Raw genomic sequence first — 54,131 nt, 5'->3', positions numbered from 1 at the left:
GCCTCGGTGACGCTGCGCGATCCGGGTCCCGGCGAGGTCCAGGTCAAGGACCTCTGGATGACGGTCGATCCCTACATGCGCGGCCGCATGAACGACGTGAAGAGCTACGCGCCGCCGTATGCCCTCGGCGAGGCCATGCACGGCGGGGCCGTGGGCCAGGTCACCGCGTCCAACGATCCGGGCTTCCAGGCCGGGGACCTGGTGCTGTCCCAGCTCGGCTGGCGCGAGGGCTTCACGGCGCCCGCCGCGGGCCTGCAGAAACTCGACTCGCGCGGCCTGCCGCCCCAGGCCTTCCTGGGCGTGGCCGGCATGCCTGGTCTCACGGCCTACGCCGGCTTGCTGCGCGTTGCGGCGCTGAAGGCCGACGACGTGGTGTTCGTCTCGGGCGCGGCGGGCGCGGTGGGCTCGGTGGTCTGCCAGATCGCCAAGGCCAAGGGACATCGGGTGATCGGCTCGGCGGGCGGCGCGGAGAAGGCCGAGTTCCTGCGCTCGATTGGGGTCGACCATGTCATCGACTACAAGGCGGAGAAGGACCTGAACGCGGCGCTCGCCGCGGGCGCGCCGGAGGGAATCGACGTCTATTTCGACAACGTCGGCGGGGCGCATCTGGAGGCGGCCCTGAACTCCGCGCGGCTGTTCGCCCGCTTCGCCATCTGCGGGATGATCTCGATCTACAACGCCACGGAGCCGCCCCCCGGGCCGCGCAACCTGGCCCAGCTGATCGGCAAGAACATCCGCATGGAAGGCTTCATCGTCTCCCACCATTTCGACCTGATGCCGAAGTACATCGAGGATCTGTCGGGCTGGGTGCGGGCCGGCAAGGTCACCTGGAAGGAGACGGTGTTCGAGGGCATCGAGAAGGCGCCCGACGCCTTCCTCGGGCTGTTCACCGGGGAGAACCTCGGCAAGATGCTGGTGAAGCTCGGCTGACGTGAACGACGCGGCCGTTGGCCCGTTCTTGCTGAGGGGCTAGAAGCCACCGTTCCTCGTCAAACGGAGCCGCCAACGTGCCGCGCCTGTTCAGCGCCTATGTGATCGTCGACTGGAGCGCCGCGTCGAAGCCGACCACGGGGGCGGACTCGGTCTGGATCGGCGTACTGAAGCGCGACGTGCGCTTCCGGCTGGCGTTCGAGAGCCACAATCCGCCGACCCGGGCGGAGGCCGAGAAGCGGCTGAACGCCATCCTCGACGACTTCAAGAAGCGCTCTGAGCGGGCGCTGGTCGGCTTCGACTTCCCGCTGGGCTTCCCCCGTGGTTTCGCCGCGGCGCTGAACCTGCCGGGCGACCAGCCCTGGCGGGCCGCCTGGGACCAGATCGACAAGATGGCCAAGGACAAGGCCGACAACACCAACAACCGCTTCTCGGTCGGCTCGGAGATCAACCGGCGGCTGACCGGCGGCCCCTTCCCGTTCTGGGGCTGCCCGCCGAAGGACGCGCTCACAACGCTGCAGCCGAAGCGCACCCGCAACCATGGGCCGGGCGACCTGCCGGAGTTCCGGCACGCCGACTTGGCGGCCAAGGGCGCCGCCTCGATTTGGAAGCTCTACTACAACGGGTCGGTGGGTGGTCAGGCCATCCTCGGGATCCCGGCCGCGCGGCGGCTGAAGCTCGCCCGCGGCGAGGCTGCGAAAGCCTGGCCGTTCGAGACCGGCTTCAAGGCCCTGACCGAGGCCGATCTGGAAGGCGTCGACGTTGTGCTGGCCGAGGTCTACCCGTCGCTGCTGAAGGTGACGCCCGGCCCGGGCGAGGTGAAGGACCTGGCCCAGGTGCGCGCGGTGGCGGAGCACTTCGCGCGCCTGGACGAGCAGAACAAGCTGGGCGCTCTCTTCGCGCCGCCGGCGGGCACGGCCCCGGACGTGGTGCTGGACGCCGAGCGCGAGGAAGGCTGGATCCTGGGAGCCGGCGCCTAGAGACGCTGGCGGCTCAACAGCCAGAAGCGCGCCAGCAGCAGCACCGCCGACACGACGCTGGCGATGATCACCGCCCAGACGATTCCCGTCAGGTGCAGACCCATGGGGATGGCCAGGACGTAGGCCAGGGGCATCATCACCAGGATGTAGCTGGTCAGGTGCGTGCCCGTGGGCAGCCACACGTCGCCGCGGGCGCGCAGCGCCTGGGCGGCCACGACCTGCAGGCAGTCCGGCAGGAACATCAGGGTGGCGAGCGCCAGGGCGGGCGCAGCGAGCGCGATGGTCTTCACATCGGTGGTGTAGCCCCGGGAAATCAGCTCGGCCGCCGGCCAGACCACGAGGGTCACCACCACGCCGAACACCGCCGTCACGCCGAACGATACGGCCCCCGCACGGTTCACGCCGGCTGGATCGCGCGCGCCATAGGCCTTGCCCACCAGCACCGCCGCGCCGGTGGCGAGGCCAAGGGGCACCATGAAGACGATGGCTGCGACATTCAGCACGATGGCCCAGGCGGCGACCGCCAGCCCGCCGAGCCAGCCGGCGATGACGTTCATGCTGGCGAAGGCCGCAACCTCCAGGAAGTTGGAGATGCCCGCCCCGTAGCCGATCCGCCGCTGTTCCGTCGCCCCAGCACGATCGAGCGGCGGCTTCGCGAAGACGCCCAGCGCCCTCGCCTCGGGCATGGTCGCGATAAAGGCGAGCATGGCCAGGGCCAGGAAGGTGCGGGCGCCGAAGGTCGCCCACGCGGCCCCCACGGCCCCCCAGGCGGGCAGGCCCAAGGTCCCGGGGACGAAGAGCAAGACCAGGCCGAGGTTGACCACATTGGCCGCCCACATGGCGACCGCCGCCGGACCCGGCCGCGACAGGCCCTCCAGCCAGAAGCTGCAAGCGACGCTGATCGAGTAGCCGGTAAGCGACAGCGAGAAGACGAGCAGCGCGCGGCTGGCCCCGTCCGCGAGGTCCCGTTCGAGCCCGATCATGTGCAGGAACGGCGGGCCGACGGCCGCCAGCGCGGCGGTCGAGGCAAGACCGATCCAGAAGGCATAGACCAGGCCCCGGCGCAGCACCGCGCCCGTGGCCTCGCGACGACCCTCACCGATGGCGCGGGCGGTCATCACCTGGACGCCGACAAGCAGGCCCACCAGAGCGGTCAGCACCACGCTCGTCGGGGCCCAGCCCAGCGCATGGTAGCCGAGCTCCGTCGCCGAATAACGGCCGACCACCACCGCATCGGTCAGGCCCATCGCCATGATCCCCAGGCGCGACATCACCACTGGCCCCGACAGCTTCAGCAGCTGGGGCAGCTCGTCGCGAACGGGATGGGCGCGCGCCGCGGCGGACGCGGGCGCCTGAGCCTGGACGGGCTCCATGGAACACCTGATTGTCAAAGAAGGCGCCGACACTGGCGCCCGTGCTCTAAAAGGCAAGGCCGTGCTTCGCCGGCATTACCCTTACCGTGCAACCGTGGCCATGAAGGCACAAACTGGAGCCGCGCGGCGCGGGCGGGCGAACCGTACGTGAGGTTCGGAGATTAGCCACCCTGACGGCCATCAGTTCGCCTCGGATCGACTGTAGGCTCCCTCGGCTCAACCTGGAGACAACGGACCTTGATCGTGCATCGGCCACTCGCCCACCCATCGCGCGAGCTGCTGTCGGCGTACGCGTCGGGCTGGATTCCCTGGGCCGCCGATCTTTGTGTGCGCACCCACCTGGAGACGTGCGCTCAGTGCGGCCAGGACCTCGCCGAGCTTGAGACCGCAGAGGCGACGTTCGTGGAAAGCCTGCCCGAAGCGCCGATGGCGCCGGACGCGCTGAACGCGTTGCTCGCGAAGCTGGCGGAGACGGCGGCGGAGCCCGAGCCGGTGGCCAGCACGACCCTGGGCGACGTTCCCCTGCCCGCTTCGTTGCGCCACGTCGCCTTCCGTCCGCGGCGCTGGCTGCGACCGGACCTCTGGGTCGCCCACGTCGACGCACCCCGCCGCGAAGGCTGGCGGATCTACCTTCTGCACGCGCCGGCCGGGCGGAAGCTGCCCGGCCACAGTCACCGCGGGCCCGAACTCGTCTGCGTGCTCACCGGGGCGTTCGAGGCTGACGAACGCTACGCCGCCGGCGATTTCGTCGAGAGTCCCGGCGGCTCCAGTCACACGGTCACCGTCTCGCCGGAAGGCCCCTGCGCCTGCCTGATCGCCACCAAGGGGCGGCTCGCCACATCCGGGGCGCACAGGTTGTTCAGCACGGCCCTGTCTGTATAGCCACGCTTGGCCGTACAATTCGTGATGCACTACCGATAGAAAACAAACAAACGAGCAGGCGCCGCCCGCCGGGCCCGTGATATGGATCCCAGCAAATGATCAGGAACAAGCAGCGAAAGCTAGCTTGACCCCAGGGAGATCGCGGTGTCCGACGGGTTGCTCGATGAAATAAAGCCGCTGATCCCCAAGCTTCGCGCTTATGCGATTGTGCTCACCCGCTCCGTCACCGACGCCGACGACCTGGTTCAGGACGCCCTGCTGCGTGCGTGGCGCTATCGCTCGGGATACACGCCGGGCACCAACGTAAAGGCCTGGCTCTTCCGAATCCTGCGCAACGAATTCCTGAACAAGGTTCAGAACGCCGGCCGGATGACGGAGGACCCTGATGGCAAGCTCGCCGCCCAGCTGGTGTCGGCGCCAGAGCAGGAACTCAACCTTCGCTACAAGGAGCTGATGGGCGGCCTGGCCTCCCTCTCTGAGGACACACGGGAGGCCCTGCTGCTGACCGTCGGCGCCGGCTTCACCTACGAGCAAGCCGCCCAGGTCTGCGGCTGTCCCATTGGCACCATCAAGAGCCGCGTGAACCGCGCCCGCGACGCCCTCGCGAAGTACATCGACCTCGACCGGCTGCCGGCCAAGCTGCCCGCGGTGGTCCTCGCCATCTAGGGCGGGCCCCGCCCCCTACGCCCAGACTCCTTGAAGCCACTGTCCGCGGCGCGCCGCGGACCGCCGCCACGCGCCTGGCGCTTGGCACCTGCCCGATGCGGCGAAACGATCCGATCACGGAACCGTGCGCCGAACATTTTTGTCGCAGGCCCGGTTCAGCGGCCCGGAGGAACGGCCTCCACACACGGCTCTGGAGGGCACTGTAGATGACCTTGAAATTCCTGGCTTCGGCCTCGGCCTTTGCGCTGAGCGCCGTCCTGTCGACCACAGCAATGGCGCAGGCGGTCACCCCGGGCTCGACCACCACGACGTCCACGAGCACGACCGACAATTCGAACAACTCGACGAACACGTCGGACACCGGGAACACCTCGACGAGCACCTCCACGAGCGACTCGTCCAACAACTCCACCAACACGTCCAACTCGGGGAACACGTCGACGAGCGACTCGTCGAACAATTCCACCAACACGCACGACGCTTCCAACAACTCGACCAATACTTCGGACTCGGGAAACACCCGCACCGTGACTCGGACCAGCACCAGCACCGACAACTCGATGCGTTGGGCCGACTCGAACAACGACAACTCGGACAACTCGAACCGCTCGACCAACGACTCCAACAACGATTTCTCGGACCGTTCGGACAATTCCGACCGCTCCGACAACTCGATGCGCTGGGCGAATTCCAACAACGACAATTCCGACAATTCCGACCGGTCGGACAACTCTGACCGTTCGGACAATTCCACCCGGAATTCGAACAACGACAGCTCCGACAATTCGATGCGCTGGGCGGACTCCAACAACGACAACTCGGACAACTCGACCCACACGACGACCACCACCACCTCGATGTCCAGTCAGGACCTCGACGGCACCGTGACGGGGATCAACGTGTCCTACGGCGCCCCCACCGACGGCGGCGACCAGGCGGGTGTCCTCACCACGGGTGCGGTGAACGCCAACGGCGCGGCCTTCGCGGGCGTGCAAACGGCGAGCTTCAACACCGGGGTCGGCGGGCTGAACCAAGCCGCGACCTCGCTGTCGGCGAACGCGAACATCAGCTTCGGCGGCACTGCCCCTTAAGCGGATGCGAACCGCGCCAGGCCCCGACGGCCTGGCGCGGACCTCCGCCTGGAACAGGGCGGACCACCACGAGGGACCCTCATGCGCCGCATCGCCAGCCTTACCGCCTTTCTTTCCGCCGCGGCCCTTGCCGGCCCGGCCCTCGCCGAACCCGACCATCCGTCGCCGGAGGCGACAGGGCCCAGCGCGCCCGCCGAGCGTGCGCTGAGCTTGGCTGAAATGGAGGGCGCCAGCGGCGGCCAGGGAGTCTCGGTGGAGGTGCTCACCCGCCAGCAGCTGAGCGGGACCACGAGCGGCAACACGGTCAACGCAGGAACCCTCACGTCGGGCGACGTGAGCTTCGGCGCCGAGGCGCTGGATGGCTTCAATGGGATCGGCAACTTCGTCATCAACACCGGCGCCAACAACACCTTGCAGGGCGCCATCAACATCAGCGTCGTCACGACGCCCCCGAGCTAGCGCCATGAGGGGCGAAGCTCTCAGGGGCCTGATGGCGCGCGCCGCGGTGCTGGTCGCGTTCGCGGCGCCCGCCTGGCCGGTCGCCGGCCAGGCGATGTTCAACGTCGCCGGCGACAGCGCATCTGTCCGGGTGACCAGCCTGCGGGACATGCCGTTCCGCACGGTGGTGCGTCAGCAATACGACTACAGCTGTGGCTCGGCCGCCGTGGCGACCCTGCTGACGCACCACTACGGCCGCCCGACCGCCGAGGCGGCGATCTTCGAGGCGATGTACCGGTCCGGAGACCAGGAGAAGATCCGCAAGGTCGGCTTCTCGCTGCTGGACATGAAGCGTTACCTGGAAACCCAGGGCCTGAAGGCGGACGGATATCGCTGGACGCTCGCCGACTTAGCGAAGGCTCAGGCGCCGGCGATCGCGCTGATCAACGTCGGCGCCTACCGCCACTTCGTCATCATCAAGGGCGTCCGGCACGGCAAGGTCATGGTCGGCGACCCCGCCCAGGGGCTGAAGCTCTACCCGCTCAAGGCCTTCGGGCAGGTCTGGAATGGAGTCGTCTTCCTGGTGAACGCCAAGGCCGGCCCTCAGGGCGCCTACGATCGCGCCGAGGAGTGGGCCCACCTTGGCCTCGGCCCCGTCCCCGCGCTGGACGACTCCACCCTCTCGAGCTTCACGCGCGAGCTGCCGCCGATCTTCCAGATCGTCGGCCTGACGCGTGGCGGAGGATCGGTCCGATGAGCCTGCGCCCGATCCTTGCCGCCGCCGCGATCTGGCTCGCCGCCTCCGTGGCGGGCGCGCAGGAAGCTACGAGCGCCGCCGCGCCGGAGGCCGCGGGAAGCCTGTCCGAAGAGGCGCTCGCGGACCAGCGGGGCGGGATCGCCACCGCCATGGGCCTGGAGATCGGCTTCGGCGCCTCCGTCCGCACCTACGTCGACGGGTCGCTCGCCCTGGAAACCCGGCTGACCTGGGCGCCGGAGGGCGCACGGATGGAGCGCGTCTTCGAAAGCGATGCGGCGCGCTCGCTGCCGGCCGATGTTGCGTCAGGCGCGCCAGTCGTCGTGGCGCCGGGCGTGAGCGTCATCCACGACGTCGGGGCGAACCGGATCGCCAGCGTGGTGCTGAACACCGGCAACGATCGGTCGATCCGGCAGGACACCGACATCACGCTCCACCTGCCGCAGTTGCCGGACCTCCAGCAACGCATCGCCGCCGAGCGGGTGACCCAGGCCCTGCAGGCCTTGTCGCCGCAAGCCTCGGGGCTAGGCAACTGACCCTACGAAGAGGACGCCCCATCATGCGAGCTCGCCCCCGGCCGAAAGCGCTGCTCCTGGCGGCCGCAGCCATGGCCGCCGCCCTTGCGGCCGGCGCACCCGCCCTGGCCGCCCAGCCGAGCGACGCGGCGCTTGCCAGGATCGAAGCGCGGCTCGCCGAGCAGTCGAAGCGTTTGGCCGAACAGGACGCGCGCCTGCAGGCCCAGCAGGCGAAGATCGAGGCTCTCGAAGCCGAGCGCGAGGCTTTCCTGGCGGAGGCCCGAGGCGCCGGGCTCGGGGCGGCGCCGATGCGCGGTGTCCGCACCCTCGCCGCCGCCGAGCAGCCGCCGACGGCGGTCACCGAGCTGCCGGCGGGCCCGGTCGGCCAGGCGCCGCAGACCGCGCCGGCGCCGCCGGTCACCGCCATACCTTCGGCCATGAACGTGCTGAGCCCGAAGGGGCAGCTGATCCTGGACCCGTCGCTGGAATATGTCCGGACGAGCAACAACCGGCTCGTCTTCCGCGGGGTGGAGATCGTCGCGGGCGTACAACTTGGCCTGATCGAGGCCAGCGATGTGGCGCGCGATACGGCCGTGGCCACCCTGGCCGCGCGCTACGGGCTGACCGACCGGCTCGAGGTGGAAGCGCGCGTGCCCTATGTCTATCGGCACGACCGGCTGGACATCCCTGCCCGGGCCACCCCGGAATTCGACCCGATCCCGCAGGAACTCCGGGAGGACGCGCTCGGCGACATCGAAGTGGCGGCCAGGTACCAGTTGAACACGGGTCGCGGAGGTTGGCCGATCTTCGTGGCCAACACGCGCGTCAAGCCGCCGACCGGGATCAGCCCCTATGACGTGCCGTTCGACGACGCCGGCGTCGCCCTGGATCTCGCCACCGGCTCCGGCTTCTGGAGCCTCGAGAGCGGGCTGACGATGATCTATCCGAGCGAGCCCGCGATCATCTTCGGCGGCCTCACCTACCTGCACAACTTCGCCGACGACGTGAACAAGGAGATCGGCGGCGCGCAGGTGGGGCGCGTGGACCCCGGCGACTCGATCGGAGCCCAGGTCGGCTTCGGGCTGTCGCTGAACCCGCGCTTCTCCGTCTCGCTGGGCTACAGCCACAACTACATCTTCCCGACTGAGACCGAGATCAACGGTGAGAACGAGAAGTCCCGACCGCTGGTGGTGGGCAGCATGCTGATGGGCTGGTCCTTCCGACTGAACGAGAGGATCACGCTCAACAACAGCTTCGAGTTCGGGGTGACGAGCGAAGCGCCCGACATGCGGGTGGTCCTGCGCGTGCCCTACCGTTTCTAGCCGTCTGGAGGGGGCGGGTGGGGATGCGTTCGTTCGAGTGCTGGATCACCGATGACCGCTACACCGTGCGGCAGACGACTTGGCTGCTGGTGGAGACGGAGGAGCGCGCGGTCGAACTCGCCAGGCAGAACCTTGCGGATGCTCCGCACCAGAGTTCGGTGGAACTGCGCGAGAACGGCCGGGTCCTGCGCGTGCTCACCCGGAGCGAGACGCCGGACGGGTCGGCGCGCGCCGACCCGCGTTGATCTTGGGCGCGAAGGAGGACTCGCCTCCCCCTGCGGCAGTGCGCTGAAATCGCGCCGTTCAGGCTGAGCGAGCGCCAATGCCCATCGATCAAGCAACCTCTCCCCATGTCGCCGACAGCGGCGAAGGCGGCGGCCCGCCGGTGCGGGGCGTGGTTCCGGCCCACCGCTTCGACGAGGCGCAGCTGCACGCCTGGCTGGGCGCTGAGCTCCCAGAGGTCGGCGACCGCCTGACGGTGCAGCAGTTCCAGGGCGGCGCCTCCAACCCCACCTTCCTGCTGACCAGCGGCGAAGGCCGCCGCTACGTGCTGCGCAAGAAGCCGCCGGGTCAGCTGCTGGCCAGCGCCCACCAAGTCGAGCGCGAGCATCGGGTGATGAAGGCGCTGGAGGGCCACCTCCCCGTCCCCCGCATGCGCGCCCTGTGCGAAGACCCCGCCGTGATCGGCACGCCCTTTTACGTCATGGACTACCTGGAGGGCCGGATATTCCGAGACGCCACCCTCCCCGGCCTTGCGCCGGCCGAGCGCGCGGCGATCTACGACGACCTGAACGCCACGCTCGCCCGACTGCACCAGGTCGACTACGAGGCGGCGGGACTGGGCGACTACGGGCGGCCGGGCAACTACTTCGACCGGCAGGTGGCGCGCTGGACGCGGCAGTACCGGGACGCGGCCACCGAGACCATCCCGGCCATGGACGCCCTGATCGAGGAGCTGCCCGCCCGGATCCCCGCGGACCAGTCGGTGTCCATCGCGCACGGCGACTACCGCCTCGAGAACGTGATGTTCCACCCCACTGAGCCGCGGATCATCGCGGTGCTCGACTGGGAGCTCTCCACGATCGGCCATCCCCTGGCCGATATCGCCTACAACGCCTTCCTGTGGCGCTCGCACGGCGCGTCCTGGGGCAGCCTGGACGGGGTGGATTTCGGCGCGAGCGGCATCCCGACCGAGGCGGAGTACGTCGCCCGCTACTGCGAACGGACCGGTCGCTCCGGGATCGAGGACTGGCCGTTCCTGATGGCGTTCTCGATCTTCCGGCTCGCCTCGATCTCCCAAGGCGTCTACCGGCGGGTGCTGGCGGGCGTGGCCGCCAGCGAGCGCGAGGCGGTCAACGGCTGCCCGGCGCTGGCTGAGCAGGCCCTGGCGATCCTCCACGGACGGGAATGACGACATGCAGCTTGGACTGGACGGCAAAGTCATCTTCGTAGCGGGCGCCAGCCGCGGCATCGGCCTCGGCATCGTCGAGGCCTGCCTGGCGGAAGGTGCGCGCTTGGTGATCACCGCGCGCGGCGCGGAGGCGCTCGAGGCGACGCGCGCCAGGTTTGCGGGGGAATACGGCGAGGACCGACTGCTGGCCATCTCCGGCGACATGCGACAGACGCAGGTGATCGAAGACGCGGTGGCGCGGGCGGAAGACAGCTTCGGCCCAATCTTCGGCGCCGTGGCCAACGTGGGCCTGCATCCCTGCCCGCCGGGTCTGGAGGTGGACGACGACACCTGGGACGCCGGCTTTACCCAGAACCTGGACTCCGCCTGGCGGCTCTCGCGCGCGGCCCTGCGCCGGATGACGCTGCGCGGCGAGGGTTCGGTGCTGCTGATCAGCTCGATCGCCGGGCTCGGCGCGCTCGGCACGCCCCTCACCTACGGTACGGCCAAGGCCGGCATGAACCACCTGACCAAGGAGCTGGCGCGCATCGCGGGCGCGAGCAACGTGCGGGTCAACGCCATCGCCCCCGGCAACATCATCTTTCCCGGCGGCGAGTGGGAAGAGCGGTCGCAGGGCGCACGGGGCGAGGCCTGGGCGCGCTGGATCAACCGCGAGGTGCCGCTGAAGCGGTTCGGCCGGCCCGAGGAGATCGGCGCGGTGGCCGCCTTCCTGCTGAGCCCGCTGGCGAGCTTCGTGACCGGCGCGATCGTGCCGGTGGACGGCGGCCAGACCCGCTGAGAAGGTTCAGGGCTTCTTCGGCGGCGGCAGGCCGGCCTCGGCGGCCAGCGCCTCGAAGGCCTTTGGATCGACGCCCGCCTCCAGATAGGCCAGCCCGCTCTGGGTCGAGGGATGGGTCATCAAGCTGCGGCCGGCGACCTCGCCGAACAACCGGAAGGCGGCGTCAACGGCCGGTGCGCCTTCGTACTTGAGGGCCGTCACCGCCTGCTTGCGGCAATCCTGGGTGATCAGTCGCTGCATGAGCGCGCCCGCTTTGACGGCCATCGCCTTGCGCTGGTCCTCGGCCAGACGGGAATACTGCGCCACGTCCGGGTGCGAGCTCATGGCCGCGTAGAACCAGGCTACGAAGGTTGTCTGATCCTGCGGCGACGCCGAAGACACGACGCACTTTGCTAGGTCATCGCCATAGACACCCGCGTGAGCGGCCGCCGGCGCGCTCAGCGCGACAGCCGCCGCGACCACGGCGCTTCGGATCCGCATGATCTGCCCCCCACTTGCCCAGGCAGAGCTTAGAGGCAGCAAAGCCCTGCGCAAGCGGAGGTTTATCGGGCCGCGACGGCCCGACGCTGCAGGTCGACTCGGTCTTCCTTGAGCTTCTCGGCGACCAGGAAGGCGAGTTCCAGGGCCTGCTCGCCGTTCAGCCGCGGGTCGCAGTGGGTGTGGTAACGGTCGGCGAGGTCGCCTTCCGACAGCGCCCGCGCCCCGCCGAGGCACTCGGTGACGTTCTGGCCGGTCATCTCCAGGTGGACGCCGCCCGGGTGGACGCCCTCGGACTTGCAGATCTCCACGAAGGACTTCACCTCCGAGAGGATCCGGTCGAACGGCCTCGTCTTGTAGCCGTTGGCGGCGGTCAGCGTGTTGCCGTGCATCGGATCGATCGCCCAGACCACGCTGCGGCCCGAGGCCTTGGTCGCGCGCAGCAGGCGCGGCAGGCGATCCTCCACCTTGTCGTGGCCGAAGCGGCCGTAAAGCGTCAGACGCCCAGGCTCGTTGTTCGGGTTGAGGATGTCGATGAGGCGCAGGAGGTCGTCACCCTCCATGGTCGGGCCGCACTTCAGGCCGATCGGGTTCTTGATGCCGCGGAAGAATTCCACGTGGGCGCCGTCCGGCTCACGGGTGCGCTCCCCGATCCACACCAGGTGGGCGGAGGTGTCGTACCACTGCCCCGAGGTGCTATCCACGCGCGTCATCGCCTCCTCGTAGCCGAGCAGGAGGGCTTCGTGGCTGGTGAAGAACTCCACCTGGTGGAGCGAGGCGTGGCTCTCGGGCGTCACGCCGATCGCCTCCATGAAGGCCAGGCTGTCGCTGATCTTGTCGGCCAGTTCCCGGTAGCGGGCGCCCTGCGGGCTGTCGGCGACGAAACCGAGCGTCCAGCGGTGGATGTTGTGCAGGTCCGCGTAGCCGCCGCCGGCGAAGGCGCGCAGCAGGTTCAGGGTCGCCGCCGACTGGGAGTAGGCTTGCACCAACCTCTGGGGGTCGGGCCGCCGGCCCTCGGGGGTGAACTCCATGGCGTTGATGTTGTCGCCCCGGTAGGACGGCAAGGTCACCTCGCCCTGGGTCTCGATCGGCGCGGAGCGCGGCTTCGCGAACTGGCCGGCCATGCGGCCGACCTTCACCACCGGCTTGCCGCCGGCGAAGGTCAGCACCACCGCCATCTGGAGGATCAGGCGGAAGGTGTCGCGGATATTGTCCGCGTGGAACTCCTTGAAGCTCTCGGCGCAGTCGCCGCCCTGCAGCAGGAAGGCGCGTCCTTCCGAGACGTCGGCCAGCAGCGACTTCAGGCGGCGGGCCTCGCCGGCGAACACCAGCGGCGGCATCCCACGCAGGGTCTGCTCCACCTTCGTCACCTCGCCGAGGTCCGGATAGTCCGTCGGCATGTGCTTGGCGGGCTTCGATCTCCAGGAAGCAGGCGTCCAGTGCTCGGTCATGGTCTTGTACTTATAAGCGAAGGTTTGCTCCCCCCGAGGGAGCGGAAGGGGCGGGTTCTACCCTCAAATAGGGTGCGCGGTCGATGGCCGAAGAACATTTTGCCCTTTTGCTGCGGCGGCCACGGCGGCCGCCAGCGCCGCGAGGGCGAGCCACCACTCCTGCCAAAGGCCGAAGTTCACTCCGCCGAACAGCAGGTAGACGGCCGCAGAGGCGGTAGCCGCCGCCGCCACGAGGTCCGGCTTTTCGCGGGTGAGCTTGCTGAGCGCCAGCCACCACACCGCCGCAGCCATCAAGGCCCCGACCGCGCCGAGTTCCAGCCAGACCTGCAGGGGTCCGTTGTGCGGATGGAGGACGATGCCGGGTCCGAACTCGCGGGAGGCCTCCAGCCCCCAGCCGCGCACCGGGTGGTCGCCGATCCAGTCGGCGGCGTGGGTCCAGTAACCCAGGCGCATGGCCCAGGAGAGCGGCAGGGTCGGGGAAAGATGCAGCGCCTGGGCCGCGGCGCGCCCGGCGATCACCACCGCCGGCATTACGATGTAGGCGACGGCCGCGAGGCTGCCCAAGGCTCGGGGCGCGTCGGCCGGCCAGCGGAGCGTCGCCAGCACCACCGCGCCCGCCAGGAACACGGCCATTGCCGGCGCGTCGGCGTTGAAGGCCACCGCTCCGACCACCGTCCCCGCCGCCATGGGCACGGAGAGCCAGCCCATCCCTTTCACCCGCATGGCGCCTACCGCCGCGACCGGCCAAAGGACGGCGAGTACGAAGGTTGAGCGGCTGAGGTTGCGGGCGGCGAGATCGGGCCGGATCGGTTCGTAGAACTGCTCATGCAGAGCGCGATAGATGGAGGCGCCCGTGAAGGCCTCCACGATGAGCATGACGCCGAGCGCCGCGAGGCCCCATGCGAGCGCCTGGAGCGCCGCGGTGCGCAGCGCCGCCGAGGCGCGACGGGCGCCGCAGACCGCGGCCCAGTAGAGCGGCAGCTGCAGACCGAGCTTGAGCGCGGTGCTGTCCTCGAGCGCGTCCACGGGGTGTGGACTCCACGTGCTCGACACAGCGGCCCAGAGCAGGGCGACGAGCAGGGCCACGAGCACCGGCCGATCGTTGGGCCCGACCCGGACGGCGGGAAGACTGAGCAGGCCCAGCAACGCCAGGAGCGCAGCGAAGCCCAACGGGGCGAGCCAGCCGATCAGCGGGGTGAGCACGGCGCCGAACACCAGCACCCCTCCGCACCAGACGCCTAGCGCTCCGCCCTCGCCCGCTCCAGAGCCTGGGGGGCTCGCCGCAGCGGAGCCCCGGGAGAGGATGGTCATGCGGCCTGGCCCAGCCCCGGCGGCACGTACTTCTCGCGCAGGGTGACCAGTTCCTCCGCCAGGGTGGGATGAACCGCGCAGGTGGCGTCCCACTGGGCCTTGGTAGAACCCATCTTCATGGCGATGGCCGCCATCTGGATCATCTCGGGGCCGTCGGGCGCGACCACATGGCAGCCGACCACCCGGTCGGTGGCGGCTTCCACCACCAGCTTCATGAGGCAGCGCTCATCGCCGTGCATGAAGGCGTACTTCATAGGCCGGAAGCGGGTCAGGTAGACGTCCACCTTCCCATACTTGTGCCGGGCCTCGGCCTCCGACAGCCCCACCGAGCCGATCGGCGGCTGGGAGAAGACCGCCGAGGCGACCATTTCGTGATCGAAGGTGGTGGGCCGGCCATAGAACTCCGTCTCGGCGAAGGCCTGACCCTCGCGAATCGCGACGGGCGTCAGGTTGATGCGGTCGGTGACGTCGCCCACCGCCCAGATGGAGTCGACATTCGTCTTCGAGTAGGCGTCGACCTTGACCGCACCGTTTTCGGCGAGCGCGACGCCCGCGTTCTCAAGGCCGAGGTTGTCGGTGTAGGGCACCCGGCCGAGCGCGAACATCACCACCTCGCTCTCGCATTGGTGGCCGTTCGTGAAGTGGCTGACGAATCGCCCATCGCCCAGCTTCTCGATGGCCTTGTGCTGGGCCCCCAGGATCACCTTGATGCCGCGCTTCTCCATCTCCTCCGCGATGTGGGCGCGCACGTCGTCGTCGAAGCCGCGCAGGAGGTTCGGCCCGCGGTGGACGATCGTCGTCTCCACGCCCAGGCCATGGAAGATGCCGGCGAACTCGATGGCGATGTAGCCGCCCCCGGCGATCACAATGCTCTTCGGCAGCTTCGGCAGGTGAAACGCCTCGTTCGACGTTATCGCGTGCTCGGCCCCCGGCAGGTCGGCGGGCATCCAAGGGCGGCCGCCGGTGGCGATCAGAATCCTTTCCGCCGTAGCGCGGCCCTTCTCCTGGCTCTCCACCGTGTGCGCGTCGACGATCGTGGCGCGGGTATGGACGAGCTCGGCGCCCGCGTTCTGCAGGTTGCGGACGTAGATGCCGGACAGCCGGGCGATCTCCTTGTCCTTTTCCGCGATGAACCTCGCCCAGTCGAAGGTCGCCCCCTCGACGGTCCAGCCGTAGCCCTCGGCGGTCTTGAAGTGGTGGGCGAACTCCGACGCGTAGACCATGAACTTCTTCGGCACGCAGCCCCGGATCACGCAGGTGCCGCCCACCCGGTGCTCCTCCGCCACCGCCACCTTGGCGCCGGACATCGCGGCCAGTCGGGCCGCGCGCACGCCGCCGGAGCCCGCGCCGATGACGAAGAGGTCGTAGTCGTACTTGGCCAAGAGGCGGCTCCTTCTTACGGCTCCAGGGTCGACACGCCGTCCGGCCCGCCGATCAGCGCCAGCTCGGCGAGGTCGAGGAACAGGCCGTGGTCGACGACCCCGGTCAGGCTCTTCAGCGCGGCGGCGAGCGCCGCCGGCTCCTCAATGCGCCCGCAGGCTGCATCGTAAATAAGGTTGCCGCCGTCGGTTCTCACGGGGTGGCCGTCCTTCATCCGCAGGCGTGGGACCATGCCGATCTCGAACTCAGCCAGCACGTCGCAGATGCGCGCCGACGTCGTCTTGTGGCCGAAGGCGACGACCTCGATCGGGAGCGGGTACTTTCCGAGCGCCGGGACGACCTTGGCGGCGTCGCCGATGACCACGCAGCGGCGTGAGGCCTCCCACACCAGCTTCTCGCGCAGCAGGGCGGCGCCGCCGCCTTTGATCAACGACAGGCCGGGACCGATCTCATCCGCTCCGTCGACGGTCAGGTCGATTTCGCGCGTGTCGCCCAACTGAGCGAGTTTGAGACCGAGTTCGGCGGCGAGTTGCTCCGTCTGCACCGAGGTCGCCACGCAGGTGACGTCGAGCTTCCGCTCCGCCAGCTGGCGCACGAACCAGGCCGCTGTGGAGCCAGTGCCCAGCCCAACCACCATGCCGCTCTCCACGAGCCGGGCGGCGGCCTCGCCGACGGCCTGCTTCTGGGCGTCGGCGTCGCTCATGCCTTGCCCTTGGCGGCCTTTTCCGCCGCCTTGCGGGCGCGGAACTCGGCGGCCCAGCCGGGACGGTTCGTCTGGCCGCCGCGCTCCAGGGCGAGCGCGTCGCCCGGCACGTCCTGGGTGATCACCGAGCCCGAGCCGGTCATCCCCCCGTCGCCGACGCTGACCGGCGCCACCAGGGCTGTGTTCGAGCCGATGAAGGCGCCGGCGCCCACGTGGGTCTGGTATTTGAAGAAGCCGTCGTAGTTGCAGAAGATGGTGCCGGCCCCGATGTTGGCCTTCGCCCCCACCGAGCCGTCGCCCAGGTAGCTGAGGTGGTTGGCCTTGGCCCCCTCGCCCACCGTGACGTTCTTGACCTCCACGAAGTTGCCGATGTGCGCGTCGCGGCCAATGTCCGCGCCAGGCCGCAGCCGGGCGTAGGGGCCGATCAGGGCGCCGGATCGCACGATCGCGCCCTCCAGGTGGCTGAAGGCGCGGATCTGCGCGCCCGCCTCCACCGTGACGCCGGTCCCGAAGACCACGAACTGCTCGATCACGGCGCCGGGGGCGATCTGCGTGTCCCACGAGAAGTGCACCGTCTCCGGGGCCAGCATGGCCACGCCGTCGGCGAGGAACCGCTGGCGCTGGCGCTGCTGGAAGACGGCCTCGGCCTGGGCGAGTTGGGCGGGCGTGTCGCAGCCCATCACCGAGGATTCGGGAGCAGAATGGCCGCGGACCAGGGCCTCCTCAGCCACCGCGATGCCGACGATGTCGGTGAGATAGTACTCGCCCTTGGCGTTGGCGTTGCCGACCCGCGAGAGCCAGCCGAACAGGCGGGCGCGGTCGGCGCACATCATGCCGGCGTTGCAGCACTTCACCGCCCTTTCCTCGGGCGTGGCGTCGCGGGCCTCGACGATGCGCATCACATGGCCGTCCGCGCCCTTGATCACCCGGCCATAGAGCAGCGGGTCGGCGGGCTCGAAGGTCAGCATCGCCAGGTCGACGCCCTGCGTGCGCAGGGTGAACAGCGGCTCCAGATCCTGCGCGGTGAGCAGCGGCGCGTCGGCGTAGGTGATCAGCACGTCGCCCGAGAAGTCTGCGAGCGCCTCGCTTGCGGCGAGCACCGCATGCGCGGTGCCGAGCGGCTCGGTCTGCACGGCCACGGCCTGGGTTCCCAGCCGCTTCTCCACCAGCTCGCGCACGGCTGGACTGTGCGTGCCGACGACGACGACGATCCGCTCGCAGCCGGCGGCCTGCACCGTGTCGATCATGCGGTCGAGGTGGCTGCGCCCGCCCACCTTGTGCAGCACCTTGGGGATCGGCGACTTCATGCGGGTCCCCTGGCCAGCTGCCAGGATCACGGCGGCGCGGGCGGTCATCGACAGGCTCTCCGGGGGCTGACTCAATGGGTTCGCCGGCGAGCCTTAGCAAGCCTTGGCGGCCGGCGCGAGAAGCGGGTAAGCCTGCCGGCTGCAGAGCCCCGGAGAGCAGCCCAGCGTGACCCCGTCCGACCGATCGGCCCTGGCCGGCGCGACCATCGCCTTCGACCTTGACGGCACGCTGGTGGACACCGCGCCCGATCTGATCGGCACGCTGAACTGGCTGCTGAAGGAGGAAGGGCTAGCGCCCCTGCCGCTGGACGAGGCCCGGCCGTTCATCGGAAAGGGCGCCCGGTGGCTGATCCAGCGGGGATTCGCCGCCGCCGACGCGCCGCTGCCGCCCGAGCGCCTGCCCGAGCTCTTCGAGCGGTTCATCGACCGCTACCACGCTCACATCGCCGACGAGAGCCGCCCCTACCCCGGCCTCGTGGCCGCCCTTGAGGCGCTGAAGGCGGACGGGGCGCGGCTGGCGGTCTGCACGAACAAGCTCACCGGCCTCTCGGTGTCGCTTCTCGAGGCGCTGGACCTCGCCCGCCACTTCGAGGCGGTGGTGGGCGCCGACGCCGCGCCGGCCGCCAAGCCGGACCCGCGGCATCTGACGGCGGCCGTCGCCGCCGCCGGCGGCGAGATCGGGCGCGCTATCCTGGTGGGCGATGCGGCGACGGACGCGGGGGCCGCGCGCGCCGCAGGGGCCGGCCTGATCCTCGTCTCGTTCGGCTACACCGAGACGCCGGCGGCGGAACTTTCGCCCGACGTCCTGATCGACCACTTCGACGAACTGCCTGGGGCTTGTTTGCGGCTTCTCGGCCCTTGCGGCGCGTAAGGCCTCAGGCTATACGCCCGCTCCTTCCCGGCGCGCCCGTGCGGACGCGCTCTTGAGTTGGATGCGTAGCTCAGCGGGAGAGCACCTCGTTCACACCGAGGGGGTCACAGGTTCAATCCCTGTCGCATCCACCATCTCCTCACTCCTGTCGTCCGACTCGTCGCTGGCCTGCTGGTCGGCCCACGCCAGCATGGTCTCCCGAAGGAGCTGGACAGCCGCCTGGGCCCCGGGGCGCAAGGCGGGCTGCAAGGCGTCCATGGCCAGGCCCCGGACCGCGGCGGCGTAGAGCTGAACGACGGCGTCGACCCGGGCTCGGTCCCTGAAGCCGAGCGCCTTGGCCAGCGGCCAGACCACGTCCTTGTGGCGCCGGTCGAGCTCGACGGTGAGCTTTGCGAAGAGCGGGTCGCTGCGGGAGGCCAGGATCAGCTCGATGCGGGCGACGCCGATCGGCTGGCTGAACTGCGCCCAGAGGATGTCGACCAGCGCGGCGAAGCGGGCGCGCGGGTCGGCGATCGGGGCGAGCTTCTCCTGGTGGGCGAGGCCCATCTGGCGGCGGACGTACTCGATGGTGGCGACCATCAGGTCGGCCTTGGAGGGGAAGTGGTGGAGCATGGCCCCGCGGCTGACCCCGGCGCGCTCGGTGACCACCACGGTGGTGGTCTGGTGGTAGCCCAGGTCGTGGAGGCACTGGACGGTGGCCTCCAGGATCTTCTGGCGGGTCGCGGCGCTGCGGTCGGCGTTGCGGCGGCGGGGCGGCTTCTCGGTCACTCGGGGCCTGCTGTGGACTCGGCGTCGTACTCAGCACAAAGGGGGTTCCGGCACAAACCGTACGGCGTGACGGTTTCCTTTGGCTGGGCTAGAACGGAAGGCAAGCAAGACGACGCTACGGGAGGAAAGCATGAACCGCATCCTGATCGGGATCGCCGCGGCGAGCCTGCTGGCGAGCGCCCCAGCCCTGGCCAGCGCCCAGGCCCTGCCCAGGGCCAAGCCGGTGGCGAGCGGCTGGAAGACGCACATGTGGAAGGGGCCGGACGGGACCACCTTCCACTGGGCCGAACAGGGCAAGGGCCCGCCGGTGATCCTGATCCACGGTTCGGGCGGCAGCGCGCTCGGCAACTGGTTCTCGAACGGCTTCGCTCAGAGCCTGGCCAAGACCAACCGGGTGATCGGCATCGACATGCGCGGCCACGGCCTGACCACCAATCCGCAGGGCCAGCGCGGCGACCGCACGGGCGACATGGCCAAGGACGTGCTGGACTTCATGGACGCCCAGGGCATCCGCAAGGCGCACATCGGCGGCTACTCCATGGGCGGGGCGATCACCGCCCGGCTGATGGCGCGGGCGCCGGAGCGGTTCATCACCGCCCACTTCGGCGGCTCCGGCATCGGCGAGACGGCCGAGTGGGCCGACAAGGTCCCGGCCGACAAGACCGGCGTCGCCCCGGAGGAGGAAAAGGCCCGGGCCGCCTACTACAAGATCCAGGCGGAGCGGCAGGCGGCCGCGAACGCCATCGGCAACGCCGCACCGCGCCGGGCGGGCGCAGCGGCCCCCTCCCCGGCCGCGCCGGCCGCCGCCGCGCCCCGGCCCATGCCGCAGCCGCCCGCCATCGACCTGAGGACCATCACCTTCCCGGTGCTGGCGGTGAACGGGGAATACGACGCGCCCTACCGCAAGACGCACCGCCTGTGGCGCGAGCTGCCGAACTTCCATAACGTGGTGCTCAAGGACGGCGGGCACCTGTCGGCGGTGATGGAAGGCTTCGTTCCGCAGCTCTACATCGACGAGCTGGCGGCCTTCATCGTGCGCAACAACCCGCGGCCTTGATAGAAGAACAGCGGCTGCGGCGCGTCCGCAGCCGCCCCGGGGGGAAGTCTGTATGCGTAAGGGCTCACGGCGCGCCCGCCTGATGGCGGCGCTCTGTTCAGTGTGGCTGGCGGGGGCCGCGCCGGTCCAGACGGCGGTGAACGACGCCAGGCTGCGCGCCGCCGACCGGAACGCCGAATGGATCGCCGCGGGCCGCACCTATTCGGAGCAGCGCTACAGCCCGCTCGCGCGGGTCAACCCGCAGAGCATCGGCCAACTGGGACTGGCCTGGTACGGCGACCTCGACACCGAGCGCGGCCAGGAAGCCACCCCGATCGTCGTGGACGGCGTGCTCTACGTGACCACCGCCTGGAGCATGGTGAAGGCGTTCGACGCCCGCACGGGCGAGAAGCTTTGGGACTACGATCCCAAGGTGGACAAGGCGGTGGGCCAGATCGCCTGCTGCGACGTGGTCAACCGCGGCGTCGCCGCCTGGAACGGCCGGATCTACCTGGGCGCCCTGGACGGCCGGCTGATCGCCCTGGACGCCAAGACGGGCCGCGAAGCCTGGTCGGTGCAGACCACCGACGCCGCCAAGCCCTACACCATCACCGGCGTGCCGCGGATCATCCGGGGCAAGGTGATCATCGGCAACGGCGGGGCCGAATACGACGCCCGGGGCTTCGTCACGGCCTATGACGCCGAGAGCGGCAAGCAGCTGTGGCGGTTCTACACCGTGCCCGGCGATCCGGCGAAGGGGTTCGAGACGCCCGAACTGCGCAAGGCGGCCGCCACCTGGAAGGGCCAGTGGTGGGCGCTGGGCGGCGGCGGCACGGTGTGGGACGGCATGGCCTACGACACGGAGAGCGGCCTGCTCTACATCGGCGTCGGAAACGGCACGCCGTGGAACCAGAAGTTCCGCAGCCCGGGCGGCGGCGACAACCTGTTCCTGTCCTCCATCGTGGCGCTCGACCCGGACACCGGCCGCTACCGCTGGCACTACCAGACGACGCCGGGCGAGACTTGGGACTACACCGCCACCCAGCCGCTGATGGTGGCCACCGTGCCGGTGGCCGGCCGGCTGCGGCGCGTGGTGATGCAGGCGCCGAAGAACGGCTTCTTCTACGTCCTGGACGCGCGCAGCGGGAAGCTGCTCTCGGCCGACAAGTTCGCCCCGGTGGACTGGGCCGACCGGGTGGACCTGAAGACCGGCCGGCCCGTGGAGCGGGCTGCGGCGCGCTACGACCTGACCGGCAAGCCGGTGATCGTCTCGCCGGGTCCACTGGGGGCGCACAACTGGCACCCGTGGTCGTACAGCCCGCGCACCGGGCTCGTGTACCTGCCCGTCACCGAGAACAACGCCGGCTACGACAACATGGCCGAGCTGGTGGTGAACGCGCGGGCGTACAACACCGGCGTCAACGCCGCCTCGGCCATGAGCCTCTACAACCAGCCCGGCGCGCCCCCACGTGGGCCGGTGAAGAGCTACCTGCAGGCCTGGGATCCCTCGGCCCGCAAGGAGGCCTGGCGGGCGGACAACGGGGTCTACGGCGCGAGCGGGACGCTGGCCACGGCCGGCGACCTGGTGTTCTCAGGCAATCATGCCGGGGAACTGGCCGCCTATGACGCCCGGACCGGGCGCAAACTGTGGTCGCACTTCACCCAGGCGAAGATCGTCGCCGCGCCGATGACCTATGAGATCGGCGGCGAGCAGTACGTGGCGGTGCTGGCGGGCGCGCGCGGGCTGCCCGGCGACCAGGTCCGCACCAGCCCGGCCAGCGCCAACAACTCGCGCCTGCTGGTCTACAAGCTCGGCGGCGCGACGGGCCTGCCCACGGCGGAGTTCCGGACCAATGGCGCATCCACGACGCAGCGGACCCTCAATCCCCCGCTGCTCACCGGCACCAACGAGCAGGTGATCGACGGCCAGGCGTCCTACGCGCGGCTCTGCTCGGGTTGCCATGGGGCCGGCGCCGTGGCGGACAAGTCGATCCCCGACCTGCGCTATTCCACCAGCCTGAACAACCTGCCGGCCTGGAACGCGATCGTGGTGGACGGCGCGCGGGCGGAGAAGGGCATGGCCTCGTTCAAGAGCCTGCTGGCCCCGGGCGAATCCGAGACCATCTGGCACTACGTCGTCAGCCAGGCGAACAAGGACAAGGCGGCCGGGCGGAGCTGAGCCGTACCTCGCGGCGTGCGAAAGCCACTGCAGTGAGGTGAAGGGCGGGCGCGATTGAAAACAGAGCCCACCTGCGCCCTATGCCGCAGCTCGGTGCGCACACCACCACCCAACCCTCCTCCATCGAGGAGGAGGGCTTAGGCTTCCTCGCTATGGGGCCTGAAAGGAAGGCCGCTAGCCCGGGGTGTCGCCGCCGGCGCGGCCGGCGGCGGGGATCTCGCTCTGGGTGTCCTGCTGGGAGCCGAAACTGGCCATCAGGCGGCGCTGGACGCCCCGGGGGTCGTTCTCGACGCGGCAGGCGGGCTCGTCGAAGATCATGGTCGGGCGGGTGCGCGCCTCGTAGGCGGGCCAGGCCGGCAGGCCGGGCGCCGAAGGGCGGCCGGTCTTGGCGAAGTTGGCCCAGGCGGCGCTCAGCTGGTCGGCCAGGGCCTGGGCGGCGGGGGTGACGGGCCCGACCATCCGGTCGGCCAGCGCCAGGGTGTCGAAGACGAACGGGATCTCCTCGGCGTGCGGGACGAAGTAGCGCCCGCCCTGCACCGGCGTCGGCCGGTAGAACCCGTAGTAGAAGGCCGGCGCGCCGCCCTGGGCGGCCTTGCGCTCGGCCTGGAGGGTCGAGTCCAGGAAGTAGCTGCGGTCGGTGGAGACCATGTAGGCGATCTCCGCACGACTGCTGTTCGGGAACAGCCGCCGGTAGGTGGCGAGCACCTCCCCTGCCCGTCCCGCCGGAACGAGCTTCCCGATCTCGGCCAGGAGCCCCGCATCGGTGAGGGTGTCCATCTCCCGGCTGGTCCCCATGAAGGCCGAGGCCTCGGTGCGGTTCGTGCCGATCATCATCGGCACGTCACGGTTCAGGGGCGAAGCGTCGGGCTCGAAGGGATGCCGCGGCAGCAGCTTGCCGTCGACAACGGGCCGCCATTGGCCAAGGCCTGCGCTGGCCCGGGCCCCCGCCCGCTGCAGGTCGGCCAACGGCACATCGTGGATCTTGCCGATGTCGGCGGGAGCGATCCCCAGGGCGTCCAGCAGCCGACGCGACTTCTCGCGGGCCAAGGCCTGGCCATCCATGCGCAGGGCCGAGCCGCTCTGCACCGCCGCCCGGTGGAACAGGCCCTTGGCCGGGTTGAAGGCCATCATCATGCTGGTCTTGCGGCCGCCGCCGGACTCGCCGTGGATCATCACCCGGTCGGGATCGCCGCCGAACCGCGCGATGTTGTCCCGCACCCACTGAAGCGCCAGCACGCAGTCCAGCATGCCCACGTTGCCGCTGGCGGCGTACTGCGGCCCGTAGGCCGAGAGGTCGGCGTAGCCCATGACGTTCAGGCGGTGGTTGATCGTGACGATCACCACGTCCTGCTTCCGGGCGATGTTGGTCCCATCGTACCAGGCCGAGGATCCGGAGCCGGTGGAGAAGCCGCCGCCGTGCATCCAGAACATGACCGCCCGTTTGCCGGTGGTGGAAGGCGTCCAAACGTTGAGGAACAGGCAGTCCTCGCTCTCGGCCGGCTGCGGGACAGGGCTGCTGATCGGCGACGGATGCGGCGCAGGCGCCCCGGACGGGGGCGGCGGACGGCTGGGGGCCGAGCCACGCTGCGGGGCTGAGGCGCCGTAGGCGAGCGCGTCGCGGACGCCCGCCCAGGCCGCGCGCGGCTTCGGCGGCATGAAGCGGTTGGCGCCGCCGGTGGGCTCGCCGTAGGGGATGCCCTTGAAGGTCAGGACGCCACCGGCCGCGGCGCCGCGCACCCGACCGGAGGTGGTCTCCACGACCGGGGCGTCTCCCTGGGCTAAGGCCCGGCTGGACGCCAGCCACAGGCCGCCGGCCAGCACCCATCGGCGATTGAGTTCGACACCCGGCATGGCAGTCCTCCCCGCGGGATCGTGCGCGTCCCGTTGGCCCAAGGATCGGCCGCCGGGCGCCGCACCGTCAACCCTGACGGCCTTGCGCCGAATAGACGACGCGGCGGAACAGTCCCGACGCTGCCCGGTTAGCCTTGCGCCAAGGGAGCTTGCCATGAGCGAAGACCACAACAGGACTCCGGCCCCGGCTGGACCGACGCCCGACGCGCCCAGCGCCCCGCCGAGCGGCCTGTCCACATCCCTGCAGCCAGGCGGCACCATTCCAGGCGGCGGTCCCGGCGCATCCCAGGGCAGTCTGGGGACCGGCGGCGGCCAGACCGCGGGCCAGGACTCCGGCGCGGTGAAGCGCGACGGCCGCTGAGGTCACTGTCCCGCCGATGCCGCCGCTGACGCTCGTCGCCTGGCTGCGCGAGAGCACGGCCTGGGCGCCCCCGTGGCTGGCGAGCCTGATCATCTTCGGCGCCGCGCTGGCCTTCGCGCTCACCGCACACGAAGCGATCGTGCGTCTCGTGCGCCGAGCGCTGACGCGGCGGGACGAGTTCTGGCGGGCCCTGCTGGTGCGCACCCGCCGCCCTGGTCGCGTGCTGACCGTGATCATCGCACTGGGCGTGGCCCTGCCCGCCGCACCGCTGCGGGCAGGGGCGGCCGGCGTCGTGCAGCACCTCCTGCTGATCGCCTTCATCCTGGTGATGGGCTGGGTGACGCTGACGGCCCTCGACATCGCAGCTGCGCTCTACATGCGGCGCTACCGGATCGACGTGGCCGACAACCTGACGGCTCGCAAGCACCTGACCCAGGTGCGGATCCTGCGGCGCGCGGTGACGGTGTTGGTGGTGCTGGTCAGCGCCGGCCTGGCCCTGATGACCATCAGCGGAGTACGGCAGTGGGGCGTGAGCCTGCTGGCTGCGGGCGGCGCGGCGTCGCTGCTGGTCGGACTGGCGCTGCAGCCCCTGCTGTCCAACCTGTTCGCCGGCATCCAGGTGGCGGTGACCCAGCCGATCCGCATCGACGACGCGGTGATCGTCGAGAACGAGTTCGGCAACATCGAGGAGATCACCACGACCTACGTCGTCGTCCGGCTATGGGATGAGCGGCGCATGGTGGTCCCCCTCACCCACTTCCTGCAGAAGCCCTTCCAGAATTGGACGCGGGAGTCGTCCCAGCTCCTGGGAACGGCGATGCTGTACGTTGACTACGCCATGCCGGTGGAGCCGGTGCGCCGGAAGCTGGAGGAGATCGTGCGCGCCTCAGCGCACTGGGACGGGCGAGTGGCCGCCGTGCAGGTGACGGACCTCCGGGAGCGCACCATGGAGATTCGGTGCCTCGTGAGCGCGGAGGCCTCAGGGCCGCTCTTCGACCTGCGTTGCGAGGTGCGCGAGAAGCTGATCGCCTGGCTGCAGGCCGAGCACCCCTGGGCGCTGCCCCGCGACCGTCAGGTGGTGCAGCGGGTGGAGAGCTGGGACCGCGACGACGCGCACCGGCCGCCCGCCGAAAGGCCCGAGCCCCCGCGTCCGCAGTAGCTCGAGCGGGTCACGGCCGGATGGCGTCCACGGGGCCGGCGAGCGAGCCCTGGGCGCGGCCGGAAATCGCGAGACGGCCGCGCTTCAGAAGGCCGAGTCGGATCTCCAGGGGGTGGGCGCCGCGGGCGGGCCAGTAGCAGCCGAGGGGCAGCGGCGTGGCGGCGAGCTGAGTCTTGAGCAGAGCCCGGGCGTAGAGGGCGCGAGCCGCCGGGCGGGCGTTCACCACCGCCGCATCGCAGGCGATTTCCTGGTCGAGGCGCAGGAAGCCGGCCGCCAGGTGCAGCAGGGGGTTGAACCAGAAGAGGCAGCGGACGAGCGCCAGGAAGGCCACCGCCCGGGTGTCCTTGCGGGCGATGTGCTGGCGCTCGTGGGCGCGGATCAGCTCGCGCTCCACCTCGCTGTAGCGGCCGTCGTCCGCCGGCATGACGATGCGCGGCGAGATGAGGCCGACCACGGCGGGCCCGGAGAGCCCCTGCCGCAGCTCGCGCCCGAACCGCGCCTGCGCGAGGCCGAAGGCGCTCGCCATCAGGGCGGCGCCGGCCGCCCACGTCCAGAGCAGCGCCGGCCCCGGCGCGGGCGCCGTGAGCCGGTACTCCGGCTCGATGGTAAGGAAGAGCACGCCCGCCAGGGCGGCGGCGATCACCGGCAGCCACCAGAGCTGGTAGGCGCCGGCGGGCCCGATCAGCCGCCGCAGCGGGGCCCGCAACGGCAGAATGGCCAGGACCGCCAAGGCGGCGGCCAGATTGACGTAGAGGAGGACGGTGGCGAGGCCCGCCAGCGGGTCCTCTCCAAGGATCAGGGCGAGGCTGTCACTCATCGTCGCCCTCGTCTTCCAGCTCCTCGATCAGCCGCTTCAGGCGGGTGACCTCTTCGGGCTTGAGCGCTCGGTGGCGGGCGTAGTGGGCGACCAGGGGGGCAAGCTCGCCGCCGAACAGGCGGTCCAGCAGGCCCTGGCTCTCGCCTGTGAGATACTCGGCCCGGCTGACCAGCGGGCGATAGCGCGTGCGACCGCCCGCTCGTTCGGAGACCAGCGCCTTCTTCTTGAGGAGGCGGTTGATCAGCGTCTTCACCGTGGCCTCGCCCCAGTTCTGGGCGGGGCCCACCTGAGCCACGATCTCGTCGGCGCCGAGCGGCTCACCCGCCCACAGCGCTTCCATGATGTGGCTTTCCGCAGCCGAGATCTTGCTCATGGGCCCCTAGTCTAAGCCGTTGCGCGCGCCTGGCGAGGCGCAGTTTGCACCGGCTCGCGGGCGATGTCGTCCGCCGTGTCGAAGCCGAACACCTTCCCCTTGAGGTGGCGATGGCCCACGGTGGCGATGGCGGCGGCCAGCAGCCCCAGCATGGCGGACATGGTGGCCTCGGCGAAGCCCGGGGCGAGGATGCTCAGCGAGGGCGCCGGGCGCACGTTGGAGGCGCCGATGAAGCTCATCAGCATGCAGTAGGCGCTGCCGAAGAGGCCGATCAGCGGCCCGGCCGCAGAGACTGCGGAGAGCAGGGTAAGGCCGCCGGCGAGCCCCCTGCCCGGCTGCCTCCGGACCGCATGGCTGATCCAGACGACGGCCGAAAGCACCGTGGCGATCAGAAGGCCCGCCATCACCAGTTGCATGACGATGTCGGCGTCGGCGAAGACGCCGCCGAGCGTCAGGCGGTCTTCGGCGGCGACAAGGGCGAACGGCGGGTCCGCCGGGGCTACGGCCGGTGGGGCGGTTTGGGCGGCGGCGTTGGCGCCGATCAGGAAGCTGAGCGCCGCGGCGCTCCAGGTCAGCGGTCGGATCACGGCGTCTCTCCCGGTTTATGTTTGTAGTTCACCGGCAGATTACGCCCGTAACACCCACTGTCAATCGTCCACCAGCTCGCGCAGGCTCAGGGCGTTCTCGGCCGCCGCTCCGGACGTGGTGTTGTCGAACACGCACCAGACCTCGTCGGCGGGCGAGGCGCGCAGGGCGGCGGCCAGCGCCCGCAGGTACGGCTCCTCGTAGGCCGAGTAGTACATCCGCGGGGAGCCGTGCAGGCGCCAGTAGGCAAACGCCGGCCAGCCGCCGGGCGCGCCGGCGGCGGGATGGCGAAGCGGATCGGCCGCGACCCGGGCGACCCGGTGGCGCCGCAGCAGCGCGTCCGCCTCAGGCTCGAACCAGGTGGGGTGGCGGGGCTCGCAGGCGACGGGCCCGTCGAACCGGGCGCGCAGCTCGGCGAGGAAGCATTCCGCGACGCCCGGATCGAAGGCGAGGCTGGGCGGCAGCTGCACCAGAATGGGGCCGAGCCGGTCGCCGAGCAGGCGCGCCTCGGCCAGGAAGGGGTCGATCAGGGCGCCCGTGTCGACCAGCTTGCGCTCGTGGGTGGCCGTACGCGGGGCCTTTACGGCGAAGCGAAAACCCTCCGGCGTTTCTGCGGCCCAGCGGCGCCAGGTGCTCTCGCGGTGCGAACGGTAGAAGCTGGAGTTCACCTCCGCCGCGTCGAAGCAGCCCGCGTAGCGGGCAAGGCCGCTCGGCCCCTCGGGGAACCGGTCGCGCAGGGTGCGCGGGACGGCCCAGCCGGCTGTGCCGATGCGGATGCGGCTCATGCGTGGATCGCCGCCAGCAGGCTGCGGCGGCGCCAGAGCACGATGGCCAGGTCGTAGGGGATGGCCAGCACCTCGCGCAGGCGCATCTTCCACCAGTGGGCGAAGCGGGCGCCGCCGCGGCCGGGCAGCAGCGGGCCGACCTCCGCGCGGACCCCCAGCGCCGCCAGCAGCAGGCGTATGCGCAGGATGTGGTAGCGGTCGCTGCAGACGACGCAGCGGGACAGTCCCCTCGCCTGCAGGAATCGGGCGGCGGCGAGCACGCTCTGGAGCGTGTCGCGGCTCGCCTCGTCCAGCACGAGCCGGGCGTCCGGCACGCCGCGGGCCCGCAGCGCGGCGGCCATGACGGCGGCCTCCGACGGCGGGTGACGTCCGACCGCGCCGGAGCAGAGGACCAGGGCCTGCGGATCCGCCAGGGCGGCCTGCAGGCCATAGCCGATGCGCCGGGCCAAGGCCGGCGAGGCGCGGCCATCGGCGCGCACGGCGGCGCCGAAGATCACAATGGCGGCGGGACTCTTCACGGGCGCAGATTGGCCGCAGCCGGACCGACGCGCCAGCCGCCTCAGGCGCCGCGGCCCTCGTTGAGCGGCGGATGGTACTGCTCGATCAGGTCGGCGCGCTCGGCCTCGCGCACGGCGCGGGTCACGTTCAGGCGGGTGAGCACCTTGGCCTCGGCGTACTGCTGGCGGGCGGCCTCGAGCGCCGCGCGCCAGGTCTGATTGGCGAGGTTGTCGGTCTCGCCAGCGTAGACCACGCGGGCGCCCTCCGCCGTGAGCTCGGCGATGACATAGTTCGCCCCGGCCGGCGTGATGAACCGGTCCTCCTCCAGCGGGGTGTAGCGGTAGCGGGCGCCGGACTTCCCGGCGAGTTCGATCTGGCGGGTCAACGCACTCTCCAGCCTTCGGTCGAGGTCGCGGGACTCACGCCAGGGCGAGCCCGCATGGCCACGATTACCGGCCCGACTGGGGCGAAAATGGGCCGCGGCTTGGCCTTAAGGAGGCGGAACGGGCTGGGCCATAAGGCGTTCCAGCCCTTGGGCGCGCTCTGCTAGGGTCGGCGCGCGCGCCATCGCGACTCGGGCTCGGCCCGCTGCGCAGGGGACGCCAGGGAGCTTTCGAGACCACCACCGGATGGAGAGACCCGCCGACTTCAGCCTCAAGCCCGCGGCGGATCGCCCCACTGTCTGCCTGACCGGCGACTGGACAGCGAACCAGCTGGGCGAGGCCGGCCGCGGGCTGGCGCAGGCGCTGAGCGGCCGCAGCGACGTCGTCCTCGACCTGCGCCGCGTGCGCCGCCTGGACACCGCCGGAGCGTACGCCGTCGTCCGCGCCGCGGGCCCGGGGTTCGACCCGCAGCAGTTGCAGGCGCGGCCCGAGACCCGCCGACTGGTGGCCCTGGTGGCCGAGGCCGCCTCCCGCCAGCCGACCGTCCGGCGAGAGCCCCGCGGCTTCCACGACCTGACCATCCGCATCGGCAAGGGCGTGATGGACCTGGGTCACGAGTTCCTCGAGACCATGGGCTTCCTCGGCCACCTGCTGGTGGTGCTGGCCCGCACCCTGGTCAACCTGGTGGTCGCGCCGCGCAAGATCCGCTGGGCGGCGATCGTCTCGCTGATGGAGCGCGCCGGGTTGGACGCCATCCCGATCATCTCGGTGACCGCCTTCTTCATCGGCGCGGTGGTGGGCCTTCTGGGAGCCACCATGCTCCAGCAATTCGGAGCCGAGGTGTTCGCCGTCGAGCTGATCGGCATCGCCGTGCTGCGCGAATTCAACATCATCATCACCGCCCTGCTGCTGGCCGGCCGTTCCGCCTCGTCGTTCGCCGCCGAAATCGGCTCGATGAAGATGAACCAGGAAGTGGACGCCATGCGGGTGCTGGGCGTTGATCCTTTCGACGCGCTCGTCCTGCCGAGGTTCGCCGCCCTGTTGCTGACCATCCCGCTCCTGACCTTCGTGGCGACGCTGGCCGGCCTGTTCGGCGGCATGGTGGTGACCTGGGCGGCGCTGGACCTCGGGCCCGCCTTCTTCCTGCAGCGGATCGTCGACAACGTCGGGGTCAGCCAGTTCTGGATCGGCCTGTCCAAGGCGCCGGTGATGGCGGCGGTGATCGCCGGCATCGGCTGCCGCCAGGGGCTGCTCGTGGGCGGCGACGTGGAATCGCTGGGCCGCCGGGTCACGGCGGCCGTGGTGCACGCGATCTTCGCGATCATCATGATCGATGCCGCCTTCGCCCTGCTCTACATGGAGCTGGACCTGTGAGCGACGAGCGCGACCTGACCGACGAGGAGCTGCTGGACCAGGAAGGCCCGGCGGTGGAGGTGCGCGGACTGGTCAACGCCTTCGGCGACCACGTGGTGCACGACCGGCTGGACCTGACCGTGAAGCGCGGCGAGGTGTTGGGCGTGGTGGGCGGCTCTGGGGCCGGCAAGTCGGTGCTGCTCAACTCCATCATTGGCCTGCGGGCCCCGCAGGGCGGCGACATCCGGGTGTTCGGCAACGACATCGAGACAGCGTCCCAGCGGCGCTGGGACGCGATCAACCGCAGCTGGGGCGTGCTGTTCCAGTCCGGGGCGCTGTTTTCGAACCTGACGGTGAAGGAGAACGTGGCGGCGCCGATGTTCGAGCACACCAGCCTCAGCCGGGCGGAGATCTACGAGCTGGCCGAGCTGAAGATCGCGCTCGTGGGTCTGCGGGCGGACGCCGGGGCGCTGAAGCCGGCGGAGCTGTCGGGGGGCATGCGCAAGCGGGCGGGCCTGGCGCGGGCGCTGGCGCTGGACCCGGAGCTGCTGTTCCTGGACGAGCCCACCGCCGGCCTGGATCCCATCGGGGCGGCGGCCTTCGACGAGCTGATCAAGGATCTGTCCGACAGCCTCGACCTGACCGTGTTCATGATCACCCACGATCTCGATACGCTGTATGAGATCACCGACCGCGTGGCGGTCCTTGCGGACAAGAAGGTGGTGGCCTGCGCGCCCGTGCAGGAGCTGGAGCGCTCCGACCACCCCTGGATCCGCGAATATTTCCTCGGCCCCCGGGGGCGCGCCGCCAAGGCGGCCGTGGCCCGGGCGAGGACGGAGGCCTGATGGAGAAGAACGCCAACTACGCCATGGTGGGGCTCTCGGCCCTGATCCTGTCGATCGGACTCGTGATCTTCGTGGTCTGGCTCGCCCGCTGGCAGTTCCGGCAGGAGAACGACCTCTACGACATCCTCTTCCAGGGCCCGGTGCGCGGCCTGAACCAGGGGGGCGAGGTCCACTTCAACGGCATCAAGGTGGGCGAGGTCACGCGTATCGCGCTGGACCGCACCAACCCCAGCCGGGTGATCGCGCGCGCCCGGGTGACGTCGGACGTGCCCATCCGGGTGGACAGCTACGCGACCCTGGAGCCGCAGGGCATCACCGGGGTGAACTACATCCAGATCACCGCCGGCACGCCGTCCAAGCCGCTACTGAAGGACACGGTGCCGGACGACAAGATCCCGATCCTGCGCAGCCAGCGCAGCACGCTGTCGGATCTGCTGGAGGGCGGCGGCACGGTGCTGACCCGCACCATCGAGGCCCTGGACCGGGTCAACCGGGTGCTGTCGGACCAGAACATCAAGAACTTCTCCGCCGCCGTGTCCGACGCCCAGGCCGTGACCGCGGAGCTTCGCGAGCGCAAGGCGATCATCGCCGACGCCCAGAGCGCCCTGCAGCGGATCGACGAGGCCGGCGCCGAGCTGACCCTCCTGCTGCAGGACAGCCGGACCCTGGTGAACGGCGACGGCCGCCGCACGCTGGCCAACGTCGCCGACGCGGCCGAGGAGGCCAAGGCCGCGGCCCGCGACGCGCGCAGCATGATCAGCGCCCTGCAGGCGCCGACCACCGACTTCGCCACCAACGGCCTGCCGCAGATCACCTCGGCGGTGATCCAGCTGCAGAGCGCCGCGGAGAGCCTGGAGCGGCTGGTCAACGAGGTGCAGACCGGCGGCGCCCGCGCGGTGCTGAAGCCGAAATCGAAGGAACTGGAGGTGCAGCCGTGATCCGCCCGACCGCCCTCCTCCGCACCGCGCTCGTGGCCGCGCTCGGCGTCAGTCTCACCGGCTGCATGGGCGGCCTGCTGGGCGGCGGCAAGCCGGCCCAGCTCTACCGGTTCGGCCAGTCTCCCGTGGCCCAGGCGCAGGCCGCGCCGGCGGCCGGGACGGTGGCGGTGTTCCGGGCCAACGGGACCTTCCAGGGCGAGACGGCCGGGGACCGGCTGCTGGCGGTGACCGGCGAGGAGACCCGCTACATCGCCGAGAGCCGCTGGGTCGCCCCCGCCTCCGTGCTCTGGGACCAGGCGGTGCTGGCGGCGTTCGACACGGCGCCCGGCCGCGTGCGGCTGGTGTCCCGTGGCGAACTCGCCCGGGCCGACTACGTCCTGCGGCTGGACGTCCGCAACTTCGAGGCGCGCTACGAGAACGGCGAGAAGGCGGCGCCGACGGTGCTGGTGCGGGTGCGCGCCGCCCTCACCCGCCCGCGCGACCGCGACTTCGCCCGGGAGCGGATCTTTGAGGCGCGCGTGCCGGCCGCCGGCAACCGCGTGAGCCTGATCGTGCCGGCCTACGACAAGGCCACCGGCCAGGTGCTGGCCGAGCTGGTCAGCTGGCTCGAGGCCGAGGCGGCCGCGGGGCGCTAGGCGAGGCCGGCGATCCGCTTGGCGGCCGTCAGCGTATTCTGAAGCAGGACGGCGACGGTCATCAGGCCGACGCCGCCCGGCGCGGGCGTGATCCAGCCGGCCACCTGGGCGGCTTCCTTGAAGTGGACGTCGCCCACCACCTTGGTGCGGCCGGCGGCGGCCTTCACCGGATCGTCGAACGGCACCCGGTTGATCCCCACGTCGATAACCGCCGCCCCGGGCTTGATCCAGTCGCCGCGGATCATCCGCGGCCGGCCGACGGCGGCCACCAGGATGTCGGCCTCACGGCAGATGGCCGGCAGGTCCTGGGTGCGCGAGTGGGCGATGGTGACCGTGCAGTCGGCCTGCAGCAGCAGCTGGGCCATGGGGCGGCCGACCAGAACCGAACGGCCGACCACCACCGCGCGCTTGCCGGCCAGGTCGCCCACCGTTTCGCGGAGCAGGATCATCGAGCCGAGCGGGGTGCAGGGCGTCAGGGCCGGCACGCCGTTGGCCAAGCGACCTGCGTTGACCACGTGGAGGCCGTCCACGTCCTTGTCGGGGCTGATGGCGGCGATCACCGCCTGCTCGTCCAGGTGCTTGGGCAGCGGCAGCTGGACGAGGATGCCGTGGATGGCGGGGTCGGCGTTCAGCTCGCCCACCAGCCGAAGCAGCTCATGCTGGCTGGCGTCGGCGGGGAGCCGGTGGGTGACGGAGTGCATGCCCACCGCCAGGGAATGCTCGCCCTTGGAGCGGACATAGATCTGGCTGGCCGGGTCGTCGCCCACCAGCACCACCGCCAGACCCGGCTGCAGCCCGTGCTCGGCGCGCAGGACCGCCACCTCCTCGGCGACGCGGGCCCGCACCCGCTCGGCGTAGATCTTGCCGTCGATGATCTTGGCCGCTGGCTCGGACATGGCCCCTCCCGGAGAAGGCCCCGCACTAGCCGTTCGAGCGCGCCCGCTCAAGGCTCCGCATCCAGGCGGCCACGGCCCAGGCGTGGGCGTCGCGGTCCAGGGCCGTGAGCGCCGCCTGCGGGCTGATCCAGAGGAGGGTGTGGTCGTCCTCCACCTTCAGCGACGGGTCCTCGGCCGCGACCGAGGCTACGAAGAACTGTCCGCGGGAGTTGTGCGCCCAGCCGTCGTCGTTGACGAAGTAGAGGTCGGCCCGGGCGAACGGCTCCGCCCCCACCTCCACGACCAGCCCGGCCTCCTCGCCGCATTCGCGCATCACGGCCTGAGCGGCGCTCTCGCCCGGATCGACGCCGCCCCCGGGCAGGTCGATCACCCGCCCCCGGCGACGGCTCTCCACCTGCACCACGGCGATCATCCCGTCCTGCAGGATGAGGGCGAAGGCGGCGGGCCGGTCGGGATAGTCGCGGCCCGGCTCACGTTCGCCGAACTGCGGGACGGCCCGCATCAGTCGATGCCGTAGAGGTTCGGATAGGGGTCCACTGTCCCGGCGAGCACGTCCCGCACGGCCACCGGCCGCCAGCCGACCTTGCTGTCGAGGCTGGCCCGCCAGCTCTCGACAATCACATCGCGAAGCTCGGACGCCCCCACGGCCAGCTGCTGGGTGGCGAAGGCGGGTCCGCGCGGGTCGTTGGGCGCGAGGCCGCCGGCCTTCTCCAGCTCGTAGAAGGGGATGACCAACTGGCCCGTGGCCAGGAGGTAGTCAGCCGTACGCTTCTCCAGGCTGCAGCCGCACACCCGCAGCGGGGCGACCTTGGCGTGGACGTCGGCGGCGCGGACCCGGGTCTTCACCAGGTCGCTCTCGAACGGTCCGTGCAGGCGCGCCGTCGAGTAGCCGTTCGGGTTCGGGTAGTCGCCCCAGCCATTGAAGTGGACGCTGACGTGCAAGGGCTGGCTGCCGTCGCCCACGAAGTGCGACAGCTCTCCAATGGTGCGCAGGATCAGGCCCTCGCGACGGAGCCGGTCGGTCTTGAACCAGGCGCGGTGCGCCTTCCATTTGGGATTGGCTTCCGCCGCCTTGAGAACCCGCCAGTAGGCGAAATCGCTGGTCAGCTGCTGGCGCCGATCGATGATCGAGAACTGCAGGTAGCCGGCCTTCCACATGTCCAGCCCGGCGGCGCGCAACGCGGTCTCATAGTCGGCCTTGGTCGCCTGGAACGGCAGGAAGGCCGGCCCGCCCAGCACCTTGCCCGCCTCGTCGAGGTCCACGAAGTGCGCCGCGTCCCGGTCATGGTCGTGGACCTTGCCGGCTCCCTTGGAGCGGTCCGGCTCGCGGGACAGCTCGCCGATCTCGGCCACGGCGGCCTGGCTCCGCAGGAAGCCAGGGACTTCCGTCGGCAGGGCGCGCGCGGCCGCCTCGCCGACCATGCGGTGGCCGCTAGAGCCCCAGGCGAGCACGTGGGTGGGAGCCGCCACCAGGGCGGCCAGGACGAGGGCGGAAAGGGCGCGCTGCATGTGCGCCCCTTTGCGGGCTCCCCGATCCGAAGGCAAGTCTCAGGCGGGCTCCACCGCGGCGATGCCAAGCGCCTGCTCCACGCGGGAGACCCAGGCCTTCACCTTCGGATAGTCCGCCAGCCGGAAGCCGCCCTCCTCGGCGAACCGCGTGTAGGCCACCAGCGCCACGTCCGCGAGCGTCAGCCGATCGGTGACCAGGAAGGCAGACCCCGCCAATCCGTCCTCGAGGCGCTGCAGCGCCGCCTTGCCCCGCTCCACCAGCCGCGGCTCCAGCTCCGCCGGAGCCTTCCCGAGGTACTTCACCTGGAAGCGGGCGACGGCCACGTAGGGCTCGTGGCTGTACTGCTCCCAGAACAGCCACTCGAGCATGCGGGCGCGGTCATAGGCCTCCTGCGGGACGAGCTGCGAACCCTCCGCCAGGTGCAGGATGATGGCGTTCGACTGGGCGAGCGGCCGACCGTCCTCCAGCACCACCGCGGGCACCTGGCCCGCCGGATTGAGGGCCAGGAACTCGGGTGTCCGCGTCTCCGCCTTGAGCACGTCGGTCTCGACCCACTCGTAGGGAATCCCCAGGAAATCCGCGGTCCATTTGACCTTCAGGCAGTTGCCGGAGATGGAATCGCCGTAAATTTTCATGGTCTCAGCCCCCGAGCTTCAGCAGAGCCAGAGGCGAGAATTTCTTAAGGAAAGCAAGCCATCCTGTCTCACGGACGCTGTTAGCGTCTCTAACAGACAACATGGCCGCACCCGCTGCGGGTTGCCCCGCAGGCGGAGTCCGGGTACGACTCCGGCCACCAGTTCAACGACGAAGGAGACGCCGTCATGCGACGCCGCCTCGCCGCCCTGGCCGCATTCTCCCTGATTGCTGTGGCCTCTAACGCGCAAGCCGCGCCCAAAGATCCGCTCGGCGATCTGATCATGTCGGTGATCACCGGCTCCATGCCCACCGCGCCGGGCTGGAACGTGAAGGCCACCCTCTACCATGCCGGCGCCAAGGGCGTTGGCGCCCTCGACTCCCTCGGCTGCAAGGTCGTCGCCATGCGGACCGTCGCCGTCGACAAGAACGTGATCCCGCGCCGCAGCGTCCTGTTCATCAAGGAAACCGTCGGCCTGAAGATGCCCGACGGCAAGCTGCACGACGGCTACTGGTACGCCTCGGACGTGGGCGGCGCCATCAAGGGCCAGCGGATTGACCTCTACACGGGCCGCGGCTCGGCCTCGATGAGCCCGATCAAGAGCCTGAACCTCGCCACGCTGTCGGCCGTGAAGGTCGGCGAATTCAAGGGCTGCCCGCCGGCGTGACCTTGCGGGCGCCGCGGAGCGACGCCTGATCCACAAACCCGATCTGTTTGCCCTGACCGGCGGCCCCGGCGCCGGCAAGACCACGCTCGTGCGCGCGCTGCAGGCGCGCGGGCTGACCTGCGTTGCCGAGAGCGCGCGGGCGATCATCCGCGAGCACGGCGGTCGTCCGCCCCTGCCCCGCTTCGCGGCGCTGATGTTTGATCGTGACCTGGCGCACTTCCACGCGGCGGAGGGGCCGGCGCTGCTGGACCGGTCCCTGGTGGACGCCTGGGGCACGTACCGGACGGCGGAGGGCGAGCGGCTGGTCCGTACGCACCGCTACAACCCCCGGGCCCTCATCGCCCCGCCCTGGCGCGAGATCTATGTGCAGGACGCCGAGCGAGACCAGACCTGGCATGAGGCGGTGGCCAGCTTCGAGCTCTGCGCCCGCGCGTACGAGGATGCCGGCTACAGGCTGGTGGAGCTGCCGCGCGCGCCGGTGGAGGATCGGGCGGACTTCGTGCTGGCCCTCATGGCCTCCCTCTCCTCCGCTCGTCCCGGCGAAAGCCGGGATCCAAGCTGAGTCAGAGCAGACAAGGAGCCGTCCGGCCCACAGCGCCACAGCATCGCGGCCCGTCGGGGCGCGACAGCTGGCTCAGCTTGGGTCCCGGCTTTCGCCGGGACGAGCGGTGGAATGGCGCGCCCGCCCCGCCTCAGGTCTCCACGAAGGCTTTCTCGAGGACGAAGTCGCCGGGGTTGGCGATGGAGCCTTCGACGAAGCCGCGGTCTAGGAGCTGCTGCTTGAGGTCGACCAGGACGGACGGCCCGCCGCACATCATGACGCGGTCCACCGCAGGGTCGAGCGGCGGGGTCCCCAGATCGCGGAAGATCTGGCCGCTCTCGATCAGGTCGGTGATCCGGCCCTTGGTGCGGAAGTCTTCCCGGGTGACGGTGGGATAGTACTTGAGCTTGTCGCCGATCAGCTCGGAGAGCACCTCGTCGTTCGCCAGCTCCTCCTCGAAGAGCTCGCGGTAGTTGAGGTCCTTCACCTGGCGCACGGTATGGGTGACGATCACCTCGTCGAAACGCTCGTAGACCTCGGGCTCGCGGGCCAGCGACAGCCAGGGCGCAAGGCCGGTGCCGGTGCCAAGCATGTAGAGCCGCTTGCCGGGCTTCAGGCCGTCGAGCACAAGGGTGCCCGTCGGCTTGCGCCCGATCAGCACCTGGTCGCCGACCTTGATGTTCTGCAGGCGCGAGGTCAGCGGCCCGTCCGGCACCTTGATCGAATAAAACTCCAGCTCCTCGTGCCAGGACGGCGAGGCGACCGAATAGGCGCGCACCAGCGGCTTGCCGTCCTCCTTCATCAGCCCGACCATGACGAACTGGCCGCTGGAGAAGCGCAGGCCCGGATCGCGGGTGGTGCGGAAGGAGAACAGGCTCTCGGTCCAGTGCTGGACCCAGGTCACGGTCTCCACATAGAAGGCGCCAGAGGCCTTCAGCGCCGGCGGCGCGGCTGCGGTCACGTCGTTCATTCGAAGCTCTCTCGCGGGCGGCCTAGATGTCGCCGCCCATGTCGGTGACGGCCCCGGGGGCGCGGGCCACATGTATCCCGCATTCGGTCTTGTCCAACCCTTTCCAGCGGCCGGCGCGGACATCCTCGCCTTCGGCCACCGGCTGGGTGCAGGGCCAGCAGCCAATCGAGGGGAAGCCCTGCGCCACCAGCGGGTGAGCGGGCAGCTCGTGCTCGGCCGCATAGGCGTCGAGCTCGGCCTTCCCCCAGTTGGCCAGCGGGTTGAACTTCACCTTGCCGTCGGCTTCCTCGACCACCCGCAGGCGCAGCCGGTCTCCGCCGTGGAAGCGCTTGCGCCCGGTGATCCACGCCGCAAAGTCGCCCAGCGCCCGGTCCAGCGGCTCGACCTTGCGGATGCGGCAGCAGGCGTCGGTGTCGGTCTGCCACAGCTTGGCCTGCGGATCCGCGGTGGCGAGGTCCTGGTAGAGGGGGCGGATGTCGCGCACGTTCGTGAGGCCGAGGTGGGCCGCCAGCTGCTTGCGGTAGTCCAGCGTCTGGCCGAACAGGTGGCCGGTGTCGAGGAACAGGACCGGCGTGTCGGGCTGCACCTGTGAGAGCATGTGCAGCAGAACGGCCGATTCCGCTCCGAAGGAGGAAACCAGGGCCAGGCGGCCGCCGTAGTGGGCCACCGCCGCCCTCAGGATCTCGATCGGATGGGCGTCACGAAGCTCGGCGTCCAGACGCTCGGCCATGGAGGGCTCCCTGGCGGTGACATTGTCGTAGGCCACACTCACCCTCCCCGCTCCACATAGGCGGGCGCCCGCGTGTCGGCGGCGCGCTGGTACACGTGACGGAAGCGACGGGTCGCCCGCTGCCACACCTCCGGCGTTGAACCGTCGGCCGGCTCGAAGGCGTCGAAGCCGCAGCGGACCATGTGGCCCGCCTGCTCGCGCAGGACGTCGCCCACTGCCCGGATCTCGCCCTTGAAACCATACCGCTCCCGCAGCAGGCGGGCGTTGGTGTAGGCGCGGCCGTCCCCGAACTTCGGGAAGTTCAGGGCCACCACCGCGATCCGCGGCAGGTCATAGGCCAGCGCCTCGACCTCCTCGGCGGCTTCCAGCTTCACGCCCACCTTGCGGCCTTCGGACAGCAGCCGGTCGCCTTCCGCCTGGAAGCGGGTGAGCGAGATGATCACGTCGCCTTTGGGGATCGCCCAGTCATCGGTGACTGTGGTGTACGGGTCCTCTACGAGGGTGAAGGCTCCGTCGGCGGAGAGCTTAATTCGCGTCGGCATAGACAGCCTCCTTGAAGGGCGCGACGCCGGTGCGGCGGAAGGTGTCGAGGAACCGCTCGCCGTCCGCCCGCTCGCGCAGGTAGACGTCCACGAGGGTGTCCACGGCCCCGGCGACCCGGTCGTAGGGCAGCGCCGGGCCGAGGATCTGGCCGGTGGTGGCGTCCTCCGCCCCCGAGCCCCCCAGCGTGAGCTGGTAGAACTCCTCGCCCTTCTTATCGACGCCCAGAATCCCGATGTGGCCCACGTGGTGGTGGCCGCAGGCGTTGATGCAGCCGCTGATCTTGATCTTCAGCTCGCCCACCAGTTCGGCCCGATCCTGGTCGGCGAACTTCCTGGCGATGTCCTGGGCCACGGGGATCGCCCGGGCGTTGGCGAGCGCGCAGTAGTCCAGGCCCGGGCAAGCGATGATGTCGCTGACCAGGTTGATGTTGGGCGTGGCGAGCCCGGCCTTGGCGAGCTCGGCCCAGACGGTCGGAACGTCGTCCAGCCGCACGTGCGGCAGGACCAGGTTCTGCTCGTGGGTCACCCGGATGTCGTTCTGGCCGTAGCGCTCGGCAAGGTCGGCCACGACCTCCATCTGCTCGGCGGTCGCGTCGCCCGGCGTCTGGCCAATGGCCTTCAGGGAGATCTCGACGATGCCGTAGCCGGGGATCTTGTGGGGCTTCAGGTTGTTGCGCACGAACCGCGCGAAGGCCGGGTCGCCTGCCTTGGCTTCCTCGAACCGCTCGGAGCGGTTGGGGAAGGTGTCGAAGGACTTCGGCGCGAACGCCCCGCGGATGCGGGCGAGTTCGGTGTCCGGCAGATCCACCGCCGGGCCGATCTTTTCCCACTCGGCTTCCACCTGGCGCGCAAACTCCTCGCGGCCAAGCGAGGCCACCAAGATCTTGATCCGCGCCTTGTGGATGTTGTCGCGCCGACCGTGGCGATTGTAGACCCGAAGGATCGCCTCCAGGTACGAGAACAGCCGGTTGGCCGGCAGGAACTCGCGGATGGTGGGCGCGATGTGCGGCAGCCGGCCAAGGCCGCCGCCGACCATCACTTCGAAGCCCAGTGCGCCGTCGCGGGCGCGCTTCAGCACCAGGCCGATGTCATGGGTCTTGGCCGCCGTACGATCCTTCGGCGCGGCGGTGATGGCGATCTTGAACTTGCGCGGCAGCCAGTTGAACTCGGGGTGCACCGTCGACCACTGGCGGATGGCTTCCGCCCAGACACGCGGGTCGTCGATCTCCTCGGCCGTCGCGCCGGCGTAGGGGTCGGCGGTGACGTTGCGGACGCAGTTCCCGCTGGTCTGGATGGCGTGCATGTCCACCTGCGCCAGGTGGTCCATGATGTCCGGCGCGTCCTTCAGCTTGATCCAGTGGAACTGCAGGTTGGTGCGCGTGGTGAAGTGGCCGTAGCCCTTGTCGTAGGTCCGCGCGATCCACGCCAGCTTGCGCAGCTGGGTGGGGTTCAGCGAGCCGTAAGGGATCGCGACCCGCAGCATGTAGGCGTGCAGCTGCAGATAGAGGCCGTTGCGCAGCCGCAGGGGCTTGAACTGGTCCTCGGTGAGTTCGCCGGCGAGGCGGCGGCCGACCTGCTCGCGGAATTCCGCGGTGCGGTCCGCCAGCATGTCCTTGTCGATGGCGTCGTACTGGTACATGGGCGCGCCTCTACTTGCGCTTGATCAGGTTGACCCGGCCCGACGAACGGGCCGCGCCTTGGGTGGCGAGCAGGGCTTCGACGAAGGCGCCGCCCTCCTCCTGCTTGCCGTGGGCGAGGTTCGTGGGGCCGAGCGCGCGGATGCGCTCGCGGTAGCTGACGGGAGCCCAGATGCCCTCGGCCTCCATCAGGTCGATGAGGTAGGGCTCCACCACGACGGTGGGCTGGTTCTTGCCGTGCGCCTCGGCGGCCTCGGCCTCCGGATCCCCGTCCTGGAACAGCTGGGCCTCGGCGAAGCGCTCGACCCACTGGCCCGCGCTCCAGAACACCACCTCGCCGTCGGCCAGGCGGTTTGCGGTCAGGGCCCTCATGCCCGCGCCTCCTTCAGCAGGGTTTCGTTCTCGGCTTCGCCTTCACGGGCGAGGGCCATCGCTTCGCCGATCACAAGCAGGGCCGGCCCGCCCAGCGCCGCGGCGGCCTCGGCAAGCCCCGCCACGGTGGTCACGACCCGACGCTCGTCCGCTCGCGAGGCGTTCTCGACGATCATAGCCGGGGTGGCCGGGTCGCGGCCGGCCGCCATCAGCCGGGCGGCGATCGGGGCGGCCATGGACAGGCCCATGTAGATGACGACCGTGTGGTTGGGGCGGGCGAGGCTCGTCCAGTCAAGGTCGGGCTCGGCGCCCTTAGCCGCATGGCCGGTGACGAAGGTGACCGCCTGGGCCGAGCCGCGGTGGGTCAGCGGCGCGCCGGCCGACGCGCTCGCGGCCAGGGCGGCGGTGACGCCCGGCACCACATGGCAGGCCACGCCGGCCTCGCGGCAGGCCTCCAGCTCCTCGCCGCCTCGGCCGAAGATGAACGGGTCCCCGCCCTTCAGGCGCACCACGTTGAGGCCCTCCAGCGCGAAGGCCACGAGCATGCGGTTGATCTCGCCCTGGCTGTAGGTGTGCCGCGACTTGCGCTTTGCCACCGAGATGCGACGCGCGCCGGCGGGCGCAAGGTCCAGGATCTCGTCCGACACCAGGCCGTCGTGGACCACCACCTGGGCGCCCTGCAGGGCCTTCAGCGCCTTGATCGTCAGCAGCTCCGGGTCGCCGGGTCCGGCGCCCACCAGCCACACGGCGCCCGGCGCGCGCGGCGGCTTGCCGCCGAGCACGACCAATCGGTCGGCGCGTCTTTGACTGTCGGAGGGGTGCCGCATGAAATTAGCTTCTCTAAACATACACGGCCCGGAATCAGGACGGGACGGACCGGGGCCCGTCCCGCCAGGACGCCCGCCGGTGAAAAGGGCCGATACACCGGCGGACGCTTGCAAATAGGTGTCGCAGGGGCCAATTCGCAACCGAAAGACTTCTGTCGGGGCTGTCAGAGATTCTTATGGAACGTCCGCACGAGCGCCGGCGTCTGCCGCCTCTGAACGCGCTGCGCGCGTTCGAGGCCGCGGCGCGCCACCTGAACTTCAGTCGGGCCGCCGACGAACTGTCGGTGACCCCCGGGGCGGTCTCCCAGCAGATCCAGAACCTGGAGGACTACGTGGGGGCGGCGCTGTTCAAGCGCACGCCCAAAGGCCTCCTGCTGACAGACGCGGCGCAGACCGCCCTGCCCGCGCTGCGCGAAGCCTTCGATCGGCTGGCCGAGGCCGCCAGCCTGCTGACCGCCGCCGTGGACGGCCGCCGGCTGACCATCACCGCCCCGCCCTCCTTCGCCGCCAAGTGGCTGGTGCCGCGGCTGGGGGCCTTTGAACGCGCCCACCCGCAGGTGGACGTCTGGCTCTCCGCGGGCATGGAGCTGGTGGACCTCACCGCCGGCGAAGTGGACCTGGCCATCCGCTACGGCGCTGGCCGCTACCCCGGGCTGGAGGTCGCCCGCCTGGTCAGCGAGACCGTGATCCCGGTGATCAGCCCCGCGCTGCTCCAGGAGATCCCGCTGGCGACCCCGGAAGACCTCAAGAACCACACCCTCCTGCACGACGGCTCGCCCGAGATCGACGACAGCTGCCCCGACTGGCCCATGTGGCTGGCGGCCCGCGGCCTGAAGGGGATCGACGGGCATCGGGGGCCGCGCTTCAACCAGTCGAGCCTGGTGATCGAGGCGGCCGCAAACGGCCGCGGCGTGGCGCTCGCCAAACGGACGCTGGCCCAGGCGGACCTGGACGCCGGACGCCTCGTGGCCCCGCTGCAGATCGCCACCGCGGTCGATTTCGCCTATTACCTCGTCCATCCCAAGGCCAAGGGCCGGCTGCCGCAGGTGAAGGCCTTCATCAGCTGGATCGAGGCGGAGGCCCAGGCGCACGAGGCGGCCCTGGCGGCCATCGACCACGGCGCCGGCATCTGACGAACGAGAGTTTAGTGACCACCACCACCGTGACGATCGACGAGCGGCCGGCGCCGGCTGACTGCACCACCATGGCCGAGGTCCGACAGGGCGTGGACGCCCTGGACCGGGCGCTCGTTCTGCTGCTGGCGGAGCGCCAGCGCTACATGGACGCCGCCGCCCGCATCAAGCCCGACCGCAACATCGTGCGTGACGAGGCCCGCATCGAAGACGTGGTGTCGAAGGTGAAGGCGGCGGCCCGGGAGGCCGGGCTTTCGGAAGAGATCGCCGAGCCCGTCTGGCGGCTGCTGATCGAGCGCTGCATCGCGCATGAGCTCGCCGCCTGGGACCGCCTGCGCCAGACGGCCTGACCGGGCTCAGCCCCTTGCGCGGTAGGCCTCGATCTCCTGCACGGCGGCGGCCAGGGCGGCGCGCACCGGCGGCAGGTCGTCAGGCGCGCCGAACTCGGCGGTTTCGCAGACATCCCCCAGGGCGCGCGCCCCGATCCCGCGCGCCGCGCCCTTGATGGTGTGGACCAGGGCCCGCCAGTCTGGATTCGAGTCGTTCAGCCCCGCCGCCCAGGCCTCGGCTTGCTGGCAGAACAGGGCGAGCACCTCGCCAACCACCTGACGGTCGCCGGCCGCGAAGCCCTCAAGGTAAGCAAAATCAACAACTTGCGCCTGACTTTCCACCGTCACGCAACAACTCTCCCCACACGCCTTGCCAACGCCGCGTTTTCGCGTATTTTCCGCGCCCTCGCCGCCGGCCGCCTTCGGGCTCCGGAGCCGGGACGGGTGTATAGCTCAGTTGGTAGAGCAGCTGACTCTTAATCAGCGGGTCCAAGGTTCGAATCCTTGTACACCCACCACTTCCTCCGACATCGCTGAACGGTAGCTGCCTCTCGGCGCGGCGCCCGCCGGGCGGCTCCACCGAACGTTACGCTGAGGGCCTCAGGCGGGCTGCAGCGCCTCTGCGTGCAGCGTCTGAAGGCGCTCCACCTCGGCGGCGGAGCCCAGCATCACGGAGACGCGCTGGTGCAGGCCGGTGGGCTTGGCGTCGAGGGTCGGGCCAAAGCCGTCGTAGGAGGCGCCGCCGGCCTGTTCGACCACCAGGGCCATGGGGTTGGCTTCGTACATCAGGCGCAGCTTGCCCGCGCGGTTCGGCTCGCGGGCGTCCCACGGATAGAGAAAGACGCCGCCACGCATGACGATGCGGTGGACGTCGGCCACCATCGAGGCCACCCACCGCATGTTGAAGTTCTTGCCGCAGGGACCGGTCTCGCCCGCTAGGCAGTCCTCGATGTAGCGGCGCACGGGCGGAGCCCAGTGGCGCATGTTCGAGGCGTTGATGGCGAACTCCTTCGTCTCGCGAGGGATGGCGATCCGATCCGAGACCTGCAGCCAATGGTCCGTTTGTGGGTCGAGGGTGAACGCAGCGACGCCCTGGCCGGTGGTGAACACCAGGGTGGTCTGCGGGCCGTACACCACGTAGCCCGCCGCGGCCTGGTTGCGACCGGGCTGCAGGAAGTCGGCTTCCGTGGCGTCCCGGGGCGTGTCGGCCTTCACCGGCAGGACCGAGAAGATGGTGCCGATAGAGACATTGACGTCGATGTTGCTCGAGCCATCCAGCGGGTCGAACAGCAGGAGGTAGCGGGCGTCTGCGGAGACCGGACGCACCGGGTGGATGGTGTCCATTTCCTCAGAGGCCATGGCGGCCAGCGCCGGGGCCTTCGCACAGGCGGCGATCAGCAGGTCGTTGGAGACCACGTCGAGCTTCTTCTGGACCTCCCCCTGGACGTTCTCGCTCTCGAGCGCACCCAGGATCTCGCCGGCCGCGCCGCGGCGCACCAGGCCGCTGATCCCGGCGCAAGCCTCGGCCACGGTGGCGAGCAGCTGAGCCAGACCCGGCTCGACCGCGCCGCCGGACAGGTATTGCTCGAGCGTCACCGCCATTTGACGTCCCCATGTTCACAGGCTGCGAATCCCCGCCGGCCGCAGCTCCCGGCGAAGAGCTTCAACGAAGCTTCGCGGTCAAGGTTCCCCCTGCGCCTGTGTACGGGCGACCTGGCGCATCCACCAGGCGTGGAACAGTTCGGGCGTGGCGGCCGCCGGCTTGCCCGCCGCCCCACGCCTGCCGAAGCCATGGCCGCCCTCCTCGAACCAATGGGCCTCGGTCGCGACCCTCGCGCGGCGCAGGGCGGCGTACATGCCCAGGCTGTTCTCGATCGGCACGCTGGCGTCGTCGGCGGCGTGGACGAGGAAGGTGGGCGGCGCGGCCGCGGTGACGCGCGTGTCCATGGAATAGGCCGCCGTGTCCGCGGCCGAAGGGGTCTCGCCCAGCAGTTGCCGGCGCGAGCCGGCGTGCGCCGTCTCCGGCCGCATGGAGATCACCGGATAGATCAGGCCGGCGACGTCAGGCCGGGCGGACAGTCGGTCGGCTCCGTCCACGGGCGCATAGGTCCGTTCCGTGAAGCGAGTGATCAGCTGTGCCGTCAGATGGCCGCCGGCGGAAAAGCCCAGCGCCGAAACGCTGCTGGTCGCTGGAGTCGCCGCGCGAACCAGCCTGATCGCCCGCTGGACGTCCTGGAGCGGCGCGTCCCGCCCGCCCGCCCAGCCGTCGCTTGGCAGGCGGTAGAGCAGCACGTAGGCGGTGACGCCCCGGGCGGCTAGGAAGCGGGCGAATTCGAAGCCCTCCTTGTCCACCACGACGCGCACATAGCCGCCGCCCGGCGCGATGAGGCAGGCATGGCCGTTCGGCCGCTCGGGTCGGAAGACGGTGAGCTTGGGCCGCACCACGGCCGTAACCGCCCGGTCGGCGGGCTGGCCGGGTTTTGCCCGCTCGACCATCTCCTCCCGCAGCCCCTGTCCGCCCCCGCCCGGCGGTCCGGCCGGCCAGAGGGGAATGACCTCCGCCGGATCAGGCTGCGCCGAGGCGAGCGCCGGGGCGGCGGCCAGGGCAGCGGTGATCAGGCTGCGGCGATCGAGGTCCATGGCTTCTCCTTGGCGCGATGCTACCGGTGTCATAGCCTCACCGGAAGGGAGTTGCCCGATGACCTTCGTCACCCGCCGAGCCGTGCTCGCCGTCTCTTCCGGCCTCCTGGCGCCTGCCGGCGTCGCCCGGGGCGCGGAGCACCCCGTGGCCCGCACCAAGGCCGGCCGAGTGCGCGGCTACACCGAGGGTCCGGTCAAGGTGTTCAAGGGCGTCCGCTACGGCGCGGACACGAAGCCAAGACGCTTCCTCCCGCCATCGCCGCCGAGGCCGTGGCCGGGCGTGCTGGAGGCGTATGACTATGGCCCCGCGTCTCCACAGCCTGGGCCGGAGCCCAACCAGTCGGAGGACTGCCTCTTCCTGAACGTCTGGACGCCGGGCCTGCGCGACGGGGCGCGCCGGCCGGTGATGGTCTACTTCCACGGCGGCGCCTACTCGACCGGATCGGGCTCGAGCCCGCTCTACGACGGCGTCCGGCTGGCGCGACGCGGCGATGTGGTGGTGGTGACGGTGAACCATCGCCTGAACGCCTTCGGCTACGCCTACCTGGCCCGGCTGGGCGCCTCCGACCTCGCGGACAGCGGCAATGTGGGCCAGATCGACCTGCTGCTCGCCTTGCGTTGGGTGCGGGACAACATCGCCGAGTTCGGCGGCGACCCGACCCGGGTGATGGTGTTCGGCCAGTCGGGCGGAGGCGCCAAGATCGCCACCTTGATGGCGACCCCGGCGGCGGCCGGACTGTTCCACCGCGCCGCCACCATGAGCGGCCAGCAGGTCACCGCCTCAGGCCCTCTGAACGCTACGCAGCGGACGCTGGCCTGGCTGGACGCGCTGAAGCTGCGCCCGGACCAGACCGACGAGCTGCGCACCCTGCCCGTCGAGCGCCTGGTCGATGCGTTGGGCGCCCGCGACCCCGTCCTGCCCTTCGGCGCCATCTACTTCGGCCCGGTCCTCGACGAGCGGACCCTGCGGCGCCACCCCTTCTATCCGGACGCGCCGGCGCAGAGCGCGGCCATCCCGATGATCCTTGGCAACACCCACGACGAGACCCGCGCCTTCCTCGGCGGTGACGAAAGCAACTTCACCGTGGGCTGGGACGGGCTGGCCGCGAAGCTCGGGCCGAACATGCGCGTCGACATCTCGCCCGAGCTGGTGATCGCCCGCTATCGGGAGCTCTATCCGCACTACAGCCCAAGCGACGTGCTGTTCTCGGCCACCACAGCCTCCCGCTCCTGGCGCGGGGCGGTTATCGAGGCGGAGCTCCGGGCGCAGCAGGGGGCGCCGACCTGGGCCTACCAGCTGGACTTCCCCTCGCCGGCCGAAGGCGGGCGGCTGAAGGCCTTCCACACGCTGGATATCCCGCTCGTCTTCGACAACACGGCGGCGCCAGGGGCGCGCACCGGCGACGGGCCGGAGGCTCGCCGGGTTGCGACCCTGATGAGCGAGGCCTTCCTGGCCTTGGCCAGGACCGGCGATCCGAACCACCGCGCCCTGCCCCGCTGGTCGCCATACAGCCTGCCCAGGCGGCCGACGATGGTGTTCGACGTGGAGACGCGGCTCGTGGACGACCCGCGCGGCGAAGAGCGGGAGCTCTTCGCCAAGGTCCCCTACGTGCAGCCCGGAACCTAGGCCTTCGCCAGCTCCGCGTCGCTCTTCAGCAGGCCGTCGAAGTAGGCGACCGTCTTCTCCAGGCCCTGGCGCAGCGGGATCGTCGGCTCCCAGTCCAGGATCTCCTTGGCCTTGGCGATGTTCGGCTGACGCTGCTTCGGATCGTCCTGCGGCAGCGGCCGGTGCTCGATCTGCGACTTCGAACCGGTGATCTCAACGACAAGGTCCGCCAGCTGGCGCATGGTGAACTCCCCGGGATTGCCCAGGTTGATGGGCCCGGTGATCTCGTCGCCGGTGGCCATCAGGCGCAGGAAGCCTTCCACCAGGTCGTCCACGTAGCAGAACGAGCGGGTCTGCAGCCCGTCGCCATAGAGGGTGATCGGCTGCCCCTTCAGGGCCTGGACCACGAAGTTGGAAACCACGCGCCCGTCGTTAGGGTGCATCCGCGGGCCGTAGGTGTTGAAGATCCGCGCCACCTTGATGCGCAGGTTGTGCTGGCGCCGGTAGTCGAAGAACAGCGTCTCGGCGCAGCGCTTGCCCTCGTCATAGCAGGAGCGGAAGCCGATCGGATTGACGTTGCCCCAGTACTCCTCCGGCTGAGGGTGGACGGTGGGGTCGCCGTAGACTTCGCTGGTGGAGGCCTGGAAGATCTTCGCCTTCCGTCGCTTGGCCAGGCCCAACATGTTGATCGCCCCGTGGACGCTGGTCTTCGTCGTCTGCACCGGGTCATACTGGTAGTGGATCGGGCTCGCCGGGCAGGCGAGGTTGTAGATCTCGTCCACCTCCACGAAGAGCGGGAAGGTCACGTCGTGGCGCAGCAGCTCGAACCCGGGGTTCGAGAGCAGGTGCCCCACGTTGCGACGGGCCCCGGTGTAGAAGTTGTCGACACAGAGCACTTCGTGCCCCTGCGCCAGCAGGCGTTCGCACAGGTGCGAGCCGATGAAGCCGGCGCCGCCGGTGACCAGGATACGCTTCATGACCAGGCTCTCTGCGGTACGGCTCAGGCCTTGCCGCTCGCGCCGTTCTTGCGGAGCACGGAGATGAAGTAGCCGTTGTGCCAGTCGCTCTCCTTGCCGCCGACCGCCGGATGGCTGTTGTCGAGCGTGGTGCGCACCTCAATCTGGTGCATGACTTCCAGGCCAAGGTCGCGGATCGCGTCCATGGTGCCGTTGCGCACGGCCTCCCAGTTCCAGTCGTCGACGATGAACACGAACTCGTCGGTCAGGGACTCCCAGGCGTAGGTGAGCGCGTCGTACTGGTCCTGGTACTCGTGGGGCCCGTCGAAGAGGTAGACGTTGAACTTGCCGAGCGCCTTGTAGTCGACCTTGCGGAAGTCCTCGAACAGCACGCTGGTGCGGGCGTTGAGGCCGCCGCAGTTGGCGAGGTTCATGAAGAAGTGCTGCACCGGGCCGCCGAACAGCGACCAGTTGTCGATGGCGGTGGCCTTCAGCGTGTTGCCGAAGATCGCCGAGCAGAAGGTCGAGCCCGCCCAGGAGCCGATCTCCAGATAGCGCGGGTTGCTGACGTAGCCGATCACGTTGTTCAGGAAGTAGCGGAACTTGCGGCCTGACATGCCCTGGATGTCGAGCACGTAGTCGACGAGCTTGCCCTTCTCCTCGCGCGCCTCGTCGAAGGCTTTGGCGACGGCGTCGACCAGCGACAGACCAGGGGCGACAGAGATGGTGGGCTCGCTGAAGGCGATAACCTCAGCCGTGGCGTTCTTCATGGGAGGCATCCTTCAGGTCAGGCGGCGGCCGCACGCTTGGCGCGCGGGCTCTGGGCGGGTTGCGGAACACCGTCTTCAGAGGCGGCGTGCGCCTCCGTCCACAGGCGCGTGTCGGCGGGGAACGGCCGGTTGCGGTGCGCCTTGGCGAGCCGCTCGAGGTAGAAGCCGTGGTAGTCGTCGAGCGTCTGCATCTCGACCGCCTCATGATCGAGGCTCGTGCCGACGGCGAGATAGGGCTTCAAACCGGCGAGGTCGGGCCTCGGGCGCACGCCACGCGCATGGTCGGCGCACATCTGCCTGTAGAGATCCTCGAGATTGGCCGTCAGCGTATCCATGTCGAAGAGCGTGCAGCTGTCGCGCCCGGACTCCAGCCGGACCCGGAGGGCCGCGAGTTGGGCCGGATCGCCGGCCAGCTCGACGGCGCGCTCCACGTACTCCTCGGGCGTGGCGCAGATCAGCTCGGGCAGACCGGCGGCCCGCACCAGGCTGCCGCAGACCCGGGAGGCGAAGCTGCGGCCGGGCAGGGTGAGCACCGGGACGCCCATCCAGAGCGCATCGGACGCGGTCGTGTGGGCGCCGTAGGGCGTGGTGTCGAGGAAGAGGTCGGCCAGCGGGTAACGCGCCAGGTGCTGGTGGTTGTGCATCTTCGGCGCGAAGATCAGGCGCGAGGCCGAGATCCCGTTGGCTTCGGCGAAGTCGCGGAGGCGCTGCTGCGTCGAGGCGGAGGATTCCAGCAGCCAGAGCACCCCATTGGGGACCTGCCTGAGGATCTCCATCCAGCGCAGGACGGTGAAACGGGTGAACTTCTGCACGCCGTTGAAGCAGCAGAAGACGAAGGCGTCGTCCGGCAGGCCAAACTCGGCGCGGGCGGGCCGCTGGTCGTCGACGCGGCGGCGGCGATCGTTCGGTTGGTAGCAGGGCAGCCGCAGGACCTTCTCCGAGTAGTAGAGCTCGGCGTCCGGCGGGATGATGAAGTCGTCCGCGATCACGTACTGGTGGTAGGGCGAGCCCATCGTGCCGGGGTAGCCCAGCCAGTTGACGAGCACGGGGGCGGGACGACGGGCGAACACCGCGCTGCGGGCGTCGCGCGTGTGTCCGTTGACGTCCACCAGGATGTCGATGCCGTCCGCCGCGATGCGCGCGGCGGCCTGGTCGTCGTTCATCCCGCGGATGTCGACGTAGTGCTCGACCGCGGCCTTGATGCGCTCGTGCAGCGCGCCGGACGGGGGCACGCCGCAATAGTAGGCGAACACCTCCACCTTCTCACGGTCGTGCAGCTCGAAGAGCTCGGCCATGAGGTAGCCGATGGCGTGGTCGCGCAGGTCCGATGACACGTAGCCGACGCGCAGGCGCCGCCCGGTGAGGTCAATGTCGGCGTCGCGCCGGTCGTGCGGGTTCTCGGCGGGCTCGGGGACGGCGGCCTCCACGAAGCGCGCGGCGTTGGCGAGCTGCAGCAGCGGATCGTCGGTGTAGGCGGCCATGGAGAGGGGATTGATGTTCCCCATGATGGCCTTGCGCTCGACATTGTCCCACGGCTGCACGACCGGCCATTCCAGCTGGCTCAGCCGCAGGGCGACGTACTGCTCCATGACGTCGCGCTGGTCGGGATTAATCTCGAGCGCCGCCTTCAGGGCGGCCTCGGCGTACTCCTGCCGTTGCAGGTCCGAGCTCAGGCGACCGATCTGCTTCAGGGCGGTGACCACGAAGCCGACGCTCTTGCCGGTGACCGGGGCGGACTTCTGGGCGAGGTTGCGCCAGATCTCCAGGCCCTGGTCGGGCTGTCCGCCCCGCTCGAACACGCCGCCGAGGTTGATGTAGGCGGGCGCGAAGTCCGGGTCGGCGGCGATCGCCTCCTGCAGCGAACGGGCGGCGCCTGACAGGTTGCCGGCGTCGCTCTGCAGCACCGCGCAGTTGAAGTGCGCCACCTGCCGCTGGGGATGCTCGGCGTTGAACCGCACCCACACCTGGTAGAGCTGCTGGGCCTCGTCGGTACGGCCCGCCGCGTTGAGCTGTGTGGCGGCGTCGATCAGTTCGCCGATCCCGCAGGCGCCGGCGGTGATCTTCTGCATGGCGGCGAGGAAAACGTTCTCGGACATTACTTTCCCGGGTTTCACCCGCGCCCCGTCCCCTTCGGGGCGGAATCACGCGTCGATTCGGCTCAGGAAATCATCGCACGCTGTTCGGACCGGACAATCGGCGGCCGCCCGATTGGGGGCTGTCGCGCCATCAAGCCGCACCCCGCCCGTGCCCCCTCCCCCGACCGGGAGAGAGGGACGGGCCGCCCGATCAGGTCGCCTGGATGTAGGCGTCCACCTGATCGTCGTTGAAGCTCTGGACCTGCGCCACGGTGAAGGCGTTGGCCTGCGTGGTGGTCATCGACAGGATGTTGGTCGAGGACAGGTGGTCCAGCTGCGTCGTGGAGAGGGCCGCGATCTGGCTCGTGGTGAGCGAGTCGATCTGGGTGGTCGTCAGCCCATCGATGATGGTCGTCGACAGCGCGGCGATCTGCTGGCTCCCGAGGGCCTCCAGCTGGGTCGGCGCGAAGTCGGCGAAGTCCGTCAGACCCAGCGAGCCGATCTGCGTCGTCGTGAGGCCCTTCACCTGGGTGGTGGTGAGCGACTGGACCTGGGTCGAGCTCAGCTGGGCGAAGTTCGTCGAGCCCAGCCCGGCCAGCTGGGTGGCGCTGAGCGCCTGCAGCTGGGTGGTGGTCAGGTCGTCGATGTCCGTCGTGCTGAGGCCGGCCAGCTGGGTGTTGGTCAGGGCCTTCATCTGGGTCGCGTCCAGCGCCTTCTGCTGGGTGCTATCCAGGGCGGAGAGGTTGACGGCGCCGAGGCCGGCGACCTGGGTCGCCGTCAGGCCGCCGATCTGGGTCGAGGTGAACTCGCCCATGTCGGTGGTCGACAGGCCGCCGAGCTGGGTGGCCGTGAGGCCCTTCAGCTGGGTGGTGTCGAGGCCCTGCACCTGGGTGCTGTCGAGCGCCGAGAGGTTGGTGGTCGAGAGCGCGCCCAGCTGGGTCGAGTTCAGCGCGTCGATCTGGGTGGTCGCCAGCTTCCCGAAGTCGGTGGCGTCCAGGTTCTTCAGCTGGGTCGCCGTCAGGCCGCCCACCTGAGTGGTCGTCAGGCCGCCGAGCTGCGTGGTCGCCAGAGCCGACAGCGCGGTGTTGGTCAGCCCCCCGACCTGGGTGGAGGAGAGACCGCCCAGCTGGGTGGTCGTCAGCTCACCAAGGTTGGTGGTGGTGATCGCCAGCAGCTGCGTGGCCGCCATCGCGCCGAGCTGGGTCGAGGTAAGCTCGCCCATGTCGGTGGTGGAGAGGCCCGCCAGCTGCGCCGTGGTGATGCCCTTCACCTGCGTCGTCGTCAGCGCGCCCATCTGGGTGCTGTCGAGCGCCGAGAGGTTGGCGGCGCCCAGGGCGGCCACCTGGGTGGAGGACAGCGCCTCGACCTGCGTCGAGGAGAAGTCGCCCATGTCGGTGGTCGACAGGCTGCCGAGCTGGGTGTTCGTCAGCCCCTTCACCTGGGTGGTCGTCAGCGACTGGACCTGGGTCGAGCTCAGTTGGCTGAAGTTCGTCGAGCCCATGCCCGCCAGCTGGGTGGCGCTGAGCGCCTGCAGCTGGGTGGTGGTCAGGTCGTCGATGTCGGTCGTGCTGAGGCCCGCCAGCTGGGTCGTGGTCAGCGCCTTCATCTGGGTCGCGTCCAGCGCCTTCTGCTGGGTGCTATCCAGGGCGGAGAGGTTGGCGGCGCCCAAACCAGCAACCTGGGTCGCCGTCAGGCCGCCGATCTGGGTCGAGGTGAACTCGCCCATGTCGGTGGTGGAGAGCCCGCCGAGCTGGGTGGCCGTGAGGCCCTTCAGCTGGGTGGTGTCGAGGCCCTGCACCTGGGTGCTGTCGAGCGCCGAGAGGTTGGTGGTCGAGAGCGCGCCCAGCTGGGTCGAGTTCAGCGCGTCGATCTGGGTGGAGGTCAGCTTGCCGAAGTCGGTGGCGTCCAGGTTCTTCAGCTGGGCCGCCGTCAGGCCGCCCACCTGCGTCGTCGTCAGGCCGCCGAGCTGAGTCGTGGCAAGCGCCGACAGCGCCGTGTTGGTCAGGCCGCCGACCTGCGTCGAGGAGAGGCCGCCCAGTTGGGTCGTCGTCAGCTCACCGAGGTTGGTGGTGGTGATCGCCAGCAGCTGC

58 protein-coding genes and 2 tRNA genes (1 of these 60 running past the window's edge) are annotated in these 54,131 nt (G+C 70.1%); 28 read left to right on the top strand and 32 right to left on the bottom strand.

The window, feature by feature from the left end; all coding sequences use genetic code 11:
- Together VIL67_RS14055 and VIL67_RS14050 are read left to right on the top strand one after the other, a co-directional pair.
- Window positions 1-930, top strand: partial view of an NADP-dependent oxidoreductase gene (locus VIL67_RS14055; RefSeq protein ID WP_332049533.1) — the 3' portion only. Its footprint begins 72 nt before the window's first position; only the last 930 of its 1,002 coding nucleotides appear in the window; its start codon lies beyond the left edge, outside the window; it ends in the stop codon at window positions 928-930.
- A 77-nt stretch (window positions 931-1,007) separates the two neighbouring features.
- Complete coding sequence (locus VIL67_RS14050) at window positions 1,008-1,910, top strand: cobalamin biosynthesis protein CbiG (RefSeq protein ID WP_332049532.1); 903 nt, start codon at window positions 1,008-1,010, stop codon at window positions 1,908-1,910.
- Here the strand turns inward: VIL67_RS14050 and VIL67_RS14045 are convergent.
- Window positions 1,907-3,283, bottom strand: coding sequence for an MATE family efflux transporter (locus VIL67_RS14045; RefSeq protein ID WP_332049531.1), 1,377 nt, complete (start codon window positions 3,281-3,283; stop codon window positions 1,907-1,909). The two genes, VIL67_RS14050 and VIL67_RS14045, sit on opposite strands and share 4 nt — an antisense overlap.
- Window positions 3,284-3,526: 243 nt before the next feature.
- Here VIL67_RS14045 and VIL67_RS14040 point away from each other — a divergent pair, with 243 nt between their 5' ends.
- The 10 genes from VIL67_RS14040 to VIL67_RS13995 all read left to right on the top strand — a co-directional run bounded on the left by VIL67_RS14040 (window position 3,527) and on the right by VIL67_RS13995 (window position 11,140).
- Window positions 3,527-4,165 carry a cupin domain-containing protein gene (locus tag VIL67_RS14040; RefSeq protein ID WP_332049702.1) on the top strand — a complete coding sequence of 213 codons (639 nt, stop codon included), beginning with the start codon at window positions 3,527-3,529 and terminating at the stop codon, window positions 4,163-4,165.
- A 144-nt stretch (window positions 4,166-4,309) separates the two neighbouring features.
- Complete coding sequence (locus tag VIL67_RS14035) at window positions 4,310-4,831, top strand: sigma-70 family RNA polymerase sigma factor (RefSeq protein ID WP_332049530.1); 522 nt, start codon at window positions 4,310-4,312, stop codon at window positions 4,829-4,831.
- 206 nt (window positions 4,832-5,037) lie between these two features.
- Window positions 5,038-5,922, top strand: a complete 885-nt coding sequence (locus VIL67_RS14030; protein ID WP_332049529.1) for a hypothetical protein — start codon at window positions 5,038-5,040, stop codon at window positions 5,920-5,922.
- An 81-nt stretch (window positions 5,923-6,003) separates the two neighbouring features.
- Window positions 6,004-6,381 (top strand): hypothetical protein, encoded by a 378-nt coding sequence (locus tag VIL67_RS14025; RefSeq protein ID WP_332049528.1) that lies wholly within the window; start codon window positions 6,004-6,006, stop codon window positions 6,379-6,381.
- 4 nt (window positions 6,382-6,385) lie between these two features.
- Window positions 6,386-7,117 (top strand): C39 family peptidase, encoded by a 732-nt coding sequence (locus VIL67_RS14020; protein ID WP_332049527.1) that lies wholly within the window; start codon window positions 6,386-6,388, stop codon window positions 7,115-7,117.
- Window positions 7,114-7,650, top strand: coding sequence for a hypothetical protein (locus VIL67_RS14015; protein ID WP_332049526.1), 537 nt, complete (start codon window positions 7,114-7,116; stop codon window positions 7,648-7,650). Before VIL67_RS14020 ends, VIL67_RS14015 begins: the two co-directional genes overlap by 4 nt.
- Before the next feature lie 23 nt (window positions 7,651-7,673).
- Window positions 7,674-8,951 (top strand): transporter, encoded by a 1,278-nt coding sequence (locus tag VIL67_RS14010; RefSeq protein ID WP_332049525.1) that lies wholly within the window; start codon window positions 7,674-7,676, stop codon window positions 8,949-8,951.
- A gap of 23 nt (window positions 8,952-8,974) precedes the next feature.
- Window positions 8,975-9,196 carry a hypothetical protein gene (locus VIL67_RS14005; RefSeq protein WP_332049524.1) on the top strand — a complete coding sequence of 74 codons (222 nt, stop codon included), beginning with the start codon at window positions 8,975-8,977 and terminating at the stop codon, window positions 9,194-9,196.
- 77 nt (window positions 9,197-9,273) lie between these two features.
- Window positions 9,274-10,362 carry a phosphotransferase family protein gene (locus VIL67_RS14000; protein ID WP_332049523.1) on the top strand — a complete coding sequence of 363 codons (1,089 nt, stop codon included), beginning with the start codon at window positions 9,274-9,276 and terminating at the stop codon, window positions 10,360-10,362.
- Between the two features lie 4 nt (window positions 10,363-10,366).
- On the top strand, window positions 10,367-11,140 hold the full coding sequence (locus VIL67_RS13995) for an SDR family NAD(P)-dependent oxidoreductase (RefSeq protein ID WP_332049522.1): 774 nt from the start codon (window positions 10,367-10,369) through the stop codon (window positions 11,138-11,140).
- A gap of 6 nt (window positions 11,141-11,146) precedes the next feature.
- Here the strand turns inward: VIL67_RS13995 and VIL67_RS13990 are convergent, their stop codons facing one another.
- From VIL67_RS13990 to glmU, 6 genes are all read right to left on the bottom strand, one after another.
- Window positions 11,147-11,620, bottom strand: a complete 474-nt coding sequence (locus VIL67_RS13990; RefSeq protein WP_332049521.1) for a hypothetical protein — start codon at window positions 11,618-11,620, stop codon at window positions 11,147-11,149.
- Between the two features lie 62 nt (window positions 11,621-11,682).
- The gene (locus tag VIL67_RS13985) at window positions 11,683-13,068 is read right to left on the bottom strand and encodes a class II 3-deoxy-7-phosphoheptulonate synthase (RefSeq protein ID WP_332049520.1); all 1,386 of its coding nucleotides are present in this window, start codon (window positions 13,066-13,068) and stop codon (window positions 11,683-11,685) included.
- Window positions 13,069-13,131: 63 nt separating this feature from the next.
- Window positions 13,132-14,379, bottom strand: coding sequence for an O-antigen ligase family protein (locus VIL67_RS13980; RefSeq protein WP_332049519.1), 1,248 nt, complete (start codon window positions 14,377-14,379; stop codon window positions 13,132-13,134).
- Window positions 14,376-15,761 (bottom strand): glutathione-disulfide reductase, encoded by a 1,386-nt coding sequence (gene gor / locus VIL67_RS13975; RefSeq protein ID WP_332049518.1) that lies wholly within the window; start codon window positions 15,759-15,761, stop codon window positions 14,376-14,378. The genes VIL67_RS13980 and gor overlap by 4 nt, the downstream gene beginning before the upstream one ends.
- Window positions 15,762-15,775: 14 nt before the next feature.
- Window positions 15,776-16,462, bottom strand: coding sequence for a ribose-5-phosphate isomerase RpiA (gene rpiA / locus VIL67_RS13970; RefSeq protein ID WP_332049517.1), 687 nt, complete (start codon window positions 16,460-16,462; stop codon window positions 15,776-15,778).
- Window positions 16,459-17,817, bottom strand: a complete 1,359-nt coding sequence (gene glmU, locus VIL67_RS13965; protein WP_332049516.1) for a bifunctional UDP-N-acetylglucosamine diphosphorylase/glucosamine-1-phosphate N-acetyltransferase GlmU — start codon at window positions 17,815-17,817, stop codon at window positions 16,459-16,461. The genes rpiA and glmU overlap by 4 nt, the downstream gene beginning before the upstream one ends.
- Window positions 17,818-17,935: 118 nt before the next feature.
- Here glmU and gph point away from each other — a divergent pair, with 118 nt between their 5' ends.
- Together gph and VIL67_RS13955 are read left to right on the top strand one after the other, a co-directional pair.
- Window positions 17,936-18,640: a phosphoglycolate phosphatase gene (gene gph, locus VIL67_RS13960; protein ID WP_332049515.1), complete on the top strand. Its 705-nt coding sequence runs from the start codon at window positions 17,936-17,938 to the stop codon at window positions 18,638-18,640.
- Between the two features lie 59 nt (window positions 18,641-18,699).
- Window positions 18,700-18,774, top strand: a tRNA-Val gene (locus VIL67_RS13955).
- On the opposite strand, the gene VIL67_RS19645 is transcribed toward VIL67_RS13955, so the two are convergent.
- A complete protein-coding gene (locus VIL67_RS19645) occupies window positions 18,731-19,288 on the bottom strand; it encodes a TetR family transcriptional regulator (RefSeq protein ID WP_414696216.1) in 558 nt (185 codons plus the stop codon). The genes VIL67_RS13955 and VIL67_RS19645 overlap by 44 nt on opposite strands.
- Before the next feature lie 250 nt (window positions 19,289-19,538).
- Here VIL67_RS19645 and VIL67_RS13945 point away from each other — a divergent pair, with 250 nt between their 5' ends.
- Together VIL67_RS13945 and VIL67_RS13940 are read left to right on the top strand one after the other, a co-directional pair.
- Window positions 19,539-20,465 carry an alpha/beta fold hydrolase gene (locus tag VIL67_RS13945; protein WP_332049513.1) on the top strand — a complete coding sequence of 309 codons (927 nt, stop codon included), beginning with the start codon at window positions 19,539-19,541 and terminating at the stop codon, window positions 20,463-20,465.
- A 52-nt stretch (window positions 20,466-20,517) separates the two neighbouring features.
- On the top strand, window positions 20,518-22,623 hold the full coding sequence (locus VIL67_RS13940) for a PQQ-dependent dehydrogenase, methanol/ethanol family (RefSeq protein WP_332049512.1): 2,106 nt from the start codon (window positions 20,518-20,520) through the stop codon (window positions 22,621-22,623).
- A 174-nt stretch (window positions 22,624-22,797) separates the two neighbouring features.
- Here the strand turns inward: VIL67_RS13940 and VIL67_RS13935 are convergent, their stop codons facing one another.
- On the bottom strand, window positions 22,798-24,474 hold the full coding sequence (locus tag VIL67_RS13935) for a carboxylesterase/lipase family protein (RefSeq protein ID WP_332049511.1): 1,677 nt from the start codon (window positions 24,472-24,474) through the stop codon (window positions 22,798-22,800).
- A 154-nt stretch (window positions 24,475-24,628) separates the two neighbouring features.
- On the opposite strand from VIL67_RS13935, the gene VIL67_RS13930 reads away from it, so the two are divergent.
- Both VIL67_RS13930 and VIL67_RS13925 read left to right on the top strand, forming a co-directional pair.
- A complete protein-coding gene (locus tag VIL67_RS13930; RefSeq protein ID WP_332049510.1) occupies window positions 24,629-24,835 on the top strand; it encodes a hypothetical protein in 207 nt (68 codons plus the stop codon).
- A 16-nt stretch (window positions 24,836-24,851) separates the two neighbouring features.
- Window positions 24,852-25,994: a mechanosensitive ion channel family protein gene (locus VIL67_RS13925; RefSeq protein ID WP_332049509.1), complete on the top strand. Its 1,143-nt coding sequence runs from the start codon at window positions 24,852-24,854 to the stop codon at window positions 25,992-25,994.
- 10 nt (window positions 25,995-26,004) lie between these two features.
- On the opposite strand, the gene VIL67_RS13920 is transcribed toward VIL67_RS13925, so the two are convergent.
- The 6 genes from VIL67_RS13920 to VIL67_RS13895 are packed head-to-tail and all read right to left on the bottom strand — an operon-like array spanning window position 26,005 to window position 29,437.
- The gene (locus tag VIL67_RS13920; RefSeq protein WP_332049508.1) at window positions 26,005-26,811 is read right to left on the bottom strand and encodes a M56 family metallopeptidase; all 807 of its coding nucleotides are present in this window, start codon (window positions 26,809-26,811) and stop codon (window positions 26,005-26,007) included.
- Entirely contained in the window at window positions 26,804-27,184 is a 381-nt protein-coding gene (locus tag VIL67_RS13915) for a BlaI/MecI/CopY family transcriptional regulator (RefSeq protein WP_332049507.1), read from the bottom strand. The genes VIL67_RS13920 and VIL67_RS13915 overlap by 8 nt, the downstream gene beginning before the upstream one ends.
- Before the next feature lie 11 nt (window positions 27,185-27,195).
- Window positions 27,196-27,771, bottom strand: a complete 576-nt coding sequence (locus VIL67_RS13910; protein ID WP_332049506.1) for a MotA/TolQ/ExbB proton channel family protein — start codon at window positions 27,769-27,771, stop codon at window positions 27,196-27,198.
- A 60-nt stretch (window positions 27,772-27,831) separates the two neighbouring features.
- Window positions 27,832-28,554 carry a DUF72 domain-containing protein gene (locus tag VIL67_RS13905; protein ID WP_332049505.1) on the bottom strand — a complete coding sequence of 241 codons (723 nt, stop codon included), beginning with the start codon at window positions 28,552-28,554 and terminating at the stop codon, window positions 27,832-27,834.
- Entirely contained in the window at window positions 28,551-29,072 is a 522-nt protein-coding gene (locus VIL67_RS13900; protein WP_332049504.1) for a YdcF family protein, read from the bottom strand. The genes VIL67_RS13905 and VIL67_RS13900 overlap by 4 nt, the downstream gene beginning before the upstream one ends.
- Window positions 29,073-29,113: 41 nt before the next feature.
- The gene (locus VIL67_RS13895) at window positions 29,114-29,437 is read right to left on the bottom strand and encodes a hypothetical protein (RefSeq protein WP_332049503.1); all 324 of its coding nucleotides are present in this window, start codon (window positions 29,435-29,437) and stop codon (window positions 29,114-29,116) included.
- Between the two features lie 244 nt (window positions 29,438-29,681).
- On the opposite strand from VIL67_RS13895, the gene VIL67_RS13890 reads away from it, so the two are divergent.
- Genes VIL67_RS13890 through VIL67_RS13875 form a run of 4 tightly spaced genes read left to right on the top strand, consistent with a single transcriptional unit; the run spans window position 29,682 to window position 33,206 of the window.
- Complete coding sequence (locus VIL67_RS13890) at window positions 29,682-30,809, top strand: ABC transporter permease (protein WP_332049502.1); 1,128 nt, start codon at window positions 29,682-29,684, stop codon at window positions 30,807-30,809.
- Complete coding sequence (locus VIL67_RS13885) at window positions 30,806-31,633, top strand: ABC transporter ATP-binding protein (RefSeq protein ID WP_332049501.1); 828 nt, start codon at window positions 30,806-30,808, stop codon at window positions 31,631-31,633. Before VIL67_RS13890 ends, VIL67_RS13885 begins: the two co-directional genes overlap by 4 nt.
- A complete protein-coding gene (locus tag VIL67_RS13880; RefSeq protein ID WP_332049500.1) occupies window positions 31,633-32,571 on the top strand; it encodes an MlaD family protein in 939 nt (312 codons plus the stop codon). Before VIL67_RS13885 ends, VIL67_RS13880 begins: the two co-directional genes overlap by 1 nt.
- On the top strand, window positions 32,568-33,206 hold the full coding sequence (locus VIL67_RS13875) for an ABC-type transport auxiliary lipoprotein family protein (RefSeq protein WP_332049499.1): 639 nt from the start codon (window positions 32,568-32,570) through the stop codon (window positions 33,204-33,206). Before VIL67_RS13880 ends, VIL67_RS13875 begins: the two co-directional genes overlap by 4 nt.
- On the opposite strand, the gene folD is transcribed toward VIL67_RS13875, so the two are convergent.
- The 4 genes from folD to VIL67_RS13855 are packed head-to-tail and all read right to left on the bottom strand — an operon-like array spanning window position 33,203 to window position 36,247.
- A complete protein-coding gene (folD, locus tag VIL67_RS13870; protein ID WP_332049498.1) occupies window positions 33,203-34,102 on the bottom strand; it encodes a bifunctional methylenetetrahydrofolate dehydrogenase/methenyltetrahydrofolate cyclohydrolase FolD in 900 nt (299 codons plus the stop codon). The two genes, VIL67_RS13875 and folD, sit on opposite strands and share 4 nt — an antisense overlap.
- 25 nt (window positions 34,103-34,127) lie before the next feature.
- Entirely contained in the window at window positions 34,128-34,604 is a 477-nt protein-coding gene (locus VIL67_RS13865; RefSeq protein ID WP_332049497.1) for an NUDIX domain-containing protein, read from the bottom strand.
- A complete protein-coding gene (locus VIL67_RS13860; RefSeq protein ID WP_332049496.1) occupies window positions 34,604-35,611 on the bottom strand; it encodes a phospholipase C/P1 nuclease family protein in 1,008 nt (335 codons plus the stop codon). Before VIL67_RS13860 ends, VIL67_RS13865 begins: the two co-directional genes overlap by 1 nt.
- Window positions 35,612-35,650: 39 nt before the next feature.
- On the bottom strand, window positions 35,651-36,247 hold the full coding sequence (locus VIL67_RS13855) for a glutathione S-transferase family protein (protein ID WP_332049495.1): 597 nt from the start codon (window positions 36,245-36,247) through the stop codon (window positions 35,651-35,653).
- Between the two features lie 186 nt (window positions 36,248-36,433).
- Between VIL67_RS13855 and VIL67_RS13850 the strand changes: the two genes are divergently transcribed.
- Window positions 36,434-36,913, top strand: coding sequence for a 3D domain-containing protein (locus VIL67_RS13850; RefSeq protein ID WP_332049494.1), 480 nt, complete (start codon window positions 36,434-36,436; stop codon window positions 36,911-36,913).
- 25 nt (window positions 36,914-36,938) lie between these two features.
- Complete coding sequence (locus VIL67_RS13845; RefSeq protein ID WP_332049701.1) at window positions 36,939-37,475, top strand: AAA family ATPase; 537 nt, start codon at window positions 36,939-36,941, stop codon at window positions 37,473-37,475.
- Between the two features lie 130 nt (window positions 37,476-37,605).
- On the opposite strand, the gene VIL67_RS13840 is transcribed toward VIL67_RS13845, so the two are convergent.
- Genes VIL67_RS13840 through cobA form a run of 6 tightly spaced genes read right to left on the bottom strand, consistent with a single transcriptional unit; the run spans window position 37,606 to window position 42,532 of the window.
- The gene (locus VIL67_RS13840) at window positions 37,606-38,424 is read right to left on the bottom strand and encodes a ferredoxin--NADP reductase (RefSeq protein ID WP_332049493.1); all 819 of its coding nucleotides are present in this window, start codon (window positions 38,422-38,424) and stop codon (window positions 37,606-37,608) included.
- A 22-nt stretch (window positions 38,425-38,446) separates the two neighbouring features.
- Window positions 38,447-39,190, bottom strand: coding sequence for a phosphoadenylyl-sulfate reductase (locus tag VIL67_RS13835; RefSeq protein ID WP_332049492.1), 744 nt, complete (start codon window positions 39,188-39,190; stop codon window positions 38,447-38,449).
- Between the two features lie 2 nt (window positions 39,191-39,192).
- On the bottom strand, window positions 39,193-39,696 hold the full coding sequence (locus VIL67_RS13830) for a DUF934 domain-containing protein (protein ID WP_332049491.1): 504 nt from the start codon (window positions 39,694-39,696) through the stop codon (window positions 39,193-39,195).
- On the bottom strand, window positions 39,680-41,335 hold the full coding sequence (locus VIL67_RS13825) for a nitrite/sulfite reductase (RefSeq protein ID WP_332049490.1): 1,656 nt from the start codon (window positions 41,333-41,335) through the stop codon (window positions 39,680-39,682). The genes VIL67_RS13830 and VIL67_RS13825 overlap by 17 nt, the downstream gene beginning before the upstream one ends.
- Window positions 41,336-41,345: 10 nt before the next feature.
- A complete protein-coding gene (locus VIL67_RS13820; protein ID WP_332049489.1) occupies window positions 41,346-41,705 on the bottom strand; it encodes a DUF2849 domain-containing protein in 360 nt (119 codons plus the stop codon).
- Window positions 41,702-42,532 carry a uroporphyrinogen-III C-methyltransferase gene (cobA, locus tag VIL67_RS13815; RefSeq protein ID WP_332049488.1) on the bottom strand — a complete coding sequence of 277 codons (831 nt, stop codon included), beginning with the start codon at window positions 42,530-42,532 and terminating at the stop codon, window positions 41,702-41,704. Before cobA ends, VIL67_RS13820 begins: the two co-directional genes overlap by 4 nt.
- A 176-nt stretch (window positions 42,533-42,708) precedes the next feature.
- On the opposite strand from cobA, the gene gcvA reads away from it, so the two are divergent.
- Together gcvA and VIL67_RS13805 are read left to right on the top strand one after the other, a co-directional pair.
- Entirely contained in the window at window positions 42,709-43,665 is a 957-nt protein-coding gene (gene gcvA / locus VIL67_RS13810) for a transcriptional regulator GcvA (protein WP_332049487.1), read from the top strand.
- 14 nt (window positions 43,666-43,679) lie between these two features.
- Window positions 43,680-44,015, top strand: a complete 336-nt coding sequence (locus VIL67_RS13805; RefSeq protein WP_332049486.1) for a chorismate mutase — start codon at window positions 43,680-43,682, stop codon at window positions 44,013-44,015.
- A 6-nt stretch (window positions 44,016-44,021) separates the two neighbouring features.
- On the opposite strand, the gene VIL67_RS13800 is transcribed toward VIL67_RS13805, so the two are convergent.
- Window positions 44,022-44,342, bottom strand: coding sequence for an Hpt domain-containing protein (locus tag VIL67_RS13800; protein WP_332049485.1), 321 nt, complete (start codon window positions 44,340-44,342; stop codon window positions 44,022-44,024).
- A 94-nt stretch (window positions 44,343-44,436) separates the two neighbouring features.
- Between VIL67_RS13800 and VIL67_RS13795 the strand changes: the two genes are divergently transcribed.
- A tRNA-Lys gene (locus tag VIL67_RS13795) sits at window positions 44,437-44,512 on the top strand.
- An 82-nt stretch (window positions 44,513-44,594) separates the two neighbouring features.
- Here VIL67_RS13795 and VIL67_RS13790 read toward each other — a convergent pair.
- Both VIL67_RS13790 and VIL67_RS13785 read right to left on the bottom strand, forming a co-directional pair.
- Window positions 44,595-45,596 carry a class 1 fructose-bisphosphatase gene (locus tag VIL67_RS13790; RefSeq protein ID WP_332049484.1) on the bottom strand — a complete coding sequence of 334 codons (1,002 nt, stop codon included), beginning with the start codon at window positions 45,594-45,596 and terminating at the stop codon, window positions 44,595-44,597.
- A gap of 78 nt (window positions 45,597-45,674) precedes the next feature.
- Entirely contained in the window at window positions 45,675-46,634 is a 960-nt protein-coding gene (locus VIL67_RS13785; protein WP_332049483.1) for an alpha/beta hydrolase, read from the bottom strand.
- Window positions 46,635-46,692: 58 nt separating this feature from the next.
- On the opposite strand from VIL67_RS13785, the gene VIL67_RS13780 reads away from it, so the two are divergent.
- Window positions 46,693-48,261 carry a carboxylesterase/lipase family protein gene (locus VIL67_RS13780; protein ID WP_332049482.1) on the top strand — a complete coding sequence of 523 codons (1,569 nt, stop codon included), beginning with the start codon at window positions 46,693-46,695 and terminating at the stop codon, window positions 48,259-48,261.
- Here VIL67_RS13780 and VIL67_RS13775 read toward each other — a convergent pair.
- From VIL67_RS13775 to VIL67_RS13760, 4 genes are all read right to left on the bottom strand, one after another.
- Window positions 48,258-49,217: a UDP-glucuronic acid decarboxylase family protein gene (locus tag VIL67_RS13775; protein WP_414696212.1), complete on the bottom strand. Its 960-nt coding sequence runs from the start codon at window positions 49,215-49,217 to the stop codon at window positions 48,258-48,260. The two genes, VIL67_RS13780 and VIL67_RS13775, sit on opposite strands and share 4 nt — an antisense overlap.
- A 23-nt stretch (window positions 49,218-49,240) precedes the next feature.
- Entirely contained in the window at window positions 49,241-49,966 is a 726-nt protein-coding gene (locus VIL67_RS13770) for a class I SAM-dependent methyltransferase (RefSeq protein ID WP_332049481.1), read from the bottom strand.
- Window positions 49,967-49,983: 17 nt separating this feature from the next.
- Window positions 49,984-52,062, bottom strand: a complete 2,079-nt coding sequence (locus tag VIL67_RS13765; RefSeq protein ID WP_332049480.1) for an O-linked N-acetylglucosamine transferase, SPINDLY family protein — start codon at window positions 52,060-52,062, stop codon at window positions 49,984-49,986.
- A 190-nt stretch (window positions 52,063-52,252) separates the two neighbouring features.
- The coding region (locus VIL67_RS13760) for a beta strand repeat-containing protein (protein ID WP_414696211.1) at window positions 52,253-54,131 on the bottom strand (1,879 nt) is incomplete at its 5' end.

This window comes from Phenylobacterium sp., from assembly GCF_036563385.1.
In the GTDB taxonomy this organism is placed as follows: Bacteria; Pseudomonadota; Alphaproteobacteria; order Caulobacterales; family Caulobacteraceae; genus Phenylobacterium.
The sequence above is the reverse complement of the archived record's forward strand: the minus strand, read 5'-3'. Positions and strand labels throughout refer to the sequence as shown.

Bases quoted from the DNA above. Each gene is read 5' to 3' on its own strand.
- VIL67_RS13840 (WP_332049493.1), bottom strand. From the start codon at position 38,424: ATGAACGACGTGACCGCAGCCGCGCCGCCGGCGCTGAAGGCCTCTGGC.
- VIL67_RS14005 (WP_332049524.1), top strand. From the start codon at position 8,975: ATGCGTTCGTTCGAGTGCTGGATCACCGATGACCGCTACACCGTGCGG.
- glmU (WP_332049516.1), bottom strand. From the start codon at position 17,817: ATGACCGCCCGCGCCGCCGTGATCCTGGCAGCTGGCCAGGGGACCCGC.
- VIL67_RS13775 (WP_414696212.1), bottom strand. From the start codon at position 49,217: ATGAAGCGTATCCTGGTCACCGGCGGCGCCGGCTTCATCGGCTCGCAC.
- VIL67_RS13915 (WP_332049507.1), bottom strand. From the start codon at position 27,184: ATGAGCAAGATCTCGGCTGCGGAAAGCCACATCATGGAAGCGCTGTGG.
- VIL67_RS13880 (WP_332049500.1), top strand. From the start codon at position 31,633: ATGGAGAAGAACGCCAACTACGCCATGGTGGGGCTCTCGGCCCTGATC.
- gcvA (WP_332049487.1), top strand. From the start codon at position 42,709: ATGGAACGTCCGCACGAGCGCCGGCGTCTGCCGCCTCTGAACGCGCTG.
- VIL67_RS14000 (WP_332049523.1), top strand. From the start codon at position 9,274: ATGCCCATCGATCAAGCAACCTCTCCCCATGTCGCCGACAGCGGCGAA.
- VIL67_RS13920 (WP_332049508.1), bottom strand. From the start codon at position 26,811: ATGAGTGACAGCCTCGCCCTGATCCTTGGAGAGGACCCGCTGGCGGGC.
- VIL67_RS14025 (WP_332049528.1), top strand. From the start codon at position 6,004: ATGCGCCGCATCGCCAGCCTTACCGCCTTTCTTTCCGCCGCGGCCCTT.
- VIL67_RS13980 (WP_332049519.1), bottom strand. From the start codon at position 14,379: ATGACCATCCTCTCCCGGGGCTCCGCTGCGGCGAGCCCCCCAGGCTCT.
- VIL67_RS13890 (WP_332049502.1), top strand. From the start codon at position 29,682: ATGGAGAGACCCGCCGACTTCAGCCTCAAGCCCGCGGCGGATCGCCCC.
- VIL67_RS14045 (WP_332049531.1), bottom strand. From the start codon at position 3,283: ATGGAGCCCGTCCAGGCTCAGGCGCCCGCGTCCGCCGCGGCGCGCGCC.
- VIL67_RS13830 (WP_332049491.1), bottom strand. From the start codon at position 39,696: ATGCCGACGCGAATTAAGCTCTCCGCCGACGGAGCCTTCACCCTCGTA.
- VIL67_RS13925 (WP_332049509.1), top strand. From the start codon at position 24,852: ATGCCGCCGCTGACGCTCGTCGCCTGGCTGCGCGAGAGCACGGCCTGG.
- VIL67_RS14010 (WP_332049525.1), top strand. From the start codon at position 7,674: ATGCGAGCTCGCCCCCGGCCGAAAGCGCTGCTCCTGGCGGCCGCAGCC.
- VIL67_RS13855 (WP_332049495.1), bottom strand. From the start codon at position 36,247: ATGAAAATTTACGGCGATTCCATCTCCGGCAACTGCCTGAAGGTCAAA.
- VIL67_RS13995 (WP_332049522.1), top strand. From the start codon at position 10,367: ATGCAGCTTGGACTGGACGGCAAAGTCATCTTCGTAGCGGGCGCCAGC.
- VIL67_RS14020 (WP_332049527.1), top strand. From the start codon at position 6,386: ATGAGGGGCGAAGCTCTCAGGGGCCTGATGGCGCGCGCCGCGGTGCTG.
- VIL67_RS13940 (WP_332049512.1), top strand. From the start codon at position 20,518: ATGCGTAAGGGCTCACGGCGCGCCCGCCTGATGGCGGCGCTCTGTTCA.
- VIL67_RS13790 (WP_332049484.1), bottom strand. From the start codon at position 45,596: ATGGCGGTGACGCTCGAGCAATACCTGTCCGGCGGCGCGGTCGAGCCG.
- VIL67_RS13780 (WP_332049482.1), top strand. From the start codon at position 46,693: ATGACCTTCGTCACCCGCCGAGCCGTGCTCGCCGTCTCTTCCGGCCTC.
- VIL67_RS14015 (WP_332049526.1), top strand. From the start codon at position 7,114: ATGAGCCTGCGCCCGATCCTTGCCGCCGCCGCGATCTGGCTCGCCGCC.
- VIL67_RS13820 (WP_332049489.1), bottom strand. From the start codon at position 41,705: ATGAGGGCCCTGACCGCAAACCGCCTGGCCGACGGCGAGGTGGTGTTC.
- VIL67_RS13990 (WP_332049521.1), bottom strand. From the start codon at position 11,620: ATGCGGATCCGAAGCGCCGTGGTCGCGGCGGCTGTCGCGCTGAGCGCG.
- VIL67_RS13985 (WP_332049520.1), bottom strand. From the start codon at position 13,068: ATGACCGAGCACTGGACGCCTGCTTCCTGGAGATCGAAGCCCGCCAAG.
- VIL67_RS13825 (WP_332049490.1), bottom strand. From the start codon at position 41,335: ATGTACCAGTACGACGCCATCGACAAGGACATGCTGGCGGACCGCACC.
- VIL67_RS13765 (WP_332049480.1), bottom strand. From the start codon at position 52,062: ATGTCCGAGAACGTTTTCCTCGCCGCCATGCAGAAGATCACCGCCGGC.
- VIL67_RS14030 (WP_332049529.1), top strand. From the start codon at position 5,038: ATGACCTTGAAATTCCTGGCTTCGGCCTCGGCCTTTGCGCTGAGCGCC.
- VIL67_RS13770 (WP_332049481.1), bottom strand. From the start codon at position 49,966: ATGAAGAACGCCACGGCTGAGGTTATCGCCTTCAGCGAGCCCACCATC.
- VIL67_RS13905 (WP_332049505.1), bottom strand. From the start codon at position 28,554: ATGAGCCGCATCCGCATCGGCACAGCCGGCTGGGCCGTCCCGCGCACC.
- VIL67_RS13860 (WP_332049496.1), bottom strand. From the start codon at position 35,611: ATGCAGCGCGCCCTTTCCGCCCTCGTCCTGGCCGCCCTGGTGGCGGCT.
- rpiA (WP_332049517.1), bottom strand. From the start codon at position 16,462: ATGAGCGACGCCGACGCCCAGAAGCAGGCCGTCGGCGAGGCCGCCGCC.
- VIL67_RS13865 (WP_332049497.1), bottom strand. From the start codon at position 34,604: ATGCGGGCCGTCCCGCAGTTCGGCGAACGTGAGCCGGGCCGCGACTAT.
- VIL67_RS13785 (WP_332049483.1), bottom strand. From the start codon at position 46,634: ATGGACCTCGATCGCCGCAGCCTGATCACCGCTGCCCTGGCCGCCGCC.
- VIL67_RS13930 (WP_332049510.1), top strand. From the start codon at position 24,629: ATGAGCGAAGACCACAACAGGACTCCGGCCCCGGCTGGACCGACGCCC.
- cobA (WP_332049488.1), bottom strand. From the start codon at position 42,532: ATGCGGCACCCCTCCGACAGTCAAAGACGCGCCGACCGATTGGTCGTG.
- folD (WP_332049498.1), bottom strand. From the start codon at position 34,102: ATGTCCGAGCCAGCGGCCAAGATCATCGACGGCAAGATCTACGCCGAG.
- VIL67_RS13850 (WP_332049494.1), top strand. From the start codon at position 36,434: ATGCGACGCCGCCTCGCCGCCCTGGCCGCATTCTCCCTGATTGCTGTG.
- VIL67_RS13945 (WP_332049513.1), top strand. From the start codon at position 19,539: ATGAACCGCATCCTGATCGGGATCGCCGCGGCGAGCCTGCTGGCGAGC.
- VIL67_RS13935 (WP_332049511.1), bottom strand. From the start codon at position 24,474: ATGCCGGGTGTCGAACTCAATCGCCGATGGGTGCTGGCCGGCGGCCTG.